The 50,490-nt window shown below is 65.7% G+C and carries 49 protein-coding genes; 26 read left to right on the plus strand and 23 right to left on the minus strand.

What is annotated here, in order from left to right; genetic code table 11:
* Positions 1-293: 293 nt before the first annotated feature.
* Positions 294-584 carry a YkgJ family cysteine cluster protein gene (locus QSG27_RS06635; protein ID WP_306704429.1) on the plus strand — a complete coding sequence of 97 codons (291 nt, stop codon included), beginning with the start codon at positions 294-296 and terminating at the stop codon, positions 582-584.
* On the opposite strand, the gene QSG27_RS06640 is transcribed toward QSG27_RS06635, so the two are convergent.
* Entirely contained in the window at positions 526-1,356 is an 831-nt protein-coding gene (locus tag QSG27_RS06640) for a hypothetical protein (protein ID WP_306704431.1), read from the minus strand. The two genes, QSG27_RS06635 and QSG27_RS06640, sit on opposite strands and share 59 nt — an antisense overlap.
* Before the next feature lie 107 nt (positions 1,357-1,463).
* On the opposite strand from QSG27_RS06640, the gene QSG27_RS06645 reads away from it, so the two are divergent.
* The 9 genes from QSG27_RS06645 to QSG27_RS06685 all read left to right on the plus strand — a co-directional run bounded on the left by QSG27_RS06645 (position 1,464) and on the right by QSG27_RS06685 (position 9,475).
* A complete protein-coding gene (locus QSG27_RS06645; protein WP_306704433.1) occupies positions 1,464-2,234 on the plus strand; it encodes an SDR family oxidoreductase in 771 nt (256 codons plus the stop codon).
* A gap of 424 nt (positions 2,235-2,658) precedes the next feature.
* A complete protein-coding gene (gene uvrC / locus QSG27_RS06650) occupies positions 2,659-4,587 on the plus strand; it encodes an excinuclease ABC subunit UvrC (RefSeq protein WP_407653182.1) in 1,929 nt (642 codons plus the stop codon).
* Positions 4,588-4,635: 48 nt separating this feature from the next.
* Positions 4,636-5,247, plus strand: a complete 612-nt coding sequence (pgsA, locus tag QSG27_RS06655; RefSeq protein ID WP_306704437.1) for a CDP-diacylglycerol--glycerol-3-phosphate 3-phosphatidyltransferase — start codon at positions 4,636-4,638, stop codon at positions 5,245-5,247.
* A gap of 163 nt (positions 5,248-5,410) precedes the next feature.
* Entirely contained in the window at positions 5,411-5,938 is a 528-nt protein-coding gene (gene mobB, locus QSG27_RS06660) for a molybdopterin-guanine dinucleotide biosynthesis protein B (RefSeq protein WP_306704439.1), read from the plus strand.
* 54 nt (positions 5,939-5,992) lie between these two features.
* The gene (gene moeA, locus QSG27_RS06665) at positions 5,993-7,270 is read left to right on the plus strand and encodes a molybdopterin molybdotransferase MoeA (protein ID WP_306704441.1); all 1,278 of its coding nucleotides are present in this window, start codon (positions 5,993-5,995) and stop codon (positions 7,268-7,270) included.
* On the plus strand, positions 7,270-7,521 hold the full coding sequence (gene moaD, locus QSG27_RS06670) for a molybdopterin converting factor subunit 1 (protein WP_306704443.1): 252 nt from the start codon (positions 7,270-7,272) through the stop codon (positions 7,519-7,521). Before moeA ends, moaD begins: the two co-directional genes overlap by 1 nt.
* Positions 7,522-7,536: 15 nt before the next feature.
* On the plus strand, positions 7,537-7,995 hold the full coding sequence (gene moaE / locus QSG27_RS06675) for a molybdopterin synthase catalytic subunit MoaE (protein WP_306704445.1): 459 nt from the start codon (positions 7,537-7,539) through the stop codon (positions 7,993-7,995).
* Between the two features lie 89 nt (positions 7,996-8,084).
* Positions 8,085-8,765: an MORN repeat-containing protein gene (locus QSG27_RS06680; protein WP_306704447.1), complete on the plus strand. Its 681-nt coding sequence runs from the start codon at positions 8,085-8,087 to the stop codon at positions 8,763-8,765.
* A 74-nt stretch (positions 8,766-8,839) separates the two neighbouring features.
* The gene (locus QSG27_RS06685; RefSeq protein WP_306704449.1) at positions 8,840-9,475 is read left to right on the plus strand and encodes a LysE family translocator; all 636 of its coding nucleotides are present in this window, start codon (positions 8,840-8,842) and stop codon (positions 9,473-9,475) included.
* Positions 9,476-9,482: 7 nt separating this feature from the next.
* On the opposite strand, the gene QSG27_RS06690 is transcribed toward QSG27_RS06685, so the two are convergent.
* Positions 9,483-10,646, minus strand: coding sequence for an alpha/beta hydrolase family protein (locus tag QSG27_RS06690; protein WP_306704451.1), 1,164 nt, complete (start codon positions 10,644-10,646; stop codon positions 9,483-9,485).
* Positions 10,647-10,868: 222 nt separating this feature from the next.
* Between QSG27_RS06690 and QSG27_RS06695 the strand changes: the two genes are divergently transcribed.
* A complete protein-coding gene (locus QSG27_RS06695) occupies positions 10,869-11,339 on the plus strand; it encodes a hypothetical protein (RefSeq protein ID WP_306704452.1) in 471 nt (156 codons plus the stop codon).
* Here QSG27_RS06695 and QSG27_RS06700 read toward each other — a convergent pair.
* Positions 11,317-11,892 carry a GNAT family N-acetyltransferase gene (locus QSG27_RS06700; RefSeq protein WP_306704453.1) on the minus strand — a complete coding sequence of 192 codons (576 nt, stop codon included), beginning with the start codon at positions 11,890-11,892 and terminating at the stop codon, positions 11,317-11,319. The two genes, QSG27_RS06695 and QSG27_RS06700, sit on opposite strands and share 23 nt — an antisense overlap.
* Positions 11,893-12,228: 336 nt before the next feature.
* On the opposite strand from QSG27_RS06700, the gene QSG27_RS06705 reads away from it, so the two are divergent.
* Positions 12,229-12,399, plus strand: a complete 171-nt coding sequence (locus QSG27_RS06705; RefSeq protein ID WP_306704454.1) for a hypothetical protein — start codon at positions 12,229-12,231, stop codon at positions 12,397-12,399.
* Positions 12,400-12,491: 92 nt separating this feature from the next.
* Here the strand turns inward: QSG27_RS06705 and QSG27_RS06710 are convergent, their stop codons facing one another.
* Together QSG27_RS06710 and rpoH are read right to left on the minus strand one after the other, a co-directional pair.
* Entirely contained in the window at positions 12,492-13,838 is a 1,347-nt protein-coding gene (locus QSG27_RS06710; RefSeq protein ID WP_306704455.1) for a globin-coupled sensor protein, read from the minus strand.
* A gap of 234 nt (positions 13,839-14,072) precedes the next feature.
* Positions 14,073-14,963 (minus strand): RNA polymerase sigma factor RpoH, encoded by an 891-nt coding sequence (gene rpoH, locus QSG27_RS06715; protein WP_306704456.1) that lies wholly within the window; start codon positions 14,961-14,963, stop codon positions 14,073-14,075.
* A 504-nt stretch (positions 14,964-15,467) separates the two neighbouring features.
* Between rpoH and QSG27_RS06720 the strand changes: the two genes are divergently transcribed.
* Complete coding sequence (locus QSG27_RS06720; protein ID WP_306704457.1) at positions 15,468-16,004, plus strand: GNAT family N-acetyltransferase; 537 nt, start codon at positions 15,468-15,470, stop codon at positions 16,002-16,004.
* Positions 16,005-16,304: 300 nt separating this feature from the next.
* On the opposite strand, the gene QSG27_RS06725 is transcribed toward QSG27_RS06720, so the two are convergent.
* The gene (locus QSG27_RS06725) at positions 16,305-16,715 is read right to left on the minus strand and encodes a MucR family transcriptional regulator (RefSeq protein ID WP_306704459.1); all 411 of its coding nucleotides are present in this window, start codon (positions 16,713-16,715) and stop codon (positions 16,305-16,307) included.
* 40 nt (positions 16,716-16,755) lie between these two features.
* Positions 16,756-17,082: an HU family DNA-binding protein gene (locus QSG27_RS06730; RefSeq protein WP_306704510.1), complete on the minus strand. Its 327-nt coding sequence runs from the start codon at positions 17,080-17,082 to the stop codon at positions 16,756-16,758.
* A gap of 322 nt (positions 17,083-17,404) precedes the next feature.
* On the opposite strand from QSG27_RS06730, the gene QSG27_RS06735 reads away from it, so the two are divergent.
* Positions 17,405-18,394, plus strand: coding sequence for a TerC family protein (locus QSG27_RS06735; protein WP_306704461.1), 990 nt, complete (start codon positions 17,405-17,407; stop codon positions 18,392-18,394).
* Between the two features lie 19 nt (positions 18,395-18,413).
* Here the strand turns inward: QSG27_RS06735 and QSG27_RS06740 are convergent, their stop codons facing one another.
* On the minus strand, positions 18,414-18,881 hold the full coding sequence (locus QSG27_RS06740; RefSeq protein WP_306704463.1) for an HAD family hydrolase: 468 nt from the start codon (positions 18,879-18,881) through the stop codon (positions 18,414-18,416).
* A 182-nt stretch (positions 18,882-19,063) separates the two neighbouring features.
* Between QSG27_RS06740 and QSG27_RS06745 the strand changes: the two genes are divergently transcribed.
* Positions 19,064-20,182, plus strand: coding sequence for a polysaccharide pyruvyl transferase family protein (locus QSG27_RS06745; RefSeq protein WP_306704464.1), 1,119 nt, complete (start codon positions 19,064-19,066; stop codon positions 20,180-20,182).
* Between the two features lie 15 nt (positions 20,183-20,197).
* Positions 20,198-21,622 carry an FAD-dependent oxidoreductase gene (locus QSG27_RS06750; protein ID WP_306704466.1) on the plus strand — a complete coding sequence of 475 codons (1,425 nt, stop codon included), beginning with the start codon at positions 20,198-20,200 and terminating at the stop codon, positions 21,620-21,622.
* A 17-nt stretch (positions 21,623-21,639) separates the two neighbouring features.
* On the opposite strand, the gene QSG27_RS06755 is transcribed toward QSG27_RS06750, so the two are convergent.
* From QSG27_RS06755 to QSG27_RS06765, 3 genes are all read right to left on the minus strand, one after another.
* Positions 21,640-22,980: a ferredoxin reductase family protein gene (locus tag QSG27_RS06755; RefSeq protein WP_306704468.1), complete on the minus strand. Its 1,341-nt coding sequence runs from the start codon at positions 22,978-22,980 to the stop codon at positions 21,640-21,642.
* Between the two features lie 177 nt (positions 22,981-23,157).
* Positions 23,158-24,084, minus strand: a complete 927-nt coding sequence (locus QSG27_RS06760) for a hypothetical protein (RefSeq protein ID WP_306704470.1) — start codon at positions 24,082-24,084, stop codon at positions 23,158-23,160.
* A gap of 161 nt (positions 24,085-24,245) precedes the next feature.
* Positions 24,246-25,526, minus strand: coding sequence for an NAD(P)/FAD-dependent oxidoreductase (locus tag QSG27_RS06765; protein ID WP_306704472.1), 1,281 nt, complete (start codon positions 25,524-25,526; stop codon positions 24,246-24,248).
* A gap of 165 nt (positions 25,527-25,691) precedes the next feature.
* On the opposite strand from QSG27_RS06765, the gene QSG27_RS06770 reads away from it, so the two are divergent.
* From QSG27_RS06770 to QSG27_RS06795, 6 genes are all read left to right on the plus strand, one after another.
* Positions 25,692-27,035, plus strand: a complete 1,344-nt coding sequence (locus QSG27_RS06770; RefSeq protein ID WP_014240470.1) for a glutamine synthetase family protein — start codon at positions 25,692-25,694, stop codon at positions 27,033-27,035.
* 217 nt (positions 27,036-27,252) lie between these two features.
* Positions 27,253-28,353: an extracellular solute-binding protein gene (locus QSG27_RS06775; RefSeq protein ID WP_306704475.1), complete on the plus strand. Its 1,101-nt coding sequence runs from the start codon at positions 27,253-27,255 to the stop codon at positions 28,351-28,353.
* A gap of 102 nt (positions 28,354-28,455) precedes the next feature.
* Complete coding sequence (locus QSG27_RS06780) at positions 28,456-29,607, plus strand: ABC transporter ATP-binding protein (RefSeq protein WP_306704476.1); 1,152 nt, start codon at positions 28,456-28,458, stop codon at positions 29,605-29,607.
* The gene (locus QSG27_RS06785; RefSeq protein WP_306704477.1) at positions 29,604-30,527 is read left to right on the plus strand and encodes an ABC transporter permease subunit; all 924 of its coding nucleotides are present in this window, start codon (positions 29,604-29,606) and stop codon (positions 30,525-30,527) included. Before QSG27_RS06780 ends, QSG27_RS06785 begins: the two co-directional genes overlap by 4 nt.
* A complete protein-coding gene (locus QSG27_RS06790) occupies positions 30,524-31,357 on the plus strand; it encodes an ABC transporter permease subunit (RefSeq protein ID WP_306704479.1) in 834 nt (277 codons plus the stop codon). Before QSG27_RS06785 ends, QSG27_RS06790 begins: the two co-directional genes overlap by 4 nt.
* 415 nt (positions 31,358-31,772) lie before the next feature.
* Positions 31,773-32,807, plus strand: a complete 1,035-nt coding sequence (locus QSG27_RS06795; RefSeq protein WP_306704480.1) for an agmatine deiminase family protein — start codon at positions 31,773-31,775, stop codon at positions 32,805-32,807.
* A gap of 14 nt (positions 32,808-32,821) precedes the next feature.
* Here the strand turns inward: QSG27_RS06795 and QSG27_RS06800 are convergent, their stop codons facing one another.
* Positions 32,822-34,150 carry a pentapeptide repeat-containing protein gene (locus QSG27_RS06800; protein WP_306704481.1) on the minus strand — a complete coding sequence of 443 codons (1,329 nt, stop codon included), beginning with the start codon at positions 34,148-34,150 and terminating at the stop codon, positions 32,822-32,824.
* A gap of 140 nt (positions 34,151-34,290) precedes the next feature.
* On the minus strand, positions 34,291-36,909 hold the full coding sequence (locus tag QSG27_RS06805; protein WP_306704483.1) for a flagellin N-terminal helical domain-containing protein: 2,619 nt from the start codon (positions 36,907-36,909) through the stop codon (positions 34,291-34,293).
* 276 nt (positions 36,910-37,185) lie between these two features.
* Between QSG27_RS06805 and QSG27_RS06810 the strand changes: the two genes are divergently transcribed.
* Positions 37,186-37,647 carry a MarR family winged helix-turn-helix transcriptional regulator gene (locus tag QSG27_RS06810; RefSeq protein WP_306704486.1) on the plus strand — a complete coding sequence of 154 codons (462 nt, stop codon included), beginning with the start codon at positions 37,186-37,188 and terminating at the stop codon, positions 37,645-37,647.
* Here QSG27_RS06810 and QSG27_RS06815 read toward each other — a convergent pair.
* Together QSG27_RS06815 and QSG27_RS06820 are read right to left on the minus strand one after the other, a co-directional pair.
* The gene (locus QSG27_RS06815) at positions 37,641-38,012 is read right to left on the minus strand and encodes a response regulator (RefSeq protein WP_306704487.1); all 372 of its coding nucleotides are present in this window, start codon (positions 38,010-38,012) and stop codon (positions 37,641-37,643) included. The genes QSG27_RS06810 and QSG27_RS06815 overlap by 7 nt on opposite strands.
* A 13-nt stretch (positions 38,013-38,025) precedes the next feature.
* The gene (locus QSG27_RS06820) at positions 38,026-40,020 is read right to left on the minus strand and encodes an ATP-binding protein (RefSeq protein ID WP_306704490.1); all 1,995 of its coding nucleotides are present in this window, start codon (positions 40,018-40,020) and stop codon (positions 38,026-38,028) included.
* Between the two features lie 254 nt (positions 40,021-40,274).
* Here QSG27_RS06820 and QSG27_RS06825 point away from each other — a divergent pair, with 254 nt between their 5' ends.
* Together QSG27_RS06825 and QSG27_RS06830 are read left to right on the plus strand one after the other, a co-directional pair.
* Positions 40,275-40,505 (plus strand): hypothetical protein, encoded by a 231-nt coding sequence (locus QSG27_RS06825; RefSeq protein ID WP_306704492.1) that lies wholly within the window; start codon positions 40,275-40,277, stop codon positions 40,503-40,505.
* 143 nt (positions 40,506-40,648) lie between these two features.
* Positions 40,649-41,449 (plus strand): PP2C family protein-serine/threonine phosphatase, encoded by an 801-nt coding sequence (locus QSG27_RS06830; RefSeq protein ID WP_306704512.1) that lies wholly within the window; start codon positions 40,649-40,651, stop codon positions 41,447-41,449.
* A gap of 43 nt (positions 41,450-41,492) precedes the next feature.
* Here QSG27_RS06830 and QSG27_RS06835 read toward each other — a convergent pair whose 3' ends face one another.
* Positions 41,493-42,359 (minus strand): DUF4384 domain-containing protein, encoded by an 867-nt coding sequence (locus QSG27_RS06835; protein WP_306704494.1) that lies wholly within the window; start codon positions 42,357-42,359, stop codon positions 41,493-41,495.
* A gap of 283 nt (positions 42,360-42,642) precedes the next feature.
* Between QSG27_RS06835 and QSG27_RS06840 the strand changes: the two genes are divergently transcribed.
* The gene (locus tag QSG27_RS06840) at positions 42,643-43,800 is read left to right on the plus strand and encodes a lysozyme inhibitor LprI family protein (RefSeq protein ID WP_306704496.1); all 1,158 of its coding nucleotides are present in this window, start codon (positions 42,643-42,645) and stop codon (positions 43,798-43,800) included.
* 43 nt (positions 43,801-43,843) lie between these two features.
* On the opposite strand, the gene QSG27_RS06845 is transcribed toward QSG27_RS06840, so the two are convergent.
* The 7 genes from QSG27_RS06845 to QSG27_RS06875 all read right to left on the minus strand — a co-directional run.
* Positions 43,844-44,638, minus strand: coding sequence for an MBL fold metallo-hydrolase (locus tag QSG27_RS06845; protein WP_306704498.1), 795 nt, complete (start codon positions 44,636-44,638; stop codon positions 43,844-43,846).
* Positions 44,635-45,432 carry a TatD family hydrolase gene (locus tag QSG27_RS06850; protein WP_306704500.1) on the minus strand — a complete coding sequence of 266 codons (798 nt, stop codon included), beginning with the start codon at positions 45,430-45,432 and terminating at the stop codon, positions 44,635-44,637. Before QSG27_RS06850 ends, QSG27_RS06845 begins: the two co-directional genes overlap by 4 nt.
* Before the next feature lie 6 nt (positions 45,433-45,438).
* Positions 45,439-46,989 (minus strand): methionine--tRNA ligase, encoded by a 1,551-nt coding sequence (gene metG / locus QSG27_RS06855; protein WP_306704501.1) that lies wholly within the window; start codon positions 46,987-46,989, stop codon positions 45,439-45,441.
* Between the two features lie 75 nt (positions 46,990-47,064).
* Complete coding sequence (locus QSG27_RS06860) at positions 47,065-48,183, minus strand: DNA polymerase III subunit delta' (protein WP_306704503.1); 1,119 nt, start codon at positions 48,181-48,183, stop codon at positions 47,065-47,067.
* Positions 48,184-48,816: a dTMP kinase gene (tmk, locus tag QSG27_RS06865; RefSeq protein WP_306704505.1), complete on the minus strand. Its 633-nt coding sequence runs from the start codon at positions 48,814-48,816 to the stop codon at positions 48,184-48,186. It lies immediately after the preceding gene.
* A gap of 66 nt (positions 48,817-48,882) precedes the next feature.
* A complete protein-coding gene (locus QSG27_RS06870; protein WP_306704507.1) occupies positions 48,883-50,049 on the minus strand; it encodes a D-alanyl-D-alanine carboxypeptidase family protein in 1,167 nt (388 codons plus the stop codon).
* A gap of 92 nt (positions 50,050-50,141) precedes the next feature.
* Positions 50,142-50,490 (minus strand): SPOR domain-containing protein (locus QSG27_RS06875; RefSeq protein WP_306704508.1); only part of this gene is annotated, 349 nt, incomplete at its 5' end.

Raw genomic sequence — 50,490 nt, forward strand, 5'->3', positions numbered from 1 at the left:
CTGCGTCTTAAGACGTGGGAGAGTAGGTCGCCGCCAGGTCACCACGGCACACGACCAACCACACCGGTATCCCGGAGGGCCAAGGTCTCCAACGCACATCACCCGACAATCGTCCCACACGGCCTTCGAGAGCCGGCGCCTTCCCCCAGGGGAGGCGCCGGTTTTTCGTCGTTGAAGCTTGAGGCCGGTGGTTGCGCCGGGCCCCCTCCCTGACCCTCCCCCGCCTTCGGCGGGGGAGGGAATGAGGTGTCGGGGATGGGGAGAGGGGTTATTTTGCGGAACGGGGAGATTCCATGGCGATGGTCGATTCCATACCGGATTGCGAAAGCTGTGGAGCCTGCTGTGCCTATTCCTGGGAATGGCCGGCCTTCATCGGCGATTGGGACGGCGATGGCATCATGGAGCACCTGAAGGAAGACGGGCGCATGCGGTGCAACGGAAACCGCTGCGCCGCGTTGATGGGAACCCTGGGGGATTCCGTCTTCTGCAGCGTCTATGAGCACCGCCCCCTGGTGTGCCGGGAGTTCACGGCGGGGAGCGATGCCTGCCGCACGGTGAGAGCCCATCTGGGGCTGGAGGATTGAACCACGCGCCGACCCGGTGACGCAGGCTGCGCCGGCGGTCCTCCTCCGGAGCAGGGGCGATGTCCCAGTCCCAGGAACGGTCAGGTGGTGGAAGGTCAAGTCCCCAGGTGGAGTCTTCACGCTCCTGAAGCGCGCCATGCTCCAGCCAAAGACTTTCAGTGTCGGTGAAGAGCGCGGCCTGTTCGGCAACGCGGGTAAGCCAGGACAAATGGCTGCGGGCCAGAGCCTGGGCAAAGCGTTCCCGCTCCGCCTGCGGCGTGCCCGGCGCCTTGCGGTCGATGGCGTCCAGTGGCAGCAGGGGGAGTTGCGACAGAAGATTGCACGATATGGCAAAGTTGAATCGCTCTCCCGGCAGGTCCGGTGGGGACGGGCAGGGAAGCGGCGTGCCGTTTGACAGGGCGGTGTCCAGCGGTGCCAGCGCGCCGGTCAGATCGAGAGTGAGCAGGCGGACATTGGAATGGCGCTTTGCCTGCCGGCGGACGGCGTGCGTGTGCACCATGTCGATCAGCAGGACGTCTTCGAATCGTTCTGCCAGAGCGGGCAGCGGGACCTCGATCAGCAAGCCGGACCCCGCCACCAACGCCCGTCCCCCCTGCGGCACCCGCTCGGTGGCCTCCAGAACGAAGCGGCGGCAGGCGTCGACATGGGGAGCCCAGGCGCGCCGTTGCCGCCGGTAGCGGGCGCCAAGGGCCAGCGCTTCCGCCAGATAGCCGTAGCGGCGGGCCAGCGGCGGGCAGGGCGTGGTCAGATACTCGAAGGCTTCCCTCAGCATGGCTTCACCCTGTCCCGCGCGTCGTTCTCCGGTCCAGGCATCGGTTAGGCCATGAACCCGAAGGGAACCCTCTTGACCGGAGTGGGCGGCAGGGTACCTATGGCGGCATGGTCGAGATCAAGAGGAAAACGGCTCTGGTCACCGGGGCGGGAAAGCGGATCGGGCGCGCCATCGCGCTCGATCTTGCGGCGCGTGGCTGGCGGGTGGGGGTGCATTTCGGGCATTCCCGAAGCGAAGCCGACGCGGTGGTGGCGCAGATCGTCGGGCAGGGCGGCGTCGCCGTGGCGCTGCAGGCTGATCTGGAGCGCGAATCGGACGCGCAGGCGCTCGTTCCGGAGGCCGTGGAGAGGCTGGGCACCCTGTCGCTGCTGGTCAACAACGCTTCCCGCTTCGAACGGGACGAGGTGGAGGACGTGACCCGCGAATCCTGGGACCGGCATATGGAGGCCAACCTGCGCGCGCCTTTCGTGCTGAGCCAGAAATTCGCGGCACAGGTTCCGGCGGACATGGAGGGGCTGATCGTCAACGTGATCGATCAGCGGGTGTGGAACCTTACCCCGCATTTCATCTCCTACACCCTGTCGAAGGCCGGCCTGTGGACGCTGACGCAGACCCTCGCCATGGCTCTGGCGCCCCGCATCCGGGTCAACGCCATCGGGCCGGGGCCGACGTTGAAGAACGTGCGGCAGACGGAGGAGGAGTTCGCCGCCCAGCGCGAGGCGACCCCGCTCAGGCGTGGACCCTCGCCGGACGAGATTTGCGCGGCTCTGCGCTTTCTGATCGACGCGCCGTCGGTCACCGGGCAAATGGTCGCGCTGGACGGCGGAGAGCATTTGGGGTGGGCGCAGCCGGCCCTCGGCTTCGTTCCAACGGAATAGGCGGTTCGGCCAGTGGAGTCCCGCCGTTCATCGGGCGCCACCGCGCCTGGCGACGCACCCCGGAAAGAGGACCGCGCGTTGTACACATCCGGCCCGGTCGACGCAAGGGGCTGTTTGCGCGATCCGGAAAATTAATGGCGCAGCACCGAAGAGCCGACTTGACTCATTCTCATATCAATAAAAACAATGACTTATCATAAATGCCCAATTTTTGGGCATAGCCGGGAGACCCCTTGAGCCGCCTTGGTTCGAACAGAGTAACCCGCAGGTTATCGACACACTTATCCACAGGAGTCGTGGATATCCCGATGGACGCCCGCCGAAGAGGTGAGTCGTCCGTATTAACCATTCAGGACGGGGGGCGGTTGACCCCACCCCCGGGCTCGACGACATTCGAAACATGGCCGACACCGCAGACACCCCCATGGACCTCACGCTCCCGGAGACGGACAGCACGGACGCCTCCATTGCGGAAGCCGCGCCGCGCCCGCGGCGGCGCCCCGCCGACCTCGCCCGCGGGGTGGAGGTGATCCGCGATCATCTGAAGACCCTGCCCCAGACCCCCGGCGTCTACCGCATGCTGGCAGGCGACGGGGCGGTGCTCTATGTCGGCAAGGCCAAGAACCTGAAGCGGCGGGTGTTCAATTACACCCAGGTCAACCGCCTGCCCGTGCGGCTGCAGCGCATGGTGTCGGAGACGGAGACCATGGAGTTCGTCACGACCCATACCGAGGTCGAGGCGCTGCTCCTCGAATCGAACCTGATCAAGCGGCTGATGCCGCGCTACAACGTGCTGCTGCGGGACGACAAGACCTTCCCGCACATCATGATCACCAAGGACCACGACTATCCGCAGCTGACCAAGCACCGCGGCGCACGGTCGCGCGACGCCGACTATTTCGGTCCCTTCGCGTCGGCGGGGGCGGTCAACCGGACGATCACGGCGCTGCAGCGCGCCTTCCTGCTGCGCAACTGCGCCGACACGGTGTTCGCGTCGCGCACCCGGCCCTGTTTGCAGTACCAGATCAAGCGCTGCACCGCGCCCTGCGTGGAGCGGGTCAGCCCCGCGGAGTATCAGGCCCAGGTCGATCAGGCCCGCGCCTTCCTGTCCGGCAAGAGCCGGGACATCCAGACGGAGTTCGCCGCCAAAATGACCGAGGCGGCGGAGAATCTGGACTATGAGACCGCCGCCCGCTACCGCGACCGTATCCGCGCGCTGACCGCCGTGCAGGCGCACCAGGACATCAACGTCGAGGGCGTGATCGAAGACGCCGACGTGATCGCCGCCTACGCGGAGGGCGGGGTGACCTGTGTGCAGGTGTTCTTCTTCCGCGGCGGGCGCAACTACGGCAACCGCGCCTATTTCCCCAGCCACGACAAGACGGCGGAGACGCCGGAGGTGCTGGCCGCCTTCATCGCCCAGTTCTACGAGAACAAGGCGGCCCCCGGCCTCGTGCTGGTCAGCCATGACCTGCCGGAGCACGACCTGCTGACCGAGGCGCTGTCGCTGCGCGCCGGCCACCGGGTGGAACTGGCCGAGCCCAAGCGCGGCGACAAGCGCCGCATCGTGGAGCACGCCCTGACCAACGCGCGCGAGGCGCATGGGCGGCGGCTGGCCGAAAGCTCGTCCCAGGCGCGGCTGCTGGACGGGGTGGCGGCGGTCTTCGGGCTGGACGGCCCGCCGCAGCGCATCGAGGTCTACGACAACTCCCACGTCCAGGGCGCCCATGCCATCGGCGCGATGATCGTGGCCGGGCCGGAGGGCTTCATCAAGAACGCCTACCGCAAGTTCAACATCAAGACGGAGGGCGCCGCCGGGGACGACTTCGCCATGATGCGCGAGGTCATGGCCCGCCGATTCGGACGGGCGGTCAAGGAGGACCCGGAGCGGACCCAGGGCACCTGGCCCGATCTGGTGCTGATCGACGGCGGGCTGGGGCAGCTCAACATGGCGCTTGAGGTTCTGGCCGATCTGGGAATCGACGACGTGACGCTGGTCGGGATCGCCAAGGGGCCGGACCGCGACGCCGGGAGGGAGCGCTTCTTCATGCCGGACCGCGAGCCGTTCCAGTTGGAGATGCGGGACCCCGTGCTCTATTTCCTGCAGAGGCTGCGGGACGAGGCGCACCGCTTCGCCATCGGCACCCACCGGGCGAAGCGCACCAAGGCGCTGGGCAAATCGATGATCGACGAGATTCCCGGCATCGGACCCAGCCGCAAGAAGGCGCTGCTGCACCATTTCGGCAGCGCCGTCGCCGTGTCCCGCGCCGGATTGGCGGATTTGGAGGCGGTCGAAGGGATCAGCAAGACGGTGGCGAAAAAGATATACGATCATTTCCATTCAGACGGTTAGAATGACGCCGCCCGACGCGCGTTCCCCCCGACTCCAGAGTTCCGACCGATGCTGACCAGCCTGCCGAACCTGCTTACCCTGTCGCGCATCGCGGTGATTCCCGTGGTGGTCGGGCTGTTCTACGTGCCGGAGGCGTGGGCCGCCTACACGGCCTGCGCCCTGTTCGCCGCGGCCTGCATCACCGACTGGTTCGACGGCTATCTGGCCCGCGCCTGGGAGCAGGAAAGCGTCATCGGCAAGTTCCTGGACCCCATCGCGGACAAGCTGCTGGTCGCCGCGACGCTGATCATGCTGGTCGCCTTCACGCGGCTGAGCGGGCTGTCGGTTCTCGCCGCCGTGGTCATCCTCCTGCGCGAGGTGCTGGTGTCCGGCCTGCGGGAGTATCTGGCCGGGCTGAACGTCGGTGTGCCGGTCACCTGGCTCGCCAAGTGGAAGACCACGATCCAGATGGTGGCGATCGGCTTCCTGATCGTCGGCGATTACGGGCCGGACCACATCCCGGCCACGCTGATCGGCACGCTGGGCCTGTGGGTGGCGGCGATCCTCACCTTCGTCACAGGCTGGGACTACATGCGCGCCGGGCTGAAGCACATGATGGCGCACCAGCCGGCCAAGCCGCAGAAGGGTGCCTCCGGGAACCCCGCCCGCACGCCGGGTTGATTCGGCTCGCGCTGATTCGCCCTTTCGCCGCGAACGGCTTTCCGGCAGGCGGCAGACCGGCCCGCCATTCCGGTTTGTCCGTTCGCATGCCCGTGTGTTTCTGCTATGTGACCGGGGAACGCCCGCGGAGCGATGGGCGGCAAGGCGGAGGATAGGGGCTTCCATGAAGATGTTCGGCCTGACGGGGTGGAGCGGCAGCGGCAAGACGACGCTGATCGTTCGCCTGATCCCGGCGCTGATCCGGCGCGGCCTGACCGTTTCGACCATGAAGCACGCGCACAAGGGCTTCGACATCGACCATCCCGGCAAGGACAGCCACAACCACCGGGAGGCGGGCGCCACGGAGGTGCTGGTCAGCTCGCCCCGGCGCTGGGCGCTGATGCACGAGATCCGGGACGACGAGCCGGAACTTTCCCTGACCGAACTGCTGCCGAAGCTGTCGCCCGTCGATCTGCTTCTGATCGAAGGGTTCAAGCGCGAGCCGCACGAGAAGATCGAGGTCTGGCGCGCGTCGGTGGGCAAATCGCTGATCGCTCGGGACGACCCGAGCATCGTCGCGGTCGCCAGCGACGGGCCGGTGCCGGACGCCGGGGTTCCCGTCTTCGACCTGAACGACGAGGAGGCCATCGCGTCCTTCATCATCGAACGCTGCGCGCTGGACCGGTGCGGGGCGAAAGGCCAAGCTGTCTGAAGGCCGGGCGGTCCGACGGACGTCCGGCGGGGGTGTGCAGGGTGGAGTGGGGCGATGGCTCAGCTTAGCGACGATTGCTTCGCCTTCGGCGGCGGGATGATGGCGGTGGACCGGGCGCTGGAGTTGCTCGCCGGGCGGCTCCATCCCGTCACGGAGACCCGCGGCATCGGCCTTGCCGACGCGCTCGGCCGGGTGCTGGCCGAAGACGTGGTCGCCCCCTTCAACGTGCCGCCCCACGACAATTCGGCGGTGGACGGCTACGCGGTCTTCTTCGACGACCTGACCCCCGACGCTGCCACGGTGCTGCCGGTCACCGCGCGTGTCGCGGCCGGCCATGCGCTGGACCGTCCGGGGCGGCGCGGGGAGGCGGTGCGCATCTTCACCGGCGCCCCGATGCCGGCGGGCTTCGACACCGTGCTGATGCAGGAGGACTGCAAGGCGGAGGGCGGGGCGGAGGGCGGCACCGTCGCCATTCCTCCCGGCATCCGCCGCGGCGCCAACCGCCGCCGCGCGGGGGAGGACATGGCGCAGGGAAGCACCGTCCTGACCGCCGGGCGCCGGCTGCGGGCGGAGGACATCGGCCTGCTCGCCTCGCTGGGGCGGCGGGAGGTGGCGGTGCGGACGACCCTGCGCGTCGCCGTCTTCTCCACCGGGGACGAGGTGCGGGAGCCGGGCGTGCCGCTGGAGGCGGGCTGCATCTACGACGCCAACCGCTTCGCCCTGGTCGCCTTGCTGCGCCAGCTCGGCTGTGCCGTGACCGACCTGGGCATCCTGCCCGACCGGCTCGACGCCATCCGGGGCGCCCTGGCCGACGCGGCGGAGGGGCACGACGTCCTCATCACCTCGGGCGGCATGTCCACGGGGGAGGAGGACCATGTCAAGGCGGCGGTGGAGGCCTTGGGCGGGCTGCATTTCTGGCGGCTGGCGATCAAGCCGGGACGCCCGGTGGCTCTCGGCACCGTCAAGGGGGCTGGCGGGGGAGCAGTCTTCGTCGGCCTGCCCGGCAATCCGGTGGCGGTCATGGTCACCTTCCTGCGCATCGCCCGACCGATCCTGCTGCGGCTGATGGGCGCGGCGGAGGAGGCTCCCGCCTTGTTCCCGCTGCGCGCCGGCTTTACCTACAAGAAGAAGGCGGGGCGGCGCGAGTATGTGCGGGCCACGCTCGCCCGCGCCGCCGACGGGGTTTTGACCGCGGTCAAGCACCCGCGCGACGGGGCGGGCATCCTGTCGTCGATGGTCGAGTCCGACGGGCTCGTCGAACTGCCGGAAGAGGTCACCCGGATCGAACCGGGGATGATCGTGGAATTCCTGCCTTTCAGTGAGGTTCGGTGATGAAGATCCTCTATTTCGCCTGGCTGCGCACCAAGATCGGCGTGGCGGCCGAGACGGTGGACCTGCCGGCGGAGGTCCGGGACGTGGGCGGTCTGGTGGACTGGTTGAAGACCCGCAGCCCGAAGCACGCCGACGCGCTCGCCAACAGCACGGTGGTGAAGGTCGCGGTGAACCAGGAGCATGTGCCCTACGACCACCCGGTCGGCCCCGGCGACGAGGTGGCCCTGTTCCCGCCCGTCACCGGCGGCTGAGGAAGGAGCCCTGCCGTGACGGTGAAGGTGCAGCGCGAGGATTTCGACGTCGGGGCGGAGCTGGCCGCCATGACCGGCGGCAAGACCGGCATTGGCGGGGTGACCCTGTTCGTCGGGCTGGTCCGCGACATGGCCGGCGGTGAGGCCGTCAGCGCCATGACGCTGGAACACTATCCCGGCATGACCGAGAAGGAATTGGAGGCCATCGAGGCGGAGGCTCGGCAACGCTGGCCTCTGGACGACGCGCTGATCATCCACCGCCATGGGCGGCTGGAACCGGGCGACCGCATCGTGCTGGTCGCCACCGCCAGCGCCCATCGCCAGGCGGCCTTCGAAAGCTGCCATTTCCTGATCGACTGGCTGAAGACCAGGGCGCCCTTCTGGAAGCTGGAAGCCACCCCGGACGGTGAACGCTGGGTGGAGGCCAAGGATTCCGACGACGACGCGGCGGCCCGCTGGGCGAAACCGGCCTGAAGTGAGAGGCAGGACACAGACGGCGTGTTCGGGACGGTGATTGGGTTCTCCTCCGCGCAAGGCTGTGCGCGCGTGCGGAGTGCCCGATCATGCGAACCCGGTTCCTGCTCACCGGTCTTGCCGTCCTGCTGGGCGCGCTTGCGTCGTGCCCCGTCCATGGGAAGGAACGGCGGCAAGCGATGGAGCGGGGTGTGGTGGAGCGGGTTTTGGCCGACCCGGTCGGCGGCTGCCGCATCCGCGACCGGGAGCCGGATCGGCGGAAGACCGTTCGTTGGACCGGCCCATGCCGGAACGGCTTCGCCCAGGGCGCCGGCCTCCTCGAATGGAGCGTCGGCGGGAAAGCGGAGGGCTGGATCGAGGCGGTTTTCGTGGACGGACGGGCCGAAGGACCGGGGCGCAGCGGGCGCGAGGATGGGCAGATCTTCCAGGGACGGTTCCGGCGTGGCCTCGCCACCGGCACGGGAACCCTGACCCTGCCGGACGGCCACCGTTATGTGGGCGCTTTCGCCGCCGGGCGTCCGACCGGGCAGGGCGAGTTCATCGCCTCCATGGGGCTGCGTTACCGCGCCAGGGTCGATCCGGACGGGCGGGTGTGGCCCGGCGCGCTCCTGGGGCCGAAGGGTCCCGCGACCATCCAGTCCGCCGAACGGCCCGAGCCCCGGGGGCGGGCGGCGCCGGGCAGCCTGGAGGAGTGGCTTCGCACCCCGCCGTGGGATTACCGCGATCCGGGCCGCCATGATCCAGGGCGCCATGATCCGGGGCAACGGTGACCAGCTTTGCACAGGCGGCGGTTGTCAGACATCCTGCGCCGTGGTGACATCATGGCCCCCTTCGGAAGACGGCGATGAACTGGCAGACCCTCGGACTCTTTTTCGTGACGGCCTTCGTGCTGTCGATGACTCCCGGCCCCAACATGCTGCTGGCGATGAGCCTCGGCCTGCGCTACGGCGTCCGCCGGGCGGCCTGGGGCGGATTCGGCATGTGCGTGGCGCTGACGACGATGGCCACCCTGTCGGTGCTGGGCCTCGGCGCCCTGCTGGCCGCGTCGGAGCCGGCCTTCCAGGCGGTGAAGTGGGCGGGCGTCGCCTATCTGACCTGGCTCGGCATCGCCGCGTGGCGGGCGCCGGTCCCGGACGGCTCGCCGCGCGTCACCGGGGCCGCGGCGGTGGAGGAGGCCCCCGCCCATCGCCTGTTCCTGCGCGGCCTGCTGGTCGCCTTCAGCAACCCGAAGGCGCTGGTCTTCATGGCCGCCCTGTTTCCGCAATTCATCGACCCGGCGGCCCCGCTGGCGCCGCAGCTCGTGGCGCTGGTGGCGATCATGGTGGTGATTGAGTTCGGCTGGATCATGGCCTACGCCACCGGGGGCAACAGCATCGGCGCCCGGCTGACCAGCGGGTCCGCCGCCCGGACGCTCAACCGCCTGACCGGCGGCCTGATGATCGGCGCCGGCGGGCTTCTGGCCCTCGCCCGCCGGCTCTGACGGGAATTCAGTTCACCCGGCGCAGGATCGTCTCCAGGCGGCCCTTGCCGGACCGGTCCAGCCATGCGGCGGACAGGCGCCCGTCCGTCCGGACGCTGTAGCGCAACACGTTGCGCCCCTTCTCGTCGAACACCAGCTCGTCGTTCTCGATGCGGCCCTTGCGGCGCGCCCGCTCCATCGGCTGGTCCGCTTCCATGCCCGGTCCCAGCACATAATCGGCATAGACCGCGTCGCCATCCACCTTGTCCACGGACAGCGCCACCTCCCGCCCGTTGATGTAGGCGCCGTACCAGACGCCGAGGAAGCTGTGCCCGCCCGTGCCCGCGGCGGAGGAGGTGCCGCTGCTCCGCGGCTCGGGTGTCGCGGCCCGCATCAGCTCCGCGCTCGGCGTGCGGCCCCAGGATTCGTCGCAGGACGGGTCGCCCTGGCGCGGCGGGGCCTCCGCGAAGCGCAGGATGCAGGCGCCGAAGCGGCGGACGAACATGCCGGTCGTCGCGGCGCCATGACCGGTCAGCAGGGCCGGCTGGTCCACCACGATATGATCCAGCCCGCGTGCGGACAGGATGCTGCGCGCGGGCTCGCCGCGCCCGCCGGGGTCGAAATCGTCGCCGTGGAAGAAGAACAGCATCACCCGCGCGCCCTGGACGCCGCGCAGGATCGGCCAGAGCTGCGAGGCGTTGTCGCGGAAGCTGTCATAGGCGTCGGAGAAATTGCCGAAGGCGGCGGGGGCGGTGCCCACCACGGCGTCCACCCGGTCGGTCTGCCCGGCGGCCATCAGCGAAAGGAAGGCCCCGAAGGATTGGCCGGTCAGCACGACCTTCCGGTAACCGCGGTCCTTCAACTGGTCGGCATAGCCGGCGAGCGCGCGGGAGCTGTTCGGCAGCGTGTCGCTGACCCGCATGCGGTCCAGCCGGAATACGTCCCACCCCGCGTCGCGCATGGTCTTCATGTACAGGGGGGTGGGGGCGTTGGAATCCTCCACATCCACCGACCGGCCATGGCTCCACACCACCGCGCCGCGGGCCGCGCTGGGGCCGAGCAGGGTGCCGTCGCCATAGGCGGGGTTCAGGTGGATCTGGGCCGCCGCCGTCTGCGCCGTTCCCAGCATCGCCACCAGCATCACCAGCGCCGTCACCAGTCCGGGCAACGCCTGTCCGACCATCCGCTTCATCCTTCCACGCTCCTGTCTGCGGGCGTGGGAAGGGTCCGGGAATATGGTTAACTCGACCTTTCCATCCGGCGGAGCCGGCGTTTGTCACGGTGTGTTGTCACAGCGCCATCCGGTGGGATGACCCTGCGTCAGAACGTCCCTAAGATGCAAATGCGAATGACTCGCAAATTAGCGGAGGATCGTCTATGGTCCGCCCCGTCACTTCAGTCGGGAGGGGTCAACATGTGCGATTCGGTGGGCGAGGGGCGGCTGTCGCCTTGGACGGTGTCCGATCTGACGACGGCGGAGCGTGCGCTCCTGACCGGCTTCCGGCAGTGGTTCCGGCACGGCACCGCCGGCGCGATGGCGGCGATGCGGGCCAGCTTCGGCGTGGCCGGCGTGCCCTCCTCGGCGCTGTTGCCGCTGTTCGCTCTGCTGGGCACCTTCGCGGTGACCAACGCCGGCCGGCCCGCCTTCCGCTGCCCGTCCTGCTCGCGGGTGGGCATGGACGAGATGGCGGTTCTGGATGCGCTGGCCGCGATGCAGGCGGGCGAGGGGGACGTGACGACCCAGGTGTTCGACCGCTGGCTTCCCCTGGTCGCCCTGACCATGGCCACGGATTCCGCGCGGGAGCTGGCGAACATTCTCGACGGCGCGCGCATCCGGCTGCCGCGGCGCCGTCCGGCCCGGCTCATAGCGCTGGCGGCGGAATGACCGACGCGAATTCCGCACCCGTCTGCCACGCAGCCGGTCTCAACAGGGGCTTGCGCAGAATCCACTGATCGATGGGCACCTGGACCAGATCACCGGCGGGGGTGCGGTAGGAGTAGCGCCCCCGCTCGTTCCCGCGCAGCTCGTACCCCAGCCGCTCGTAGAAGGCGAGGACACCGGCGTTGTCCCGGTCCACGCCCAATTCGGATTCCGAACAGCCGCGGCCGAGCGCCCTGTCTTCGGCGGCGGCCATCAGCCGTGTCGCGACGCCCCGGTTCCGGAAGGGCTGGAACACCCGCAGCGCCCACAGGGTGGCGCGGCGCAGATGCCGCTTGCGCTGGAAGTCGATGCAGATCTGACCGGCGGGAAAGCCGTTGATCTCGGCCACCAGAAGGGCGCCGGCCCCGCGCTCCTGGGCGCGGAAGGCCGTGGCGAGGATTTCCCGGTGCGGGGTGTGCAGCCCGAACCATTCGAGATCCGGCAGATCGGTCCGGCAGGCCGGGCGAATTGTGACGGGCAGGGTGATGACGTCCTGCGACGCGGTGGCGGCGTCCATTCCTCCTCCGGACTTCGAGCCTTGTGCCGGAATGAACGGACCGACGCGGCGCGGCGTTCCCCACGCCGTCGGAAAGTCCTGCCGGCAAAGCTGTGCCCGTCGGGAGGAGCGGCGGAGCGAGCCTGAGAGACCTCAACGAAAAAGGGAAAATTTTATCTTTTCTACGCATTAAGGGCCTCATGCCCATGCGTTCGGCAACCTTTGGACTATGCCGATTGTGACAATTGACCGATTGCGCGGCTTCTTGGTAAGTCTCTAAACGAAATAGGGACGCGCCGCGCAGCCGATCGCCGGCCAAGCGTGGGTTCGGGACCGGGGATCAAGGAGGGCAGTGCGATGATCAAGATTGTAAACCTGGGGCGCACCGGCCTTTTCGTCGCGATGCAGAATGGTGCCCTGACCACCATCGGTGGGCGCAGCCACTGGCGCTCGTTCGATGACGCCCGCTCGGCGGCGAACGCGGCGAACGTCAAGGTCAGCGACACGGTCCTCCGCACCGTTCTCTGAACGCTGGGCTCTCTGAACGCAGGCGTAGAATTGAAAAGCCCCGGCGGCACCCGATAGGGCCGCCGGGGCTTTCGCCGTTCCAGTGCCGCCGATCAGCCGGCCCGCACGCGCGCCAGGAAGCGATCGACCTCCGTCCGCAAATTCGTGGACTGGATGGACAGTTCGCTCGTCGCCGACAGCACGCTGCGCGCTTCCGACCCGGTGTCCGACGCCGACGAGTTGACGCGCACGATGGTCTCGCTCACCTCGCGGGTGCCGATGGACGCCTGCTGGACGTTGCGGGCGATTTCGGTGGTGGCGGCACCCTGCTCCTCCATGGCGGACGCGATGGAGGTGGAGATGTCGTTGATCCGCGCGATGGTTTCGGAGATCGAGCGGATCGCCAGGACGGCTTCCTGGGTCGCCCCCTGAACCGCGCCGATCTGCGAGTTGATTTCCTCGGTCGCCTTGGCGGTCTGGTTGGCGAGGCTCTTCACCTCCGACGCCACGACGGCGAAGCCCTTGCCGGCCTCACCGGCGCGGGCCGCCTCGATGGTGGCGTTCAGCGCCAGCAGGTTGGTCTGGCTGGCGATGTCGTGGATCAGCTTCACCACCTGACCGATGCGGCTGGCGGCGTCGGCCAGACCCTGCACGGTGTTGTTGGTGCGCTCGGCCTGCGACATGGCCTCGCCGGCGATGGCCGCCGACTGGGTGACCTGATGGCTGATCTCGCCGATGGAGGCGGTCAGCTCCTCCGCCGCCGCGGCGACCGTCTGGATGTTGACGGAGGCTTCCTCCGCCGCCGCGGCCACCTGGGTGGACTGGGCGCTGGTTTCCTCGGCGGTGCGGCTCATGTTCTGGGCGGTGCCCTGGAGCTGGTGCGCGGCGGACGCCACGGCCTGCACCACGCTCTTCACTTCGCGCTCGAAGGAGTCGGCGGTGCTGCCCAGCTCGCGCGAGATGATCGCGGCGGTGTTCAGATCGACGTAGACGGAGGTCGCCAGATCCATGTCCAGGAAAACCGCCTTGTTGATCGCCTGCATGAGCTGGGCGAGCTTCTCCGGCTTCTTGCGGTAGACCTGATAGGCGAGGTCGATCAGCTTGTTCAGGGTGAAGCAATAGGCGCCGGTGTACCAGCGCGGCTCCAGCCCGATGCGCTGGTGAGCCTGACCGATCTTCAGCACCTGCGCCATGTAGGCGTCGTCGAAAGTGCCGGTGAAGACGTTCTTCAGCCAGTGCTGCTTCTGCATGTCGCGCGCCCGGCTGACGGTCGCGGGGTTGGACAGAAGCGCCGCGACCTGCGGGACGGAGCGCAGGTAGCCGTAGAAATCCTCAAGGATCTGGTCGATGCGTTGCGCGAGATAGGGCTGGAATTCCCGAAGGACGGCCTTCGTGGGTTCGTCGATTCGCAAGAAGGAGATTCGGTCGAGGATGGACTGTGTCTGAACAGAATGCGACATGGATCGACTTCCCCGCGAAAATAGGACCGCGTCAGATTAGCAAAATTTGTTTTGAATGCAAAATAACTAACCTGCGGGCGGCACTATGGATCGTTCCGGCCGATGTGAAAATCGGCAGAGTTGTCGCAGGTGCATCGAACTAAGGGTATATGATGAAATTAAAATACCGGCGGAGCCGATTGGCATCCGCCGGTATGTTGTGGAACCGTCACAGAGGATGTCGAATCCACCCCGTCAGGCCGCCATATGGGCCGGCGCGCGGCGCAGCGCCTGGGCGGCGCTGAGGACGGCCTTCTGCAGCTTTTCGAAGGCCCGCACCTCGATCTGGCGCACCCGCTCGCGCGAGACGCAGAACTGCTGGCTCAACGACTCCAGGGTGGACGGATCGTCCTTCAGGCGGCGCTCGAACAGGATGCGGCGCTCGCGGTCGTCCAGCCGCTCCAGGGCCTGACCGACCAACCGGCGGCGCAGGGCCAGCTCGTCGGCGTCGGCGATCACGCTTTCCTGCGTCGGACGGTCGTCGGCCAGAAGCTCCAGCCAGTTGGTCTCGCCGTCGGAGGACAGGGCGGCGTCGAGCGAGCTGTCGTTCGACGAGAGCCGGCGGTTCATCTCGATCACCTCCTGCTCCGGCACGTCCAGCTCGGTCGCGATGGCGGTGACGGTGGACGGGGACAGATCGCCCTGCTCCAGTTCCTCCATCTGGCTCTTCAGGCGGCGCAGGTTGAAGAACAGCTTCTTCTGCGCGGCGGTCGTGCCCATCTTCACCAGCGACCAGCTGTGCAGGATGTATTCCTGAATGGCGGCGCGAATCCACCATGTGGCGTAGGTCGCGAAACGGAAGCCGCGTTCCGGATCGAATTTCTGCGCGGCCTGCATCAGCCCCACGTTGCCCTCGGCGACGAGGTCGGGCAGCGGCAGGCCGTAGCCGCCGAAACCGCGGGCGATCTTGATGACCAGCCGCAAGTGGCTGCCCACCAGACGCTCCAGGGCGTGGCCGTTGCCGCGGTCGCGCCAGGCGACCGCCAGGTCGCGCTCTTCATCGGGGGCCAGGATGGGGAACCGCTTCGACTCCTCGACGTAACGGGTCAGGCTGGCGTTTTCACCAGTCAGGAGTTTCTTGAGCACTCCAGCCTCCTCTCTCCAACGCTCCACCGTCTCTTGCCGCGGAACCCTTTCGGTGGACGTTCGGAGACGTCCATCGTTTCGGCATTCTTTTTGTAGGGGATTTGCCGAAATCATCCGGGAGCACGTCAATCAGACCTTGATACTGTGCCGCCACCACCAAGTTGGATCAAGCCTGGAAACGGCGGTGCAGCAATATTTTTTGGCGTATATCCGGACTATTCGGTCCTTGCGGGTGCCAAAAAGATCGGGCGAACTTTTGGAAGATTGGCGACAACGTGGCGGATTTCGTTTGGAGTGAAGGCAGATACGGTTCTCTCCGCTTTGTCATCACTCCTCCACTTGGCTGTATCTTTTGCCTGAGTTACGGCCATAAGGGCTATACGGATCGGACGCAAGGCATAGGACGTCGGGGGCGGCGGAGCGCATTGCCGGCCGGCGACAACGCTTCTGTTCGCTTCGGTTGCGGGCGTGCTATCCCGGGCCGAACAACGCGGGAAGCCCTCCATGCACATTCGCGACTGCCGGCCGGACGATCTGGCGCGCATCCAGGCGATCTACGCCCACCATGTCCTGACCGGCACCGCCAGCTTCGAGGAGGTTCCGCCCGGTCTGGACGAGTTGGCCCGTCGGCGGGACGATGTGCTGGCCCGGGGCATGCCCTATGTCGTTGCGGAGACGGAGGGGCGGGTCATAGGCTATGCCTATGCCGGTCCTTACCGGCTGCGCACCGCCTACCGCCACACCGTCGAGGATTCGATTTATCTCGACCCGGACTGCATGGGGCGCGGTGCCGGCCGGGCCTTGCTCTCGGCGGTGATCGACCGTTGCGCGGAGGCCGGTTGCCGCCAGATGGTCGCCGTGATCGGTGGCAGCGGCAACGCCGCCTCGATCGGTCTGCACCGCAGCCTGGGCTTCGAACCGGCGGGGGTCTTGAAGGCGGTGGGGTTCAAGTTCGGGAACTGGGTGGACAGCGTTTTGATGCAGCGCCCGCTCAGTCACGGCGACGCGGCTCCACCCGATGATTGCCGCGGCACCAAATAAAAGGGGCCGTTGGTTGAACCAACGGCCCGAGTTTAGGGAGGAAACGCTCCAAAGGCGTATGGGGGAGGTTTTATGACGCGCTGCACAATCGTGCCATGCGCAGAATGTCGCAGCGGTCACAGCCTTATCACATCGGATCTTCTTGGCCGTTTCTCGTTTTTCAACCTCGGTTCGCCGAAAATGAAAGCGGGCGCACCCTAGGGATGCGCCCGCTTCCGTGTGCGATGCGAAGGGCAGGGGACAATACGGACGGCTCCTGAAGGCTTCGTCCGCATGACCCTTTCGACCAATCCTACGGCATCAGTCCTGCGCGACCCGCTTGCGGCCCAGGCCGAGCTTTGTGGCCATCTCCGACCGGGCCTTGGCGTAGTTCGGGGCGACCATCGGGTATTCCGCCGGGAGACCCCACTTGGCGCGGTAATCGTCCGGAGACATGTCGTAGACGGTCTTCAGATGCCGCTTCAGCATCTTCAGCTTCTTCCCGTCTTCCAGGCAGACGATGTATTCCGGGGTGACCGACTTCTTGATCGGCACCGCCGGGGTCAGCTCCGTCTTGGCCGGCGCGGCCTTCTCCTCGCCCAGGCCGTTGAAGGCCGTCTGCACGTTGAGGATCAGCGCCGGCAGGTCGGCGACCGGCACCGTGTTGTTGCCGACATAGGCCGCGACGACCTTGGCGGTCAGGGCCTGCAATTCCGATGCTTCGATGGTCATGGCCGCGTTCAGCTCCGTTCCCCTGTAGAGGCGATGTCGATCAGACGTTCACCACGTCGCGCAACTGCTTGGCCGGCTTGAACCGCGGCGCCTTGGACGCGGCGATCTTCACCACGTCGCCGGTGCGCGGGTTGCGCCCTTCGCGGGCGGCGCGCTCGGCGACTTCGAAAATGCCGAAACCGGCAAGGCGCACGTCCTCGCCACGGCCGAGAGCCGAGGTTATGCCTTCGAACACCGACTGGACAACCTTCGCCGCATCGGACTTGCGGATGCCGGCGGAGGTGGCGACGGTCTCGATGAGCTCGGCCTGGTTCATGCGAAACTCCTGGTGCATTTGCGCGCGTGGATTTTTCCGTGTTCTTGGCAGATTGACACCATCGGCACAAGAGCGATGGCCGGAAAGGCAACCATAAGTGTTTTGTCAGTCATGAGTTCTTGCGTCCACTGTGGCCCGGATGCATCAAAGCGACCTTCCGCCACGGCACAACGGTGCCGAGGGGGCGCCAAAAGATGGTTGTTTTCGGCGGGAAGTTGATCGACTCGCAGGACACAGGTCTTGAACGGAAAACGGGCAACACCATTTGCGTGGCGTTCGGGTCCGGGCCCCTCTGGCGGCTGAGGCGTCAGCCGTGATGTCGGATACCGCTTGAATTCACTGCAGACGCAGCGCACTCAAGTGGGCCTTGCTTATGGATTCCCTTATCGCTCCCGTCCTCCTCGATTTCATGGGGAAGCCGGTGTGGGTCTGGCTGACCTTCATCGGCATCGTCCTGGCCCTTCTGGCCTTCGACCTCGGCATCCTCAACCGCCGCGACCGTGAGATCGGCGTGAAGGAAAGCCTCCGCCTCTCCGCCTTCTACATCACGGTGGCCCTGCTGTTCGGCGGCTGGGTCTGGTGGTCCATGGGCGACGCCGCGGCGGCGCAGTACTACACGGGCTTCTTCATCGAAAAGAGCCTGTCGCTCGACAACGTCTTCGTCATATCGCTGATCTTCACCTACTTCGCGGTCCCGCGCGCCCACCAGCACCGCGTGCTGTTCTGGGGCATCCTGGGCGTGATCGTGATGCGCGGCCTGATGATCGCCGCGGGTGCGGCGCTCGTCAGCGAGTTCCACTGGGTCCTCTACCTCTTCGGCGCCTTCCTGCTGATCACCGGCGTGAAGATGCTGTTCGCCGTGGACCAGGAACCGGACCTCGCCGGCAACCCGGCGCTGCGCTTCCTGACCCGGCGCCTGCGGATCACCGACGGCTTCCGCGGCCAGAACTTCTTCGTGCGGGAGACGGGTCCGGACGGGCGCACCGCTCTCTACGCCACGCCGCTGTTCCTGGCGCTGATGATGGTCGAGTTCGCCGACCTGATCTTCGCGGTGGACAGCGTTCCCGCCATCTTCGCCATCACCACCGACCCCTACATCATCTACACCAGCAACATCTTCGCCATCCTCGGCCTGCGCGCGCTCTACTTCGCGCTGGCGGCGATGGTCCACCGCTTCCGTTACCTGAAATACGCGCTGGCGCTGGTGCTGGTCTTCATCGGCGGCAAGATCTTCTACACCCAGGTCTTCGGAAAGCCGGACCCGCTGGTCTCGCTGGGCGTGACGCTGACCCTGATCGCGGGCGGTGTCGTGGTCTCGCTCGTCAAGACGCGGAGCGAGGGCAAGCGCCTGCCGGCGGAATGACCGCCGGCCCCGGCGCCCGCTAGCCGGTGAAGCCCAGGCGTTTCAGGGCGGCGATGCTCTCCTTCGCGCTGGTGTGGAGGATGAACGCGCCGCCCGCCTGCGTCCAGGGATCGCGGGCTTTCTCACGGTCGTCCACCAGCACCGTGCCCGGTCCGCCGTGGCGGTGCTTGTCGCGGGCCATGCAGGTGATGACCCGCACATGGGGACCCAGCATGTGGGCGACCCAGCGCCGCTTCTGCTCCGGCGCCCAGGAGCCGAGCGGCAGGCCGGTGAGGATGGTCGGCCCGAACGGCTCGCAGAAGCGCCAGAGATCCTGCGCGTCGTGCATGAAGTCCAGCGTTCCGAAGAAGTCGGGGTGGCGGGACAACTCCCGCCACATGGCCTTCATCGGAATTTCCTCCGGGCGCTTGCCGGTAACCGCCTTCACGCCGCGGTCGAAATCGGCCAGAACCCCGTCGAGGTCGAGGAACAGCCTTGGCCTTTGCATCGCTTACCCTTCCAACTGCGGACGCTCCCGGAACGTCCAGGGGCGCATCGGTCATGGGGCGGTCCTTCCCTGGCCGATTGTCGTGTTTTGCGAAGAATACCGGTCCCGCGGAACCTTCGCCAGCCGATCGGGTTGCACCCCAAGGCATAGCCGCCCGGTACCGGCGGGGCAGGGGGATTCGGATGACGGTCATAGGCATTTCAGGGTCCTACGGCGGCCTGAACCTGGGCGACGAGGCGATTCTCACCTCGGCCATCGAGCAGTTGCGCGCCACGGTGCCGGGGGTCGAGGTGGTCGTCTTCTCCCGCAACGCCGCCCACACGCGCGAGAACCACGCGGTGGACCGCGTGCTGAACCCGCGGGAGGCGATGCGCGACGAGATCACGCCGGAGGTGGAGCGGCTGGACCTGCTGCTTCTGGGTGGCGGCGGCATCCTCTACGACAGCGAGGCGCAGACCTATCTGCGGGAAGTGACCATCGCGCAGAAGCTGGGCGTCCCGACCTACACCTTCGCCATCGGGGTCGGCCCGCTGAAGGATCGGGTGGAGCGCGACGCGGTGCGCGAAGGGCTGGACCGCATGGCCGGCATCACCGTGCGCGAGCCCAGCGCCAAGCGGCTGATCGAGGAGATCGGCGTCGAGGTTCCGGTGACGGTCACCGCCGATCCGGCGCTGCTTCTGAAGCCGGAGCCCTTCACGGAAGAGATGCTGGCCGAAGCCGGCATCCCGCGCGGGCGTCCGCTGGTCGGCCTGTCGGTGCGGGAGCAGGGCGCCGCGGCGCCGGAACTGAGCGATGCGGCCTATCATCAACTGCTGGCGGAGGCGGCGGACTACATCGTGCAGCGGTTCGGGGCCGACGTGGTGTTCGTTCCCATGGAGCGCGCCGACGTGCGGGAGGCGCACCGCGTCATGGGCCGCATGGCGGCGCCGGAGCGCGCCCATCTGCTGAAGTACCGCTACAAGCCGCGCCAGATCATCGGGCTGATGGAGCATTTCGAGATGGCCGTGGGGATGCGGCTGCATTTCCTGATCTTCGCGTCCATCACGGGCACGCCGCTGATCGCGCTGCCCTACGCTTCCAAGGTGTCGGATTTCCTGTCCTCGGTGGGGCTGGAGCCGCGGGCGACCGTGTCCCACACCACCGCGGGGACCTTCCTCGCCGACCTCGACCGGCTGTGGGATCACCGGGCGGAGCAGAAGGCGCTGCTGCGCGACCGGATTCCCGTCCTGATGGAGCGCGCGCGCGGCACCGCGCCGCTGGCCCTCCGGACGGTGACCCCGCGGGCCGAGGCGGCGGAATGACGAAAGGAGCCTGTCTTGCCCGTCCTGCCCCGTCCCCCGGATCCTGAATCCGTCACCCTGCCGCCGCGCCGGGCCATGAAGGTGGCGCGCTGCCAGGTGCTCGTCGTCGGCGGCGGGCCAGCCGGCATGGGGGCGGCCATCGGCGCCGCCCAGTCGGGGGCCGACACGATTCTGGTGGAGCGCTACGGCTTCCTCGGCGGCAACGCCACGGCGGCGCTGGTGATGCCCTGGATGAGCTTCTACACCCAGCGCGGCTCGGTCGCGGTGGTGGACAACACCCGGCTGATGCCGCAGGACCACGGCCCCGGCGAGCCGGTGGTGGGCGGGGCGCTGGCCGTCTTCCTGGGGCGCCTCTACAGCAACCAGGGGGCCGTTCCGCCCTCGCCGGACACCGGCTTCACCGTTCCCTTCGACCCGGAGGTGCTGAAGGTCACCGCGCAGCAGATCCTGGACGAGGCCGGCGTGAAGGTGCTTCTGCACGCCTTCGCCTCCACCGTGCTGGGCGACCCGGGGAAGCCGAACGCCGTGGTCTTCGAAACCAAATCCGGCCCGGTGGTGATCGAGGCCGACGTGATCGTCGATTGCACCGGGGACGGCGACATCGCGGCGCTGGCCGGCTGCGACTACGAGGTCGGGCGGGAGGAGGACGGGCTGACCCAGCCGATGACTCTGATGTTCCGCATGGTCGGATTCGACCACGGCGCCTTCACCGGCTATGTCCGGGAGCATCCGGCCCAGTGGCGCGGCGTGCACGGGCTGTGGGACCTCGTGTCCAAGGCGACGGCCAACGGCGACCTCGATCTGGCGCGCGAGGACATCCTGTTCTTCGCCACCACCCGCCCCGGCGAGATCGCTCTGAACTGCACCCGCGTCACCGGCGTTCTGGGCACCGACGTCTTCGACCTGACCTGCGCGGAGTGGGAAAGCCACCGGCAGGCCGCCCAGATCGCCGATTTCCTGCGCAAGTACGTGCCCGGATTCGCCAGCGCCTACAATTGCCAGACCGGCACCGGAATCGGCATCCGCGAAACCCGCCGGATCGTCGGCGACTACGCCATGACCGCCGACGACGTGCTGGGGGCGGCAAAGTTCCCGGACGCCATCGCCCGCGGCACCTATCCCGTGGACATCCACAGCCCCACGGGCCGCGGGACGGTGCTGAAGCGCGTGCCCTCCGGCGAATGGTACGAGGTGCCGATGCGCGCCCTGCTGCCCAAGGGGATGGAGACGCTGCTGGTGGCTGGCCGTTGCATCTCCGGCAGCCACGAGGCCCATTCCTCTTACCGGGTGACTCCCACCTGCATGGCGACGGGGCAGGCCGCCGGGGTTTGCGCGTCGATGGCCGCCCGGCGGCGCGAGCGGACCCGCGACATCCCGGTCGGCGCCATACAGCGGGAATTGCTGCGCCAAGGCGCCCTGCTGCGCGAGCCGGAGGCATAAGCTCCGGAGGGGGCGGGTCAGCGCATCGCGAAGAGTTCCTGGTGGAAGCGCTGGTCCACCGGCAGGCCCCGTGCCGCGAAGTCTTGCCGCAGCGCCTGCCCGAAGCCCGCCGGGCCGCAGAACCAGAGGCTGGAGTCACGCCATTCCGGCACCATGGCACGGATGCGCTCCCCATCCAGGCGGCCGTCGCGGCTGTCGACCAGGACATGAAGGCGAACCCCCGCCGCAGCGGCGTCGGCGGTGAGCTTCGCGATCGCTTCCTCGTCGTAGTCGCTGGTGGTGTGGAAGAAATGGATGGTCTGCCGCGGTCGCTCGGGGCTTGCCGCCAGAAACTTCATGCGGGCGATGAAGGGTGTGACTCCGATGCCGCCGCCCACCCAGATCTGGTGCGGGCAGGAGTCGTCGAAGGTGAAGCAACCATAGGGCCCTTCCACGGTTACCGCCTGGCCGACCTTCAATCGTTCCCGCAGCCACTGTGTGTGGTCGCCCAACTCCTTGACCACGAAGGTGATGCGGCGATCGGTGTCGTTCCAGGCCGAGGCGATGGTGTAGGGATGGGCGCCCTCTGCGGTGTCGGAGGTGGCGAAGGCGAACTGGCCCGCCTTATGCCCCGGCCAACCCTGCGGAAGTTCGACCGCGACCTCCAGAGCGTGCACGCCCGGAAAGTAATGGAGGGCGCTGATCGTGCCGGGAACCCGCCGGCCGGCGGCGATGCGGCCGAGAAGCACGACGGCGGCGGCCCAGGCGCTGGCGGCGAGCAGCAGCGCCATCACCCAGCCGATCGGCGAACTCCAATAGGCGAATTTTGTCAGCACGACGGCGTGGAAAACCAGCACCAGATAAGCAATCGCCAGCAAGCGGTGCGTCTTGAAGAACAGCCGGTATGGGAGGCGCTTGAACAGCGCCAGCCCGATCAGCAGCACAACCGCGTAGAAGGCCCACTCGCCAAGCCATTCCGCGGTGCCGCGCAGGCTCCGGAGCGACTGTTCGAGGGCGTTCTCGGGAATGGCGCGCGGTCCCCGCTGCGGTCGGGCCAACCACCCCCAGCCCACCGCCCATTTCGGCCCTTGAGCCCAGAGCCAGTGGACAATCGCACCGGCGAGCGCGGCGATGCCCAGCCATTTGTGCAGGCGGTACATCTTGTCCAAACCGCCGAACCACGTTTCCGGCCATCGTGGCCGCAGCGCCAGGATCATCGCCATGCCCATGCAGCCCATGGCAATGATGCCGCTGTACTGAACCAGTTGGGCGCGAACCCCGAACAGACCATTTTCCTGGAATACCCCTGGTTCGGCGATGATCCATAAGATGGTCAAAAGTCCAAGAGTACCCCACAAGAACAGCTTGATGGTCTTCATGGCGGCATCCTCCGTTTCAGCCACCCTCAAGGTGCTACGGACGGATAGTTTGTTGATGCCGTTTGAGATGGCAAGCCGATTCCCATCATCCCAGCCATTCGAAACTCTGAAGAGAACGTCTGTTCTCTTCAGACTCATATCGCCTTGGTCATGGGAAAAGGCGCGGCGGAATGCCGCCTACTTGCGAATCCAGACCTTGGTTTCCATGAAGCGGTTGGCGAGGAAGCGGTAAGTCTGCTTCTGCAACTGCTCGATGGCGCCGGATTTCTCCACCGGGGTGGTTTCCCACGCCTGGAGAATCTCCTCCCATTCCAGGAGCCGGGCGCGCAGGTCGTCGCGGATCTTGCGGATGAAGGTCACGGTGGTGTCGAACGCCTTCAGCGCGCCGAAGATCTCACCCGTCTGGGCGTCCGCCTGCTCGAAGATGGCGTCGTAGCCTTTCAGCGGCTTGCTCAGCAGGCCCTGCATGCGCGCGACCTCGCTGCACAGGGTGCGGTCGGTGCGGTAGATCTGGGTCAGCCGGTTCAGCTTGGCGCTGATGGAGCGGATGGCGTGGAAGCGGTCGCGCAGCGCCTCGATGTAGGACAGCTCCTGCGTCAGGTCCTCGATGCGGTCGGTCAGGTACTGCTCGTAATTGTCCTGCAGGCCGAGCTTCGCCGCGATGTCCTTGAAGGCGGCCTTCACGCGCTGCTTGGTCTGGGGGTCCTCGACGATCTGCTCCAGCTCCTCGGCGTTCACGACGATCATCTCGCTTCCGGAGATCGAGGAGACGAGCTGGACGGTCAGGCGTCCCCGCGCGATGTTCCGGTGCTTCTCCTCCACAGACCAGGAGGCGCGGCCATCCAGAAGTTCTCCCGGAATCTGCTCGCCGGGGCGGATCTGCTTCACGAAGGCCAGCCCCTTCGTCACCACGTCCAGAAGCTTGGAGTCGCGGCTGTCCTCCTTGATGTCGAAGGATTCCATCAGCGTGTTGAAGGGCAGGGCGGCCTTCAGATCGCCCAGCAGGATGTGGAGCACCGGCTGCTTGGAGGACGGGTCGATGCAGAAGAAGGCGCCGGACAGGCTGAACACCTTGTGCTCGAAGTCGAAATGCGTGTCCCGCATCGGAGCCGCGGGTTCCGCTGCCGGCGCCGCTTCGGCGGGTGGAGCCTTGGGAGCGGCATCCGTGCTTCCGGTTTCGGGGCTTCCCGTTTCGGGGCTTCCGGTTTCAGGATCGATGACGTCGGACATGGGCGGGGACCGGAAGCGGGAGTGGGACGGGCAGGTTACAGCAGATCGCGCAGCCGGAACCAGAGCATCGCGAGGACCAGCGCCGGTGTGCGGAAACGCCGTCCGCCGGGGAAGGGCAGGTGGGGCACGCGGGCGAACACGTCGAACCGCTCCGCCGTGCCGCGGATGGCCTCCGCCATGACCCGCCCGGCCATGCCGGCCAGCGCCACCCCGTGACCGGAATAGCCGTGGGCGAACAAGGTGGTCGGTGTCAGGCGTCCGACATGCGGCATGCGGTTCATGGTGATGGCGACGTGGCCGCCCCAGAAATGCTCCACCGCGGCGCTGCGGAGCTGCGGGAAGACCGCCAGCATCTTGGACCGCATGGCCATCCGCACCCCCGGCGCGTCCAGCCCGGAATAGCTGACCCCGCCGCCGAACAGCAGCCGGTGGTCGGAGGAGCGGCGGAAGTAGTTCAGCACGAAGTTCATGTCGCTGACCGCCAGATTGGTGGGCAGCAGCGACTCCGCGGCGGCCTCCCCCAGCGGTTCGGTGGCGATCAGATAGGTGGCGACCGGCATCACCATGGTGGACAGCTTCGGCGCCAGCGCGCCGAGATAGGCGTTCCCGGCCAGCACGAGGAAACGCGCCGTCACGCGCCCCTTCGCCGTGGTCGCGGCGGGCGTGGCCCCGGTGTCGATGGCGGTGACCCGGCTCTCCTCGAAGATGCGCACGCCGGCCCCGGCCGCGGCGGCGGCGAGGCCCAGCGCGTAGTTCAGCGGGTGCAGGTGTCCGCTTCCCCCGTCGAACAGCCCGCCGACATAGGCGTCGCTGCGCACCACCGCCCGCATGGAGTCGCGGTCGAGCGCGCGCACCTTCCCATAGCCGTAGCGGTCGCGCATCTCCCGTTCCATGTCCGCCACGTCGTCCATGTGGCGCGGCTTCACCGCGGCGTGGACGAATCCCCAGGTGAGGTCGCAGGGAATGGCGTGCCTCTCCACCCGCTCGGCCAGAAGGGCCTTGGCGTCCTCGCCGAGATCCCACAGGCGCCGGGCGTCCTCCGCCCCGACCCAGCGTTCGATGGTCGCCATCGACTTGTTGTAGCCGGTGATGATCTGCCCGCCGTTGCGGCCCGAGGCACCCCAGCCGACGCGGTTGGCCTCCAGCAGCACCACGTCGTAGCCCTGCTCGGCCAGTTCCAGCGCGGTCATCAGCCCGGTGTAGCCGCCCCCCACCACGCAGACGTCGCAGGACGCGGCACCCTCCAGCGGCGGGTGCTGCGGGTGCGGATTCGCGGTGTCGGCGTACCACGAGCGGACGTGAGGAGGTGTCGGCATGACCGCCGAGTTAGGGGAGGGACCCCCGCCCCGTCAATGATTCCGGCGGTCATATGGGCAGGATCTTTGTTCCCCTCTGGCGCAAGGAGGGGGTGCGGGATCATAGTATGGCGGTGTTTCACAGCAGGGAGGGGCTGCCCACCGTCCGGTGCGGTCCATACGTTCATGGGTTTCATGGAAGACTTCATCAAGAAGAACCGCATCACCGAAGTGGAATGCCTCGTGCCCGACATGTCGGGCATCGCGCGCGGCAAGATCGTGCCCGCCGAGAAGTTCCTGCGCATCCTGCGCGACCGCGGTCTGCGGCTGCCCGAGGCGATCTTCGTCCAGACCGTCACCGGGGAGTATCCGGAGGACGACTCGGTCACCTCCGACGAGAATTCCGACATCTACATGATCCCGGACGAGCGCACGATCCGCTTCGTCCCCTGGTACGAGGAGCCGACCGCCCAGGTCATCACCGACTGCGTCTATGCCGACGGCAGCCCGGTGAACTTCTCCCCCCGCCATGTCCTGAAGCGGGTGCTGTCGCTCTACGAGGAGCGCGGATGGAAGCCGATGGTGGCGCCGGAGCTGGAGTTCTTCCTCGTCCAGGTCAACAAGGACCCCGACTATCCGCTGGTGCCGCCGGTCGGGCGCAACGGGCGCGTGGAAAGCGGGCGGCAGGCCTTCGGCATCGACGCGGTGAACGAGTTCGATCCGATCTTCGAGATGGTCTACGACTTTTGCGAGGCGCAGGACATCGACATCGACACCCTGACCCACGAGGCCGGGGCGGCGCAGATCGAGATCAACTTCAACCACGGCGACGCGCTGGAACTGGCCGACCAGGCGTTCCTGTTCAAGCGCACGGCGCGCGAGGCGGCGCTGCGCCATCAGGTCTACGCCACCTTCATGGCCAAGCCCATGCAGAACGAGCCGGGCAGCGCCATGCACATCCACCAGTCGGTGGTGGATGCGGATTCGGGCCGCAACCTGTTCTCCGACGCCAACGGGGCGGACACGCCGCTGTTCATGTCCCACATCGCCGGCCTTCAGAAGTATCTGCCCTACGCGATGCCGCTTCTGGCGCCGAACGTGAACTCCTACCGGCGGCTGGTGCCGAACTCCGACGCGCCGATCAACGTGCATTGGGGCCGCGACAACCGCACCACCGGTCTGCGCGTTCCCGTCTCGCCCGCCGATTCGCGCCGGGTGGAGAACCGGGTGGCCGGTGCGGACGCGAATCCGTACCTTGCCATCGCCGCGTCGCTGGCCTGCGGCTATCTCGGCATGGCGCAGGGGCTGGAGCCGACCGACCCGGTGAAGGGGTCCGCCTACCGGCTGGCCTTCACCCTGCCGCGCCACCAGGGCGACGCGCTCCAGAAATTCAACGCCTGCAAGCCGCTGAAGGAGGTGCTGGGCGAGAAGTTCCTGGACGCGGTGACCTGCGTGAAGGAGGCCGAGTACGAGGCCTATCACCGTGTCATCAGCTCCTGGGAGCGCGAGAATCTTCTGCTGAACGTTTGAGCATTTTCCCGCCCCCTTCCGCCGCTGCCGCGGAAGGGGGCGTTTCCGTTCCGCAAAACCCCGCAAACCCCTGCAAACCGTTGACAACCAACCTCCCCGTGAGTGCAATAGCGCTCGCGTCGGGGACGCCGTGCGCTGTGCTGCGCCCCCACGTCGAATCGCCAGAAGTCGAGCGGTCACGAACCGACGAACGATCCAGAACTCGGGGGCTTTCTGTATGAAACGTTTCGCTCTCAGCGTCATCGGCGCCGTCGCGGCGATCGCCATTGCCGGACCGGCGCTGGCCCAGGCCAAGAAGCCGGTCAACATCTACATCTGGAACGACTATCTGGGCGAATCGACGCTGGCCGACTTCACGAAGGCCACCGGTTACGACACCAAGGTCGATCTGTACGACAGCCTGGAGCTGCTGGAGCAGAAGGTGCTGGTCGGCAAGTCGGGCTACGACGTGATCGTCCCCACCGCCGAGCCGACCCTGTCGCGCATGATCCAGGCGAAGGTCGTGGCCCCGCTCGACAAGGCGAAGATTCCGAACCTGAAGAACGTCGATCCGAAGGTTCTGAAGCTCCTGGAGAATTCCGACCCCGGCAACAAGTTCGCCGTGCCCTATCTGGGCGGCACGGTGGGCATCGCCATCATCCCGGAGAAGATCAAGGCCGTCGCCCCCGACGTCCCGCTCGATAGCTGGGACCTGATCTTCAAGCCGGAGGTGGCGAAGAAGGTCGCGGCCTGCGGCATCACCGTGATGGATTCGGCCATCGACGTGATCCCGTCGGTGCTGAACTATCTCGGCCTCGATCCGAACTCCGAGAAGAAGGAGGATCTGGACAAGGTCGAGAAGACGCTGCTGGCGGTCCGCCCCTACATCAAGCAGTTCGTCACCGGCCAGAACATCAACATCCTGGCGGGCGGCGACGCCTGCGTCGTCATGGCCTACAACGGCGACGCCATCCAGGGTGCGGCCCGTGCCGAGGAAGCCAAGAACGGCGTGAAGGTCGAGTACATCACGCCGAAGGAAGGCGTGCAGGTGTGGTGGGACACGCTGGCCATCCCGGCGGACGCGCCGAACAAGGAGGGCGCGCACGCCTACATCAACTTCATCCTGGACCCGGCGAACACCGCCGCGATCTCCAACACGGTCAGCTACGCCAACGCCGTCCCGGCCTCGCTGGCGTCGGTCGATGCGGCCGTGAAGTCCAACCCCGCCGTCTTCCTGCCGGAGAACAGCACCGTCAAGCTGTTCGCCCTGAAGTCGATCAAGCAGTCCACCGACCGCGCCCGCACCCGCGTCTGGACGAAGGTGAAGACCGGCAAGTAAGCGCGCCGCGCAAGCCGGCACGCACGACACGCGCCCTGGTCGCTCCCCATGTCGGGAACGGCCAGGGCGTTCCCATGAGAAGAGGACGCCGAGAGGAGCCGCATGGCCGTCCAGCCGATCCGCAAGCCCACGCGCCTGGAACCCTGGCAGGACCCGGGACAGAAGCCCTATGTGCGAATCGAGAAGGTGACCAAGACCTTCGGCGATTTCGTCGCCGTGGACGAAGTCAGCCTGTCCATCTACCGGGGGGAGTTCTTTGCCCTGTTGGGCGGCTCCGGGTCCGGCAAGACGACCCTGCTGCGCATGCTGGCCGGGTTCGAGACTCCGACCGAGGGCAAGATCTTCATCGACGGCGTCGATATGGCCGGCATCCCGCCCTATGAGCGGCCGGTCAACATGATGTTCCAGTCCTACGCCCTGTTCCCCCACATGTCGGTGGAGCAGAATGTCGCCTTCGGCCTGAAGCAGGACGGCGTCGCGAAGGCGGAGATCGCGGAGCGGGTGGGGGCGATGCTCGACCTCGTCCAGCTCGGCAAGTTTGCCAAGCGCAAGCCGCACCAGCTTTCCGGCGGCCAGCGGCAGCGCGTGGCGCTGGCCCGCTCGCTGGTCAAGCGGCCCAAGCTGCTGCTGCTGGACGAGCCGCTGGGCGCGCTGGACAAACGGCTGCGCGAGCAGACCCAGTTCGAGCTGGTCAACATCCAGGAAAAGCTGGGCGTCACCTTCATCGTGGTCACCCACGACCAGGAGGAGGCGATGACCATGTCCTCGCGCATCGCCGTCATGAACCATGGCGTCATCGCGCAGACCGGCACGCCGACCGAGATCTACGAATACCCGCAATCCCGCTTCGTCGCGGAGTTCATCGGCTCGGTGAACATGTTCGAGGGGCGGGTGGTTGAGGATCAGGCCGACCATGTGCTGATCCGCTCGGAGGACGCCGGCTGCGACCTCTACATCAACCACGCGGTTTCGGTTCCCTCCAACGCCACGGTGGCCGTCGCCGTCCGTCCGGAGAAGATCGCGCTGAGCAAGGAGCCCCCGGCCAACGCCGACGGGCGCAACGTCACCGGCGGGATCGTGCGCGAGATCGCCTATCTCGGCGACGTGTCGATCTATCTGGTGGAACTGAAGACGGGCAAGACGGTGCGCGTGACCGCTCCCAACGTGGTGCGGCGGACCGAGATGCCGATCACCTGGGACGACGAGGTGTATCTGAGCTGGCGTCCCTTCGCCGGGGTGGTGCTGACGCAATGATCGACCTTCTGCGCCGGATCGGCCTGTGGGGGCGGGGGGTGGTGGTCGCCATCCCCTACCTGTGGCTTCTGCTGTTCTTCCTGGTGCCCTTCCTGATCGTTTTCGGCATCAGCCTGTCGGAGGCGATGCTGGCGCAGCCGCCCTACGCGCCGCTGGTCGACTGGCTGGTGGACGAGGACGCAGGCACGACCAAGCTCCAGATCCTGCTGAACCTGTCCAACTATCTGCGGCTGGGCGGGGACGACCTCTACATCCTGGCCTATCTGAACTCGGTGAAGATCGCGCTGGTCACCACGGTCTGCTGCCTGCTGCTGGGCTACCCCATGGCCTATGCCATCGCCAGGGCGGAGCCGGCCAAGCGCGGGCCGCTGATGATGCTCGTGATCCTGCCCTTCTGGACCAGCTTCCTGATCCGCATCTACGCCTGGATCGGCATCCTGAAGGCCAACGGGGTGGTGGACAACCTGCTGCAATGGACCGGCCTGACGACGGAGCCGTTCGAGCTGCTCTATTCGGACTGGGCCGTCTACATCGGCATGACCTACTGCTATCTGCCCTTCATGGTGCTGCCGCTCTACGCGACGCTGGAGAAGCTGGACCCGACCCTGCTGGAGGCGGCGGCGGATCTCGGCTGCCGGCCCTGGAAGGCGTTCCTGACGGTGACTCTGCCGCTGTCGCTGCCGGGGATCATTGCCGGGTCGCTGCTGGTCTTCATCCCCTCGGTCGGCGAGTTCGTGACGCCGGAACTGCTGGGCGGCCCCGACACGCTGATGATTGGGCGCGTGTTGTGGAACGAATTCTTCGCCAACCGGGACTGGCCGGTCGCCTCGGCGGTGGCCATCGCGCTTCTGCTGTTCCTGGTGGTGCCGATCATGGTCTTCCAGCATGTCCAGGGGCGCCAGACGGAGGCGGGGCGATGATGCGGATGGGAAAACTGGCCTGGGCGCTGTGGTTCGGCTACGCCTTCCTGTACGTGCCGATCGCGCTGCTGATCCTGTACTCCTTCAACGAATCGCGGCTGGTCACGGTCTGGGGCGGCTTCTCCACCAAATGGTACACGGAGCTGTTGCAGAACGACCAGCTCCTGGGGGCGGCGTGGCTGTCGCTCCAGGTGGCGGCGATGTCGGCCACCGCGTCGGTCGTGCTGGGCACCGTCGCCGGGCTGGCGCTGGCCCGGTTTGGGCGGTTCCGCGGGCGGACGCTGTTCGGCGGCATGATCACGGCACCGCTGGTCATGCCGGAGGTCATCACCGGCCTGTCGCTTCTGCTGCTGTTCGTGGCGCTGGAGCAGGCCATCGGCTGGCCGGACGGACGGGGCATGACGACGATCACCATCGCCCACACCACCTTCACCATGGCCTATGTCGCGGTCATCATCCAATCGCGACTCGTCAGCCTGGACGAGAGCCTGGAGGAGGCGGCCATGGATCTCGGCGCCCGTCCGGCCAAGGTGTTCTTCGTCATCACCCTGCCGATCATCGCGCCGGCCATCGTGTCGGGCTGGCTGCTGGCCTTCACCCTGTCGCTCGACGACGTGGTGGTTGCGAGCTTCGTGTCGGGGCCGGGCTCCACCACGCTGCCGATGGTCATCTTCTCCAGCGTGAAGTTCGGAATCAGCCCGCAGATCAACGCGCTGGCGACGTTAATGATGGTGGTGGTCGCCACTGGCATCTTCATCGCCAGCCTGGTCATGGCCCGGCAGGAACGGCAGAAGAAGCGTGACGAGCAGATGGCGGTGCAGGGGGGCTGAAAGGGGGGGCTGTTGCCCCCGTCTACCCCGGAATTTCGCCTCATGGGGGCTATGCCGTAAGGCCGCAGACGGCGGGGGTGGCCGTTCGCTGTTGCATTTGCTATTGTGTGGGCATCTGCAACAGCGAATGAGGCCGTATCATGCGTGCGCTTTTATGGTTCCCGATGCTTCGTCTTGGTTTTTCGATGCCTTTTTCGGCGCCGGTGCGCCGCTATTCGGATCGCCCGCCCTCCCGCCGTTGAGCGGTCGAGCGCGCCGCCCTTCCGGGCGCTTCGGTGGCCCCCGTTTGGTGGCCGTTGCCAAATCCTCCGCTCCGTGGTTAGGGTGACCGTGGGTCACGGGTGACGCCGTGACGACCCGCTCCGGCCACGCAACAAGAGCCGGGCATTTCAGGGATTTGGCAGGAGATTCAACGATGACGACACCGGCGGCGGAAGGCTTCACCATGCCGGGCGAATGGGAACGGCACACCCGCTGCTGGATGGCGTGGCCGTGCCGGCCCGAGACGTGGCCCGACGGGGCCTTCGACGCCGCCGCTGCCGCCTACACCGACGTCGCGCGCTCCATCAGCCGGTTCGAGCCGGTGACCATGGTCTGCGACCCCGCCGATGTCGCCGACGCCTCCCTGGCCTGCGGGCCGGGCGTCGAGATCCTGCCCCTGCCGATCAGCGATTCCTGGGTTCGCGACACCGGGCCCAGCTTCGTCATCGATGGGAAAGGGCGGTTGGCGGGCGTTCACTGGCGCTTCAACGCCTGGGGCGGCAATTACCCGGATTGCGCCAAGGACCAGCAGGTCGGACGCCTGATGCTGGAGCATCTGGGCCTGCGCCGCTTCGAAGCGCCCCTGGTGATGGAGGGCGGCTCCTTCCATGTGGACGGGGAGGGGACCCTGCTGACGACCGAGCAGTGCCTGCTGAACCCGAACCGCAACCCGCATCTCGGCAAGGCGGAGATCGAGGAGCTTCTGAAGGAGCATCTCGGCATCTCCACGGTCATCTGGTTAGGCGAGGGCTATCAGGACGATGAGACGGACGGTCACATCGACGAGATCGCTCTGTTCGTGAAGCCCGGAGTCGTCATGGCGATCACCACCGACGATCCCGGCGATGCCAATTTCAAGGCGTTCCAGGACAATCTGGATCGGCTGAAGCGCGCCCGCGACGCCCAGGGGCGGGAGTTGGAGGTCATTCCGGTCCGCCAGCCGGCGCGGCGCGACGAGAACGGCGTGCGGCTGACCCTGTCCTATACGAATCTGTACATCGCCAACGGCGGAATCGTCATGCCGGCCTTCGAAGACCCGGCGGACGACGAGGCGTTCCGCATCGTGCGCCGGGCCTTCCCGGACCGCGAGGTGGTGCAGATCCCGGCGCTGGACATCGTGCGCGGCGGCGGTGGCATCCACTGCATCACGCAGCAGCAGCCGGTGGGGACCACTTCAGATCAATCTTGAGCGACGCGCTGAATTCATCTTTTGATCCCGATCGCTCCCCGCAAATCGGCACCATCGAGCTTGGCCCCCCGAAGATCAGCGCCGGTGAGGTCGGCATCGGTTAAGTTGGCGCCGCAGAGATCGGAATTCCGAAGATCGGTACCTTGCAGGTTCGCCTGTGCAAAGTTCGCCATGCGGTAATCGCCCCTGGACAGGTCGGCACCTTCCAGATCGGCTTCGGAAAAGTTCGTCGGCCAATCCCGTGTGGCGATGCCAACGGTAATCGCCATGGGAGAGCAATTCATTTGCGCGAGCATTGCCTTTCGCAGAGTTGCTCCCTTGAGATTCGTTCCCCGGCATACAGCGTCGGTGAGGTTCGTTTGCATGAGGTTGGCGTAGGAGAGGTCCGCCATGGTGAAGCAGCAGCCGTTCAAGGCGCTGTCCGTCATCATGGCGGACTGGAAGTTCGCTGCTGAAAAATCCGTACCGCCAAGGTCCACGTTGCGCAGATCAACCCGCGACAGATCGGCCTGGGCTCCCTCGGCTCCCAGCGAGGCAACCCATCGGGCGTGCGCGCGGATGATGTCCTGTATCGATTGCTCCAGCGAATCCAGCCCGCGCGGCAGGCGGGCCTTCCGCATGTCGGCCTTCATCAGCGCGCCCTGGCCGATCACGGTGGTGGTGAGGTCGGCGTCGGCAAACACCGCGCCATCAAGAACGGCGTTCACCAGCAGCGCGCCCTGAAGGTTTGCGCCGACAAAACTGCAATTGGACAGATCGGCGCCGGTGAAGTTGACCTTGCGCAGGACGCTTCCAGCGAAGTCGGCACCGTTCAGCCTCGCGTTGGAGAAGTTTGCGTTGCTGAGGTCCGTTCCCGCGCCGATGGTGCGCGAGAAGCGCGCTCCTTTGGCCTGGGCGCTGCGGAACATCGCTCCTGCCATCCGGGCATTGCCGTCATCGGTCCAGGCTCGTGTCAGAGCACCGCCCTGCTGTTTGGTGAGAAGGACCCCCTCTCGAAAGTCGGCAAAGTCGAGGATCGCTTCCGACAGGTTGGCGCTTCGCAATCGTGCCCCCCGCAGGTCCGCCTTCTCCAACTTGGCATAACGAAGGTCGCAGTTGATCATGCTGGCACCGAACAGATTGACCTCAGCAAGGTTTGCACGGATGAACCGGCTGCCATCGAGCATTGCGCCCGTCATATCCGCCCCCATCAGGAGTCGACCTGAGAAGTCCAGGCGGTCGGCATGTCTCATGCCGATGCTGAGCCTTTGACCACCTTTCATACGGCGCAGGAACAGAAGGTGGGCTTGCAGAAGGTCGTTCAGGCAGGGTTGCGTTATTCGATTCGATACTTTTGCCAGCAATGGCTGCTCCCCCCGGATGCGCGTATCGGTACGCGGCCGCATAATATGACCAGTGATCACTATATGCAACCCGGCCTTCCGGTCGTGCCGTTGACGTTCAAACCGGGGAGGGTCCGCGCTGGGCGCCGCAGCCTGTGCGGTCAACCAAACAGACGAAGGATTGCCTGTTGGCTTTGGCTCGCCAAGCTCAGAGCTGAGGTGGTGAGTTGCTGGCGGGTTTGCAGCGTCAGAAGGTTTGCACCTTCCTCGCTCTGATCCACAAGTATCATTTTATCCGCTCCACCGCTCAGAATGTCGCTGAATTCTTTGGTGAACGTTTCCCGGGTGGAGAGAATATCCAGACCCGTCGATAGTTCGGTCCCGGCACTGCGCAGTTTCTGCGTGGCCCGATCCAGTTCGCCGACGGCCTTGTCGATGTCAGCTCGGTCCGCCCACGAATTTATGCTGCGATCGATTGCCAGTCCGGTGCCGCCGGTGGTGATGTTCTTGGCCTCTATGGTGATGTTGGAGGATGGCTGTAGGCCGGTCTGAACGACAAGGTCGTTGCCATCGGTTGCGTGGACCATCTGCGTGACATCCACCTCGGCGACCTTACCCGAGTGAGCCGCGCGATAAAGGACGCGTGTGGGAACTTGCGAGGAGGGATCCGGGGGTGGAAATAGAGTGATCTGGTTTGTCGATGCGTTGCCTGTCAGATCGATGTTGAACGACGCTCCTTTGCTATGGCCGTTGACCCCCTTTGCAAATCCAATCGGAACGTTGGACTGGGCGCCGTTTGGCAATTTGAACGTATAGGCAGACGATGCGTCGATTCCCAAGTAATTCGTAGGATTGACAGTGATTAATTGGAAACCGGCCCCGGCGCTGTCGGCTCCGCCGTTGCTTATCTCGACGTAGATGGGCGTGGTAACGTTTTGCGCAGTATGATTTGAAACGCGAATATCTTGCGAGGAGCCTCCACCATAAACGCCATGATCGAACGCCGACGCGCCAGAAGCGACAAGGTCAATGGTTGTCGAGGTTGGCCCTAGACTCGGGGCGATAACAATGTTCGCTCCGTTATTTTGTCCGCCTGACAATTGGATCGGATAAAGATAATAATTTCCCAATGCATCGAACGCTGCGTTGTGTATCCGGAGATTCGCTTTGCTTCCGGTTGTGTCATTGATATTCACATAGCGATACCCTGAGCCAGCAGAATTATCCGCGGCAACGTCAATGCTAAGGGTTGTGTTTGTGGAAAAATTCATCCAACCCATAGGGAATTCATCACCAGCGCCACCTTCAGGCGGAATGACAGATGAGTTGTTGTTTGTTGCGGTCTGAATGTGGATGCCGCTCTTTGTATGTGACGGTGTTAGAATTCCTGAGCTAATTTTGGCCGTAAAATTGCTCGCGGTAGGATCGGATGACATTCCCGGCCACATTGGGAGATTGATGATCTCCTGATTGTTCGAAAAAAAGGAGCTGCCCGTCAGCGATATATCGGCGGTTGACGAGAAAAATTGATATTGCCCATATGCGCTGGGAATGAAGGAACCATATGGTACTCCGCCGCTGCCGTCTCCGATCGTCTCTTCGTATGAGAGGTCAAACTGATGATCAGATAGTGCATTTCCGATGCTGGGATCGGTGATGAATCCTGCGAGAGGTCCTTCCAATACAATTTTTGACCGGCTTTCCGACGCCTGTTGCAGTTTCTTCACATCGATGTTCACGCGCAGAGAGGTATCGTCAAAAGAGAAAACATTCTCCCCCGCTCTGATTCGATCAGAGGTGTTGACGGAATTCAGGCTCTTTGTTTCGACCTGCCCGTTGTTGCAAGCAACCTCCATGCTGAGATCAATGTCTTTGGTTACCGGCACCTCAATCGGTGCGCCTGCCGTGGCCCTTGCCCGGTCCGCAAGATCGCTTTCGGAATAGGTGAAGGACACCCAAGCCCCGCTGGCGAAGCCAAAGCGGAACACCTTGGATGGTGTGGTGGTCCCTGCCTTCGACAAATCAATGTCAAGGGTTTGGCTTTCGCGGCCATCTTGGATCAGCAGCGTGGCCTTGTCGCCGCTCTGCCGTTTCAGAGTCAACTTGATCGGGTCGATGTTGGCGTTGTCGTAACTGCTGAAGCCGAACAGCTTGAAATGACCGAGGCCAAGATTGTTCTCGACATCACGCAGACTCTCCTCGTTCGCCGAAATTTGCCCGTCACCGAAAACACGGATCTTGTAAGTTCCGGTATTGCTGGCGTTGGTCACATCGACTTTGGTAATTCCCGGAATGGTCAATGCTTCTATTTTGCTGTATTGGGTTGCGACATAGTCCGATTTTACGCTGTTGAGGAGATTTTTTCCGCGATATCCGCTGTCGCCTGCCGCCTTGTCGATCTGAACGAGCAATTGATCGTACTGCGCGGCCAAGGCTGCGCGCGTCATCCGGCTTGCCTCATCATTGCCGAGGCAGGAGAGCGCGGTGACGGTCAAGCCCTTCGCCTGTTCCGCGAACTGGCCAATTGCTTCGACGCCCTTATCGGCAGCTTTCACTGTGGAGATGGCTTGAGCCATCTGATCCTTCAGAGCCGTGAGATCTTCCGCTCGATTTCTGAGGCTCTTGGCGGCGAAATAGGCAGGCGGGTTGTCCAACGCCGTGTTGACCTTCAAACCGCTCGCCAACCGTTCATGCGCCCGCGCCTGCTTCTGACTCGTGTTCTGAAGCGTTAGCAGGCTGGTCCTGATCCCGGCGGATAGTGTGACGTTGTTTTCCGCCACCGTTCATTCTCCATCTTACCGCTGAACCGAGCGGTCGCGGCCGGTCCATGCGTGGTCCTGTGTAGTGACCTATGGTCACTATACCATGGAGTATGCCATCCTCCAGGGGCTTGATTCTGAAGCGTCTAGGAGCTGTTTTTGGATAAGAAGACGCCACAAAATAATGACCAGTGGGTATATTATGTCCATTGATGGCGGCAAGACGTGCCGGTTGCCTTGCTGCGCCGTCTCTGCGAAGGTCGGGACCGGGCGGAGCAAGACAAGAGGCATACGTGCATGGTCAAGCCGGTTCGTGTTAAAGGCGTGGCGAGTCTGCTTGAGCAATCGGCACGACTAATCCACGGCGGCGGGCATCGCCATGGCCTATATCCGGCGCAATGGACGGCCTTGCGTTACTTCGCGGAAGTGACGCCGCAAGCCCGCACGGCGGCAGGATTGATGCGCTTTCAAAATATGGCGATGAGTCCAATTGCCAGAACCGTCCGATCACTGGTCGAGAAGGGGCTGGTGGCGCGGCAGCCCAACCCCCGGGATGGGCGATCTGATTTGATAGAGCTTACGCCACAAGGGCGCGAACTGCTTCGATTCGACCCTCGGAATGACTTGGAAGTCCTGCTTCGCCGGCTGCCTTCCGATCATTTGGCTAGCCTCGCCCTGGCTCTCCAGACCGTCATTCAAGGCATGGTTGAGGCGGACGCCTCGTCCGATCCCCCGGATGAGGCTGGCGAGGATCAGTGAGAAAGCAAGCCGCGCACCTTCTCGACCAACTCCTCATTGTCGAAAGGTTTGATGAAGATTGCGTCGGCACCCCAGGTGTCAGCCAGGGCCACCGAGAAATCGATAGGCGCTTTGGGAGCGCCGCCCGAAATGGCAACAACAATCAAACTCTCGTGTGAAGACCGAATCTGACGCAGCAGTTCAAGGCCATCCGTGCCGGGCATCCAGATATCGGTGATCACGGCATCGAAATCGCCACTGCGGAGCTTGGCCATTGCGTCGCCGCCATCTTGTGCTTCGGTGATGTCGAAGCCGTGCCGCTGAAAGGTGCTGGCGATGGAAAAACGAACCTCTTCGACATCGTCAACCAGCAGAATGTTGGGCATGAGCGGTCCCCGGTCAGGTGTCCGTGCCAATAGCCGGCACGGTGATGATGAAGGTCGTTCCCTTGTTTGGCGCGGTGCGCACGTCGATGGTACCGCCCCAATCCTTAACGATGCCGTATACCACCGATAATCCCAAGCCGGTGCCGCTTCCAATCGGTTTGGTAGTGAAGAACGGCTCAAAGATCCGGGCACGCACGGCTTCATCCATGCCGGCGCCGTCATCCGTGACGGTCAGGCGGAAGGAGGCCGCCGCGTCGTCCCGGTCGAGCACGATGTTGATCGTTCCCCGGCCATCCATAGCGTGAGAAGCGTTGAGCAGGAGATTGGTCAACACCTGCGACACCTCTGTCGCCGATGCCTGGATGATGCCGGTCACGTCGATTCGGGTGTGGATGGCAACGCTCGGGGGCAGGCTGCGGCGATTGAGATCGGCCGCCGCAAGGATGGCGTCCCCAATATCAAGAGGCCCGCGCGGGCCAGCACCCTGTCGGGCGAAGCTCAGAACCTTACGGACGATGTCAGCGGCCTTGGTGCCGCAGGACCGGATCATCCGTAGGTGACGGCGTGCATCCTGTCCTTCCTGCCCCCACAGATGCTCCACCTCCGTGGCAAGGTTGATCATGGGATGGAGGAGGTTGTTGATCTCATGGGCGACGCCACCGGCAAGCTGACCGAGCGCAACCAGTTTTTCCCGCTCCCGCTCCATGCCTTCGCGCTTCTGCGCGGCGGCGATATCCTCATGGAGAACGAGATAGGCCGATGTCGCATCGTCATCGTCCTTGATGGGAGCCAGGCTCAGCCGGTCGCGAAGAATCGCACCATCCGCCGTGACCAGGTCTACGGTATGGCGTGCGCGTTCCCGGTGGCGGATGGCATCGTAGAGGTCGTCGGGGGTTTTGCCGGGTGCCAGCAAACCGGCGAGGTCGGCATCGTGAAGTTGATCTCTTGTGTAGCCGGTGAGCGTGCAAAAGGCGTCGTTGACAAACAGCAGGGCGAGCCGAGGGGTTGCGGTGTCGATGATGGTCACGCTGATTGAGCTTGCGTGAACGGCCTGCGCCAGCATGCGGTTCTCAGATGCGATATCCCTTTGACGCTGTTCACTCTTACGCAATGCGGCAGCCGTGCCTTTGTGTTCGCTGATGGCTGCGCCGATCAGCAACGCGGCCACGTCGGTCATGACAAGCAGGACCTGAAGTTGCGCCGGGTCGCCCGTCCGACCGAACGCCTTGTAGAGCAGAACCGCGACGATGTTCACCACCACGATGCCGACAACGGCGGCTCCGAACCCGTTGCGCAGAGCAAGCATGGCAACTGGAAACAGGACGATGAACCATGCTTTGCCATTGGTGATGAAGGCTGCATCGATGGAAAAGGCAACAGCGGCGAATCCGGCAATGGAAAGGGTGCCGATCAGCAGCGAACGGGATGGTTGCGGGAGCCAGCCCGCAGAAGGGGAGGGGGGCGTTCGATCTTCCAAAGCGGCGAAAAGCATCAGGAAGACCGGGCAGGCCAACAGCACGCCAGCGAGATCACCGATCCAGAATGATACGAGGATATCGATGAAGGTGGAGTTGACCCAGTACGGCTGAAAAATTAAGCCGGCTGTAATCGCCGATAGGAGAGTTGATCCGCAAGCAATGGCAACAAATATATTGACATGCGATCGGTCGCGCAAAGGAAGTTGAGACCTGGTTAAGAATTTTAGGTAAAGCCCTGCCGATCCGTAAATGAAGACTTGTCGAACCCCGCTCATCATATCGAGAAGGCTGAATGTGTTGTCGTACCAGAAGATGCCGATGATCGCACAGATCAGATAGCGTGGACCAAAGGTTGCCAGGAAAGCGATGGTCAGCCCAGGCCCTGGGTACCATGCGCTGGCGGATTGAGAGATATCGAATGCATGGGCGGCCTCATAGAGACCCATCCATAGGATGGAGAACAAAGTCGTCGATACAACAACAGATAGAAATTTATTGCTATTCAGTTTCAGAAAAGAGATTTTTAGCATTTTACTATTCGTATAGGGCGAGTTGGATTTTATTGTCATGTTGCGACTGTCACGGTGCTTGTGTATCGCATAAAGAAATCAGTGATCACCAGATAAATTCGCAGTCAGCGAGTTTGTTTATCGGAGCCGCCACCTGCGTCGATTCGGATCTTGAATCGGACAGCGCGTGAGCGCATCTTCTTAACATGCAGTTAAATCCGCTCAATCTGCCCCCGATGGCAAAGCCGCAGCCGCCGATCACCCCGGCGATGCAGATGGCTATGTCGCCCGCGGTGCAGGCGGCGCAGCAGACCACACCGACGGTCCGCACCCAGACGGTCCAGGCGACCCAGGCGGTCGGCAAAATGGACCCGACGCGGGAGACGCGCAACGCCACCCAGTCCGGGCAAGCGGTGGACCCGCAGGCGGCGGCGGTCCAGGCTTGGACCAACGGCACCGGCTATGGCAGCAAGCAGCGCGGTTCACTGCTGGACGTCAGCGTCTGAGGCGTTTTTACGCGTCCTTTCCCGCTGTTCAATCTGCGGTCACTCCGCCATTATCCTGTGTGAAGCCGCGGCGGTTTTTTGCGTTGCCGAAGGCTCTTGCCGGCAAGCTGGCTCGGCAGTAACGCGCTGGAGCTGTTCGCGTGATGCATTCCGTCATGATCGACATGATCGCCGCCGGACAAACCGATGTGGGGCGGGTCCGCTCGCGCAACGAGGATTCGTTCCACCTCGATCCGGCCCTGGGGCTGGCGTTGGTCTGCGACGGCATGGGCGGTCACGCCGGTGGCGACATCGCCAGCCGGACCGCGGCGGAGGGCGTGGCCACCGTCATCGCCGCCCATGGCCGCCGTGCCGAGGCCAGCAGCAAGACTCCGTCCGCGGCGGAGGAGGAGAGGGCGGCGGCTGACGCCGCTTTGCTGGCCCGTTATGCGGTCGTGGCAGCCAACCGCCGCATCCATGCCCAGAACCGGCAGCGCGGATTCGCTGAAGGGCGGGGCATGGGAACCACGCTGGTGGGGCTCTGGCGGGTGCCGGGAACCGGGCGCGTGGTGGTCTTTCACGCCGGGGACAGCCGCCTGTACCGTCTGCGCGACGGCGAACTGCGGCTGCTGACGCGCGATCACAGCCTCTATCAGCTCTGGCTGGACAACGGGCGCCGCGGGCCGGCCCCCCATCGCAACATCATCGTCCGTGCGCTCGGCACCGGGGAACAGGTGGAGCCCGACGTGGCCATCCACGATTTGGCGCCCGACGACCTCTATCTCCTGTGTTCGGACGGGCTGAGCGGAGTCGTGCCGGAAGGCGTGATCCAGCGGCTGTTGACCCAGCAGCCGCCACCGGCCGCCGAAGACGCCTGCGCCCGTCTCATAGACCTCGCCAACGGAGCCGGCGGCCCGGACAACGTCACCATCGTCCTGGCCCGTTTCGTCCTTTCGCCGGCCTGACCGGACCCCCGATCCCGGACCCCCGATCCCACAGGACACCCGATCAGGGCGCCCTGGTTTTCAGGAAACGCGCCGCCGCCAGGGTCGCCGGAGGGGCACCGTCCAATGCCTGCTTGAGCGCGGGGAGATAGGCCGCCGCCGCTTCGGCTTCGGGCCGGGGAGACGCGAACAGCGGTGCGGGGCTTGCGATCACGACGATCAGTTCGTGACCGAACGGTGGCCCGACGGTCCAGAATCGCCCGCCGCCGCCACGCTCTCCAAGCCGGCGGACCGCGCCTGCAGCGACCCGGCTGTTGGTTTCCAGGGGATTGGGCAGGAGATGGATCACGTCGCCGTCCGACGTGAAATAATCCACTTGGAGATAGGCCGGGAAATCAGGGGCAACGATGTCGAACAGCAAATCCTGACCGTTCTCGAACGGCGTCCCGGCAGGCGCTTCGAAGCGAATGGCCAAAGGCATCGCCGCGCCGGCATTGGCGGTCCGCAGCGCGCCGATCAGGGTCAGAGGCTCGCACAGGGCAGGGGACGCCCGCTCGATATCGACGGCGGCCCTTTGCCCCACGACGAACTCCTGCGCGAGCAGCGCGAGGCTGTCCGGGTCGGTGTCGCCCGCCGACAGCCCGGAGATCGCCACCCTCCGGTCCTTGCCGACAGCGACATCCAACTCCGCGCAATGGAACTCGGACAGGGCCGCGCGCAGGGCCGACAGGTCTGGGACGGCTGGTGTGGAGGGAACCGGCGGGTTGTCCGTCACGGGCGCCGGTTGGGCGGGAGGGGTGCGGTTTTCGCCGGGATCGGCAGCAGCCGCCGCATGGTTCGGCGCAGTCATGATCCCGACCGCGACCGCCGCCGCGAACCACGCCGCGGTGACTTGCAGCCGCCATGTTCTCAGTGCGTGGGCGTCCTTCACGAGAACCCGACCGTTGGGTATAAACTGCGGTTTATGTAGCGTGCCTTTCAGGCACCGCCAAGGGCGGAAGGACCGGCCGGTGTGGAGCCAACGTCGATCATATAATCTTGATTATGGAAAATAAGATCGACGGGAAGGGAGGAGGGCACCAATCCGTCCCTTCCGGCGTTCTGCCCGATGGATTATCGTCGCGGCTCGTTTCCGCGTTCGTTCCCTTCGATGAAGGCTGCGCCTTATGGCTCGTTCCCCGTGGCTTTTCGGCCCCGTGTTGTCGCTTTGTCTGATGCCGTTCCCGTCCGTGGCCCAGATGCCGGCGCAAACGCCGGCGCCGGTCCAGGCACTTGATTGCGCCAAGCCGGGCAGCCGCGCCGACCGGACCGTCTGCGCCAGCGCCGACCTGAAGGTTGCTGCGGAGGACGTCGCGACGCTCCTGCGCGGCACGCTGGGCAACACGCCCGCCGATGGCCGGGACATCATCCAACGCGCGCAGACCGCCTTCCTGACCGAGCGTGACGGTGTTTGCACCGACAAATCCACCATTCCGGCCTGCCGGTCGCTGTATGAGAAGCGCGCCGCCGACCTCGCCGCCCAGAACTCTGCGGCGCAGAAGAAGCTCGCCTCGGTCGCCGCCGGCATTCCGAAGGATCCCAAGGCCGCCGCCGCGGCGCTTCAGCGCTACAACGGGGCCGCGGCCAAGGCGTGGCTGGTCTACCTCTTCCAGAGCGGCGCCGTGACGGTGCCCGACAAGGATGCCGCCGTGCGCAAACTGGTGGATGAAATCCTCAGACAGGATCTGATGAAAGATCCATATCTCCTTGAAGAGATGACCAATCTTGGTGACGTGGCCAGCGCGCCGCTGGGCACGGTGCTGCTGTTTCTGCGCCATGTCCTGTCCACAACGGAGATGGACGCGCCCTGCTTCCTCTTCACCAAGCACGGACAGCCGGCCTTCGAAGCCTTCGGCGCCTTCTGGGGCAACGCGCGCGACGAGACGCCCGGCCTGTGCAGCCCGCCGTCGTCGGTCTTCGATCTGCCGGAATGGAAGGCGGTGTCGGCCCATATGGACCCGGCGATCGAGCCGGCCCTGGCGGAGCGCGGCAGCATCCGCCACGGCTACGAGCGCCAGTTCGAGGTGGACGATCTTCAGGCGTCCCTGGTGCCCAGCACCCTTCTGGAAGCACCCATGTCCGCCGAAGCCAAGAGGGCGGCCGAACTGCGCGGGAAGACCGTCGCCGCCTTCCGGTCCTGGAACGACTTTGAGGTTTGGCCGGAGAAGGACTACCGCGCGACGGTGAGTGCCCTGCCCGCCGCCATCGCTGCCACATCAAAGCTTTACAGAGAAAAGTTCAAGCTGCTTCCGCAGACGGCGGATCAGGCGGCGAAGGCCGCCGGGGACCGCTTCGTAGCCGGGCGGCTGGGTCTCATCATGCCGGACGATTGACGACGGTCGCCCTGCCCCGCCCAGCGGGCAGCGCCGTTGTTCATCAAAGCTCGATCACGAGCCCGTCGTAAGCGGGCTCGACGCCGGGCGGCAGCAGGCGGCGGACCGTGTCGTAATCCATGGTCTGGTCCATGTGCGTCAGGTAGGCCCGCTTGGGCCGCACCCGGGCGATCCATTCCAACGTCAGGGCCAGATGGGCATGGACCGGGTGCGGAGGCTCTACGCGGGCGCAATCGACCACCCACACCTCGACGCCGTCCAACGCCGCGAAGGCGTCTTCATCCAATCTCACAACATCGGTCGAATAAGCAAATTTATCAAAGCGATAGCCAAAGGTCTTCATATAGCCGTGATCCTGCTCGAACGGCACGATCCGGTGCCCGCGCACGTCGAACGGACCTTCCACGGCATGAGGCGTCAGCACCGGGCGGTAGAAGGGATCGCCCGGACGCAGCGGTTCGAAGCAATAGGAAAAGCGCCGCTGCAATTCGGCGAGATCCTCAGCCCCCCCATAGGCGTCGATGGGGGCGTGCATCGCCCGGCACAGCTCCCGCAACTCGTCGATCCCGTGGGAATGGTCGGCATGCTGGTGGGTCCACAGAACCGCGTCGAGCCGGCGCAGGTCGCTGTCGAGAAGCTGCCGGCGCAGGTCCGGCGAGGTGTCGACCAGGACACTGACCCCGCCCTGCCCCGCCCCTTGCTCCCACTCCACCAAAACGGACGGGCGCATCCGGTGGTTCCTGGGGTTCGCCGGGTCACAGGAGCCCCAGCCGAGGCCGATCACGGGAACGCCCCGCGACCCTCCGCAGCCGAGGATCGTGACCCGCTGGGCGGTCATGCGGCGGCCTGCTGCGCCGTGCCGGCGCGTGGGAACAGGCGGAAGAAGTTCTCGGTGGACAGCCGCGCCAGCTCCGCCGCGTCCACGCCCTTCACCTCGGCGACGCAGGCCGCGGTGTGGGCGACGTAGGCCGGCTCGTTGCGCTTGCCGCGGAACGGCACCGGCGCCAGATAGGGCGCGTCCGTCTCCACCAGAATCCGGTCCAGCGGAACATCCTTCACAATGGCCCGGAGGTCCTCCGACTTCTTGAAGGTGACGATCCCGGACAGCGAGATGTGGAAACCAAAATCCAGAGCGTCTTCAGCGAGTTGCCGCCCGGAGCTAAAGCAGTGCAGCAACCCGTTGACCGGCTGCCCGGCGGCTTCCTCGCGGACGATCCGCATGGTATCGGCGTCGGCGTCGCGGGTGTGCACGATCAGCGGCAGGCCGGTTTCCAGGCTGGCGCGGATGTGCCGGCGGAAGCATTCCTGCTGAACGTCCCGCGGGCTCTTGTCGTAGAAATAATCGAGCCCGGTCTCGCCCAGCCCGATCACCTTCGGGTGCTTCGACAGCTCCACGAGGCGTTCGACGGTCACTTCGGCGAACTCTTCCGCCGCCTGGTGGGGGTGGACACCCAGCGAGCACAGAACGTCGTCGTACCGCTCCGCGACCGCCAGAATCCGGTCGAAACGCGACAGGTAAGTGCAGATGGTCACCATCCGCCCCACCCCCGCCTGGCGGGCGCGGTCGACGACCGCGTCCAGCTCCTCGGCGAAATCGGGAAAGTCGAGATGGCAGTGGCTATCGACCAGCATGGTTTCTCAGCTCTTCGCTTCGTCCACATAGCGCGGGAACACGCCCTGCGGCGTGGGCAGCGGCGTGCCGGGGACCAGAGCCCCGGCCGCCCCCAGCCGGTCGAATCCGCGGGCGTCCGGCCCCTGCGCCAACTGGTCCAGGATCCTGGCCGAGGCTTCCGGCATGATCGGCTGGGTCAGGATGGCGAGGTGGCGGATGGTCTCGGCCAGCACGTACAGCACCGTGGCCATGCGCGCCGGATCGGTCTTCTTCAGCGCCCAGGGCGCCTGCTCGTCCACATAGCGGTTGCCGTCGCCGATCACCGCCCAGATGGCGTCCAGCGCCTTGTGGAAGGCCTGCGCCTGGAACTCGGCACGGACGATGGGCAGCAGGTTGCGGGCGGCGCCGAGCAGCGCGTCGTCGGCCTCCGTGAAGGCCCCCGGCTGCGGCACGGCAGCCCCGCAGTTCTTGCCGATCATCGACAGCGAGCGCTGCACGAGGTTCCCGTAATCGTTGGCGAGGTTGCCGTTGATCCGCTGCACCATCTGCTTGTGCGAGAAGTCGCCGTCATTGCCGAAGGGCACCTCGCGCAGCAGGAAATAGCGGGTCTGGTCCAGGCCGTAGGTGTTGACCAGCGTCTCCGGCGCGATGACGTTGCCCAGCGACTTCGACATCTTCTGGCCTTCGATGGTCCACCAGCCGTGCGCGAAGACGCGCTTCGGCGGGGCCAGCTTGGCGGCCATCAGGAAAGCCGGCCAGTATACGGCGTGGAAGCGCAGAATGTCCTTGCCGACCATGTGCAGGTTGGCCGGCCAGTACCTGGCGTACTCGCCGCTCTCGTCCGGGAAGCCGACCGCGGTGATGTAGTTGGCCAGGGCGTCCAGCCACACATACATGATGTGGTCGGGGTTGCCCGGCACCGGGATGCCCCACTTGAAGGTGGTGCGGCTGACCGACAGGTCCTTCAGCCCCGACTTCACGAAGGCCATGACCTCGTTGCGCTTGCCGGCGGGGGCGATGAAGTCCGGGTTCTGCTCGTAGAACTCCAGCAGGCGGTCCTGCCAGGCCGACAGGCGGAAGAAGTAGGACGGTTCCTCCACCCACTCGCACTCGGCGCCGGTCGGGGCGATCTTCTTGCCGGACGGCGAGGTGGTCAGCTCGTCCTCGCCGTAGAACGCCTCGTCGCGCACGGAATACCAGCCGGCGTAGCTGCCGAGATAGATCTCTCCGGCGGACTCCAGCCGGCGCCACAGCTCCTGCACCGATGCGATGTGCCGCGGTTCCGTCGTGCGGATGAAATCGTCGTTGGAATAGTTCATCAGCGACACGAGATCGCGGAAGTTCTGCGACACGCGGTCGGTGAACTCCTGCGGCGCGATGCCGGCGTTCATGGCGGACTTCTCCACCTTCTGGCCGTGCTCGTCGGTGCCGGTGAGGAACTTCACGTCATAGCCGTCCAGCCGCATGAAGCGGGCCAGCACGTCGCAGGCGAGCGTGGTGTACGCATGCCCGATGTGGGGCACGTCGTTCACATAGTAGATCGGAGTCGTCAGGTAAAAGGTCTTCGACCCGGTCATGTCAGCGGCTCTCCCGAGAATGCGCCGGCCCGGCGTCTGGCCGGCCCGGTGGAGCGTGGTGTTTGTCGTACGTGTTTAATTAGCAGCCGCTTCCAGCGTCGCCAAGGCGTTCAGGACCACCTGTTTGCGGTCGAGATTGGCGGATTCCGCACGGGCGAAGTGGCGTTGGACCTTTTCCCACACCTCCACCCAACGTTCAAGGCCGCGGGCGTTGGCCAGACGGGTCATCAGGGCGGCCTCCCCGGCCACCACCTCCGCCGGCCAGGCGCCGCGCGCCAGCGACCGGACGAAGCGGGCCAGCCACCAGACGAGCAGGTCGGTGGCCGTCTCGTACAGCCCGTCGTCCTGCTTGCGGGTCAGCTTGTCGCCGAAGGCGTGGGCGGCGGCGATGTCCAGCCGCGGCAGGGTGCCGAGCAGCCCGATCAGTTCCCGGTACAGATCCAGCCCGCCGGCCTCGGCCAGCCCGATCGCCCGGCCGATGCTGCCCTCCGACAGGCGGGCAAGCGCCGCAAGATCCTCGTCGCCGAGGTCCGGACGATGCTGTGTCAACAGGTTGAGAACCGTTTCTTCAGGAAGCGGATGAAGCGTGAGCTTGCGGCAGCGGGAGCGGATGGTCGGCAGCATGCCACCCGGATTGTCGCTGACCAGCAGCAGCAGGGCGCCCGGCGGGGGCTCCTCCAAAATCTTAAGAATGGCGTTCAAACCGCTGAGATTCATGCGATCTGCGCCGTCGATCACCGCCACACGCCAGCCGCCTTCGGCGGCGGTCTTGCGCAGGAAGGGACCGATCTTGCGCACGTCGTCCACCGCGATGTCGCGCTTCAGCCGGTCGCGCTTCTCGTCGCGCTGGCGTTCCACGGTCAGCAGGTCGGCGTGTCCGCCCGATGCGACGCGGCGGAAGACCGGGGCGTCCGGCGCCAGCGCCAGCGAGGCGGGCGGCGGCGGTGCGCCGAACAGGCCGGCGTCCGCCGGCTCGTGCCCCTGGGACAGGACGAAGCGGGCGAAGCGGAAGGCCAAAGTGGCCTTGCCGATCCCCGGCGGGCCACCGATCAGCCAGGCGTGCGGCAGCCGCCCGGAGTTCCAGGCGTCCAGCAGCAGGCGCTCTGCCTCCTCGTGACCGGTCAGGCCGGGGTTGCGGCGCGGGGCGAGAGCGTCGCCTTCCACCACCGGTTCGGGCGCGCGGGCGCGGCTCACTCAGGACACTCCCAGGCGACGGGTCACGCAATCCAGGATCGCCGCCTGAACCGCCTCGACCGGATGGGCCGCGTCGATGACCACGCAGCGCTCCGGGTCGCGGGCGGCGATGTCCAGAAAGCCGGCGCGCAGGCGGTGGTGAAAGGCGATGTCCATGCGCTCGTACCGGTCCTCTCCGCCGCGGCGGGCGGCGGCGCGGGCCAGCCCGTCCTCCACCGGCAGATCGAGGATCAGGGTCAGGTCGGGCCGGAAGCCGCCCAGGGCGGCCTCCTGAAGCGTGGCGACCAGCTCGCGCCCCAGCCCCAGCCCGTAACCCTGATAGGCCATGGTGCTGTCGAAGAAGCGGTCGCAGACGACCCAGTGCCCGGCCTCCAGCGCCGGCCAGACGGTGCGCTCCAGATGGTCGCGGCGGGCGGCGGTGTGCAGCAGCGCCTCGGTCACCGGACTCCAGCGCCCGGTCTCGCCGGACACCAGCAGGCCCCGGATGTCCTCCGCGCCGGGGGAGCCGCCGGGCTCGCGGGTCGGCACGACCGTCTTTCCGCAGGCGGCCAGCGCGTCGGCGAGAAGCCGGATCTGGGTGGACTTGCCCGCCCCTTCCCCGCCCTCCAGCGTGATGAACCGCCCGCGCGTCATGGTCTGCTCCCGATGGTGATGAGGCCCGCTACGGAACTTGCGGAGGGACGGGCCGGATTACACCAATCAGCTCGCCCCGAAAATGAGGAACTTCGCCGCCGCCAGGGCGCGGCCCACGAAGCCCAGCTTCTCGACGTCCTGGGCGGCGACCACCGGGAACTCCTTGCCCGGGAAGCCGGGGGCGGAGACCACCACCTTGCCCACCACGTCGCCCTTCTTCACCGGGGCGGCGACCGGGGCGTTGCTGACCAGCGAAACCTTCATGCCGCCGCGGTCGGCGCGGGCCATGGTGACCTTCATGTCCTCCGGCACGGTGACCGGAACGGCGTCCTGGGCTCCCAGCCAGACCGGCACCTGATCGACCGTCTCCCCCGCCTTGAACAGGGCGTAGGTGGCGAATTCGCGGAAGCCCCATTCGATCAGGCGGGCCGATTCGTCGGCGCGGGCCTGCATGCTGGGCAGCCCGTTGACCACCAGGACGAGGCGCCGCCCTTCCCGCTCCGCCGAGGCGGTCAGGCCATAGCCGCCCGCTTCGGTGTGGCCGGTCTTCATCCCGTCCACGTCCATGCCGCGGTAAAGCAGCGGGTTGCGGTTGCCCTGGTTGATGCCGTGGTACTTGAACTCACGGATCGAGTAGTAATGATAGTATTCCGGGAAATCCTTGATCAGATGCTGTGCCAGGACCGAAAGATCGCGGGCGGTCATGTAGTGGTTCGGGTCGGGCCAGCCCGTGGCGTTGGTCAGGTTGGTGTCCTTCAGCCCCAGCTCGCGCGCGCGCTTGGTCATGCGCTCGGCAAAAGCCGATTCGGACCCGGCCAGCCCCTCGGCGAAAACGATGCAGGCGTCGTTGCCCGACTGCACGATCACGCCCTTGATGAGGTCGTCCACCTTGATGTTGTTGTGCAGTTCCACGAACATCTTGGAACCCTGCATCCGCCACGCGCGCTCCGACACCGGCAGCGTGCTTTCCAGGGTCAGCCGGCCTTCCTTGATCGCGTCGAAGACCATGTACATCGTCATGATCTTGCTCATCGAGGACGGCGCCATGCGCTGATCCGGGTTCTTCTCGAACAGCACGGTGTTCGAGGTGATATCGACCAGGATCGCCTGCTTGGCGATGGTTTCGATGCTGGCGGCGTGAGCCACCGGCCCCACCCCCGCCGCGAACAGCGCGACCGCAAGGCCCATGGCGAAACGGGTGCGGGCAACGCGGGTGCGGACGACAGCGACCATGACAACTCCCTTCGAAACGCGGACTGGACAAGACGTGGAACGGAACGGCGCCCGGAGCCTGGGAAAGCTCGGGCTGGGCTCTGTACGGGTGATCAATCGACCACGATTTTGGCTTCGGTAAGGCCGGCTTGGATGATCTGGTTCAAAACGGTGTCGGCGGAGTCCACGCTGGCCAGCGGACCCACCCGCACCCGCTGCAGCTTCTGCCGTCCGGTGACCGTCTGGGTGACCTGTGCCTGCTGGCCGAGCGAGGCCAGGCGGGCACGCACGCGGGTGACGTTGTCCTGGCTGCCGAAGGCGCCGACCTGGACGTAGATCTGCTCATGGGGCTTCACCGGCAGTTCGGCGACCACCGCGGCCGGGACGAAGCGCCCGTCCACCATGTCGCCGGCGACCGTCGCGGGGGGCGGGACCGGGGCGCGGGTGACCGCGGCGGGCGCG

Source organism: Azospirillum isscasi (genome assembly GCF_030849505.1).
Lineage (GTDB): Bacteria > Pseudomonadota > Alphaproteobacteria > Azospirillales > Azospirillaceae > Azospirillum > Azospirillum isscasi.

Coding starts and splice junctions, on each gene's coding strand:
- QSG27_RS06705 (WP_306704454.1), top strand. CDS start 12,229: ATGATCAAGATTGTAAACCTGGGGCGCACCGGCCTTTTCGTCGCGATG.
- QSG27_RS06720 (WP_306704457.1), top strand. CDS start 15,468: ATGCACATTCGCGACTGCCGGCCGGACGATCTGGCGCGCATCCAGGCG.
- QSG27_RS06785 (WP_306704477.1), top strand. CDS start 29,604: ATGATCGACCTTCTGCGCCGGATCGGCCTGTGGGGGCGGGGGGTGGTG.
- QSG27_RS06755 (WP_306704468.1), bottom strand. CDS start 22,980: ATGAAGACCATCAAGCTGTTCTTGTGGGGTACTCTTGGACTTTTGACC.
- QSG27_RS06775 (WP_306704475.1), top strand. CDS start 27,253: ATGAAACGTTTCGCTCTCAGCGTCATCGGCGCCGTCGCGGCGATCGCC.
- QSG27_RS06735 (WP_306704461.1), top strand. CDS start 17,405: ATGGATTCCCTTATCGCTCCCGTCCTCCTCGATTTCATGGGGAAGCCG.
- QSG27_RS06870 (WP_306704507.1), bottom strand. CDS start 50,049: ATGGTCGCTGTCGTCCGCACCCGCGTTGCCCGCACCCGTTTCGCCATG.
- QSG27_RS06765 (WP_306704472.1), bottom strand. CDS start 25,526: ATGCCGACACCTCCTCACGTCCGCTCGTGGTACGCCGACACCGCGAAT.
- QSG27_RS06740 (WP_306704463.1), bottom strand. CDS start 18,881: ATGCAAAGGCCAAGGCTGTTCCTCGACCTCGACGGGGTTCTGGCCGAT.
- QSG27_RS06725 (WP_306704459.1), bottom strand. CDS start 16,715: ATGACCATCGAAGCATCGGAATTGCAGGCCCTGACCGCCAAGGTCGTC.
- QSG27_RS06810 (WP_306704486.1), top strand. CDS start 37,186: ATGGTCAAGCCGGTTCGTGTTAAAGGCGTGGCGAGTCTGCTTGAGCAA.
- QSG27_RS06700 (WP_306704453.1), bottom strand. CDS start 11,892: ATGGACGCCGCCACCGCGTCGCAGGACGTCATCACCCTGCCCGTCACA.
- QSG27_RS06815 (WP_306704487.1), bottom strand. CDS start 38,012: ATGCCCAACATTCTGCTGGTTGACGATGTCGAAGAGGTTCGTTTTTCC.
- QSG27_RS06635 (WP_306704429.1), top strand. CDS start 294: ATGGCGATGGTCGATTCCATACCGGATTGCGAAAGCTGTGGAGCCTGC.
- QSG27_RS06690 (WP_306704451.1), bottom strand. CDS start 10,646: ATGAAGCGGATGGTCGGACAGGCGTTGCCCGGACTGGTGACGGCGCTG.
- QSG27_RS06760 (WP_306704470.1), bottom strand. CDS start 24,084: ATGCGGGACACGCATTTCGACTTCGAGCACAAGGTGTTCAGCCTGTCC.
- QSG27_RS06645 (WP_306704433.1), top strand. CDS start 1,464: ATGGTCGAGATCAAGAGGAAAACGGCTCTGGTCACCGGGGCGGGAAAG.
- QSG27_RS06795 (WP_306704480.1), top strand. CDS start 31,773: ATGACGACACCGGCGGCGGAAGGCTTCACCATGCCGGGCGAATGGGAA.
- QSG27_RS06850 (WP_306704500.1), bottom strand. CDS start 45,432: ATGCTGGTCGATAGCCACTGCCATCTCGACTTTCCCGATTTCGCCGAG.
- QSG27_RS06695 (WP_306704452.1), top strand. CDS start 10,869: ATGTGCGATTCGGTGGGCGAGGGGCGGCTGTCGCCTTGGACGGTGTCC.
- QSG27_RS06770 (WP_014240470.1), top strand. CDS start 25,692: ATGGGTTTCATGGAAGACTTCATCAAGAAGAACCGCATCACCGAAGTG.
- QSG27_RS06840 (WP_306704496.1), top strand. CDS start 42,643: ATGCCGTTCCCGTCCGTGGCCCAGATGCCGGCGCAAACGCCGGCGCCG.
- metG (WP_306704501.1), bottom strand. CDS start 46,989: ATGACCGGGTCGAAGACCTTTTACCTGACGACTCCGATCTACTATGTG.
- QSG27_RS06845 (WP_306704498.1), bottom strand. CDS start 44,638: ATGACCGCCCAGCGGGTCACGATCCTCGGCTGCGGAGGGTCGCGGGGC.
- QSG27_RS06680 (WP_306704447.1), top strand. CDS start 8,085: ATGCGAACCCGGTTCCTGCTCACCGGTCTTGCCGTCCTGCTGGGCGCG.
- QSG27_RS06780 (WP_306704476.1), top strand. CDS start 28,456: ATGGCCGTCCAGCCGATCCGCAAGCCCACGCGCCTGGAACCCTGGCAG.
- QSG27_RS06710 (WP_306704455.1), bottom strand. CDS start 13,838: ATGTCGCATTCTGTTCAGACACAGTCCATCCTCGACCGAATCTCCTTC.
- QSG27_RS06640 (WP_306704431.1), bottom strand. CDS start 1,356: ATGCTGAGGGAAGCCTTCGAGTATCTGACCACGCCCTGCCCGCCGCTG.
- mobB (WP_306704439.1), top strand. CDS start 5,411: ATGAAGATGTTCGGCCTGACGGGGTGGAGCGGCAGCGGCAAGACGACG.
- moeA (WP_306704441.1), top strand. CDS start 5,993: ATGGCTCAGCTTAGCGACGATTGCTTCGCCTTCGGCGGCGGGATGATG.
- uvrC (WP_407653182.1), top strand. CDS start 2,659: ATGGACCTCACGCTCCCGGAGACGGACAGCACGGACGCCTCCATTGCG.
- QSG27_RS06820 (WP_306704490.1), bottom strand. CDS start 40,020: ATGCTAAAAATCTCTTTTCTGAAACTGAATAGCAATAAATTTCTATCT.
- QSG27_RS06790 (WP_306704479.1), top strand. CDS start 30,524: ATGATGCGGATGGGAAAACTGGCCTGGGCGCTGTGGTTCGGCTACGCC.
- QSG27_RS06745 (WP_306704464.1), top strand. CDS start 19,064: ATGACGGTCATAGGCATTTCAGGGTCCTACGGCGGCCTGAACCTGGGC.
- QSG27_RS06685 (WP_306704449.1), top strand. CDS start 8,840: ATGAACTGGCAGACCCTCGGACTCTTTTTCGTGACGGCCTTCGTGCTG.
- pgsA (WP_306704437.1), top strand. CDS start 4,636: ATGCTGACCAGCCTGCCGAACCTGCTTACCCTGTCGCGCATCGCGGTG.
- QSG27_RS06830 (WP_306704512.1), top strand. CDS start 40,649: ATGCATTCCGTCATGATCGACATGATCGCCGCCGGACAAACCGATGTG.
- moaD (WP_306704443.1), top strand. CDS start 7,270: ATGAAGATCCTCTATTTCGCCTGGCTGCGCACCAAGATCGGCGTGGCG.
- QSG27_RS06825 (WP_306704492.1), top strand. CDS start 40,275: ATGGCTATGTCGCCCGCGGTGCAGGCGGCGCAGCAGACCACACCGACG.
- tmk (WP_306704505.1), bottom strand. CDS start 48,816: ATGACGCGCGGGCGGTTCATCACGCTGGAGGGCGGGGAAGGGGCGGGC.